At 74.3% G+C, this 56,272-nt stretch carries 50 protein-coding genes (2 of these 50 cut by a window edge); 21 read left to right on the top strand and 29 right to left on the bottom strand.

Annotated elements, in window-relative coordinates; translation table 11 throughout:
* The 4 genes in view from murJ to IF27_RS01020 are tightly spaced (at most 47 nt apart) and all read left to right on the top strand, a layout consistent with a single transcriptional unit that may run on beyond the window.
* Nucleotides 1–1,001 carry the 3' portion of a murein biosynthesis integral membrane protein MurJ gene (murJ, locus tag IF27_RS01035; RefSeq protein WP_052847305.1) on the top strand. 676 nt of this gene lie to the left of the window's left edge, so 1,001 of the gene's 1,677 nt are visible here — the last part of the coding sequence; the start codon falls outside the window, past its left edge; its stop codon occupies nucleotides 999–1,001.
* Nucleotides 1,002–1,048: 47 nt separating this feature from the next.
* Nucleotides 1,049–1,732, top strand: a complete 684-nt coding sequence (locus IF27_RS01030) for a response regulator transcription factor (protein ID WP_052847304.1) — start codon at nucleotides 1,049–1,051, stop codon at nucleotides 1,730–1,732.
* Nucleotides 1,729–3,222 carry a sensor histidine kinase gene (locus IF27_RS01025; RefSeq protein WP_052847303.1) on the top strand — a complete coding sequence of 498 codons (1,494 nt, stop codon included), beginning with the start codon at nucleotides 1,729–1,731 and terminating at the stop codon, nucleotides 3,220–3,222. Before IF27_RS01030 ends, IF27_RS01025 begins: the two co-directional genes overlap by 4 nt.
* Nucleotides 3,219–3,767 carry a hypothetical protein gene (locus IF27_RS01020; RefSeq protein ID WP_190232750.1) on the top strand — a complete coding sequence of 183 codons (549 nt, stop codon included), beginning with the start codon at nucleotides 3,219–3,221 and terminating at the stop codon, nucleotides 3,765–3,767. Before IF27_RS01025 ends, IF27_RS01020 begins: the two co-directional genes overlap by 4 nt.
* Nucleotides 3,768–3,928: 161 nt before the next feature.
* Here IF27_RS01020 and IF27_RS01015 read toward each other — a convergent pair whose 3' ends face one another.
* Together IF27_RS01015 and IF27_RS01010 are read right to left on the bottom strand one after the other, a co-directional pair.
* Nucleotides 3,929–5,431: an MFS transporter gene (locus IF27_RS01015; RefSeq protein ID WP_052847302.1), complete on the bottom strand. Its 1,503-nt coding sequence runs from the start codon at nucleotides 5,429–5,431 to the stop codon at nucleotides 3,929–3,931.
* Between the two features lie 160 nt (nucleotides 5,432–5,591).
* Nucleotides 5,592–6,707, bottom strand: a complete 1,116-nt coding sequence (locus IF27_RS01010; protein ID WP_052847301.1) for an FAD-dependent monooxygenase — start codon at nucleotides 6,705–6,707, stop codon at nucleotides 5,592–5,594.
* A 239-nt stretch (nucleotides 6,708–6,946) separates the two neighbouring features.
* Between IF27_RS01010 and IF27_RS01005 the strand changes: the two genes are divergently transcribed.
* Nucleotides 6,947–7,492, top strand: coding sequence for a TetR/AcrR family transcriptional regulator (locus IF27_RS01005; RefSeq protein ID WP_223290860.1), 546 nt, complete (start codon nucleotides 6,947–6,949; stop codon nucleotides 7,490–7,492).
* A gap of 11 nt (nucleotides 7,493–7,503) precedes the next feature.
* Here the strand turns inward: IF27_RS01005 and IF27_RS01000 are convergent, their stop codons facing one another.
* Entirely contained in the window at nucleotides 7,504–8,148 is a 645-nt protein-coding gene (locus IF27_RS01000; protein WP_052847300.1) for a TetR/AcrR family transcriptional regulator, read from the bottom strand.
* Between the two features lie 65 nt (nucleotides 8,149–8,213).
* On the opposite strand from IF27_RS01000, the gene IF27_RS00995 reads away from it, so the two are divergent.
* Entirely contained in the window at nucleotides 8,214–8,639 is a 426-nt protein-coding gene (locus IF27_RS00995) for a hypothetical protein (protein ID WP_052847299.1), read from the top strand.
* A gap of 18 nt (nucleotides 8,640–8,657) precedes the next feature.
* Here IF27_RS00995 and IF27_RS00990 read toward each other — a convergent pair whose 3' ends face one another.
* On the bottom strand, nucleotides 8,658–9,611 hold the full coding sequence (locus IF27_RS00990; RefSeq protein WP_052847298.1) for a TIGR03621 family F420-dependent LLM class oxidoreductase: 954 nt from the start codon (nucleotides 9,609–9,611) through the stop codon (nucleotides 8,658–8,660).
* Between the two features lie 427 nt (nucleotides 9,612–10,038).
* Between IF27_RS00990 and IF27_RS31985 the strand changes: the two genes are divergently transcribed.
* Entirely contained in the window at nucleotides 10,039–10,407 is a 369-nt protein-coding gene (locus IF27_RS31985; RefSeq protein ID WP_190232748.1) for an SUKH-3 domain-containing protein, read from the top strand.
* Nucleotides 10,408–10,411: 4 nt separating this feature from the next.
* A complete protein-coding gene (locus tag IF27_RS00980) occupies nucleotides 10,412–10,858 on the top strand; it encodes an SUKH-3 domain-containing protein (protein ID WP_052847296.1) in 447 nt (148 codons plus the stop codon).
* 126 nt (nucleotides 10,859–10,984) lie between these two features.
* Here IF27_RS00980 and IF27_RS00975 read toward each other — a convergent pair whose 3' ends face one another.
* On the bottom strand, nucleotides 10,985–11,773 hold the full coding sequence (locus IF27_RS00975; RefSeq protein WP_052847295.1) for an SDR family NAD(P)-dependent oxidoreductase: 789 nt from the start codon (nucleotides 11,771–11,773) through the stop codon (nucleotides 10,985–10,987).
* Between the two features lie 130 nt (nucleotides 11,774–11,903).
* On the opposite strand from IF27_RS00975, the gene IF27_RS00970 reads away from it, so the two are divergent.
* Nucleotides 11,904–12,527, top strand: coding sequence for a TetR/AcrR family transcriptional regulator (locus IF27_RS00970; RefSeq protein ID WP_052847294.1), 624 nt, complete (start codon nucleotides 11,904–11,906; stop codon nucleotides 12,525–12,527).
* A gap of 36 nt (nucleotides 12,528–12,563) precedes the next feature.
* Nucleotides 12,564–14,336, top strand: coding sequence for a TerD family protein (locus IF27_RS00965; RefSeq protein WP_052847293.1), 1,773 nt, complete (start codon nucleotides 12,564–12,566; stop codon nucleotides 14,334–14,336).
* Between the two features lie 47 nt (nucleotides 14,337–14,383).
* On the opposite strand, the gene IF27_RS00960 is transcribed toward IF27_RS00965, so the two are convergent.
* From IF27_RS00960 to IF27_RS00915, 10 genes are all read right to left on the bottom strand, one after another.
* Nucleotides 14,384–16,513, bottom strand: coding sequence for a golvesin C-terminal-like domain-containing protein (locus IF27_RS00960; protein WP_052847292.1), 2,130 nt, complete (start codon nucleotides 16,511–16,513; stop codon nucleotides 14,384–14,386).
* Nucleotides 16,514–16,577: 64 nt separating this feature from the next.
* The gene (locus IF27_RS00955) at nucleotides 16,578–17,540 is read right to left on the bottom strand and encodes a dihydrodipicolinate synthase family protein (RefSeq protein WP_052847291.1); all 963 of its coding nucleotides are present in this window, start codon (nucleotides 17,538–17,540) and stop codon (nucleotides 16,578–16,580) included.
* The gene (locus IF27_RS00950; protein WP_052847290.1) at nucleotides 17,540–19,153 is read right to left on the bottom strand and encodes an FAD-dependent oxidoreductase; all 1,614 of its coding nucleotides are present in this window, start codon (nucleotides 19,151–19,153) and stop codon (nucleotides 17,540–17,542) included. Before IF27_RS00950 ends, IF27_RS00955 begins: the two co-directional genes overlap by 1 nt.
* Nucleotides 19,154–19,207: 54 nt before the next feature.
* Entirely contained in the window at nucleotides 19,208–21,280 is a 2,073-nt protein-coding gene (locus IF27_RS00945; RefSeq protein ID WP_052847289.1) for an MGH1-like glycoside hydrolase domain-containing protein, read from the bottom strand.
* The gene (locus IF27_RS00940) at nucleotides 21,277–22,089 is read right to left on the bottom strand and encodes an ATP-binding cassette domain-containing protein (protein WP_052847288.1); all 813 of its coding nucleotides are present in this window, start codon (nucleotides 22,087–22,089) and stop codon (nucleotides 21,277–21,279) included. Before IF27_RS00940 ends, IF27_RS00945 begins: the two co-directional genes overlap by 4 nt.
* Complete coding sequence (locus IF27_RS00935; protein WP_223290859.1) at nucleotides 22,086–23,111, bottom strand: ABC transporter ATP-binding protein; 1,026 nt, start codon at nucleotides 23,109–23,111, stop codon at nucleotides 22,086–22,088. Before IF27_RS00935 ends, IF27_RS00940 begins: the two co-directional genes overlap by 4 nt.
* Entirely contained in the window at nucleotides 23,108–24,652 is a 1,545-nt protein-coding gene (locus IF27_RS00930) for an ABC transporter substrate-binding protein (protein WP_052847287.1), read from the bottom strand. The genes IF27_RS00935 and IF27_RS00930 overlap by 4 nt, the downstream gene beginning before the upstream one ends.
* A gap of 44 nt (nucleotides 24,653–24,696) precedes the next feature.
* Nucleotides 24,697–25,614 (bottom strand): ABC transporter permease, encoded by a 918-nt coding sequence (locus IF27_RS00925; RefSeq protein ID WP_052847286.1) that lies wholly within the window; start codon nucleotides 25,612–25,614, stop codon nucleotides 24,697–24,699.
* Complete coding sequence (locus tag IF27_RS00920; protein ID WP_052847285.1) at nucleotides 25,611–26,540, bottom strand: ABC transporter permease; 930 nt, start codon at nucleotides 26,538–26,540, stop codon at nucleotides 25,611–25,613. Before IF27_RS00920 ends, IF27_RS00925 begins: the two co-directional genes overlap by 4 nt.
* Nucleotides 26,537–27,625 carry a LacI family DNA-binding transcriptional regulator gene (locus tag IF27_RS00915; protein WP_110945412.1) on the bottom strand — a complete coding sequence of 363 codons (1,089 nt, stop codon included), beginning with the start codon at nucleotides 27,623–27,625 and terminating at the stop codon, nucleotides 26,537–26,539. The genes IF27_RS00920 and IF27_RS00915 overlap by 4 nt, the downstream gene beginning before the upstream one ends.
* 202 nt (nucleotides 27,626–27,827) lie before the next feature.
* On the opposite strand from IF27_RS00915, the gene IF27_RS00910 reads away from it, so the two are divergent.
* Both IF27_RS00910 and IF27_RS00905 read left to right on the top strand, forming a co-directional pair.
* Entirely contained in the window at nucleotides 27,828–28,700 is an 873-nt protein-coding gene (locus tag IF27_RS00910) for a phytanoyl-CoA dioxygenase family protein (protein WP_052847283.1), read from the top strand.
* Nucleotides 28,701–28,704: 4 nt separating this feature from the next.
* Nucleotides 28,705–29,607, top strand: coding sequence for a helix-turn-helix transcriptional regulator (locus IF27_RS00905; RefSeq protein ID WP_052847282.1), 903 nt, complete (start codon nucleotides 28,705–28,707; stop codon nucleotides 29,605–29,607).
* Nucleotides 29,608–29,643: 36 nt separating this feature from the next.
* Here IF27_RS00905 and IF27_RS00900 read toward each other — a convergent pair whose 3' ends face one another.
* The 7 genes from IF27_RS00900 to IF27_RS00870 all read right to left on the bottom strand — a co-directional run bounded on the left by IF27_RS00900 (nucleotide 29,644) and on the right by IF27_RS00870 (nucleotide 38,235).
* Nucleotides 29,644–30,213, bottom strand: a complete 570-nt coding sequence (locus IF27_RS00900; protein ID WP_052847281.1) for a GTP-binding protein — start codon at nucleotides 30,211–30,213, stop codon at nucleotides 29,644–29,646.
* Between the two features lie 7 nt (nucleotides 30,214–30,220).
* A complete protein-coding gene (locus IF27_RS00895) occupies nucleotides 30,221–30,571 on the bottom strand; it encodes a DUF742 domain-containing protein (RefSeq protein ID WP_052847280.1) in 351 nt (116 codons plus the stop codon).
* 6 nt (nucleotides 30,572–30,577) lie between these two features.
* A complete protein-coding gene (locus IF27_RS00890) occupies nucleotides 30,578–31,009 on the bottom strand; it encodes a roadblock/LC7 domain-containing protein (protein WP_052847279.1) in 432 nt (143 codons plus the stop codon).
* Nucleotides 31,010–31,026: 17 nt separating this feature from the next.
* Nucleotides 31,027–33,249 carry an ATP-binding protein gene (locus IF27_RS00885; RefSeq protein WP_052847278.1) on the bottom strand — a complete coding sequence of 741 codons (2,223 nt, stop codon included), beginning with the start codon at nucleotides 33,247–33,249 and terminating at the stop codon, nucleotides 31,027–31,029.
* Nucleotides 33,250–33,488: 239 nt separating this feature from the next.
* On the bottom strand, nucleotides 33,489–34,673 hold the full coding sequence (locus tag IF27_RS00880; protein ID WP_052847277.1) for an NAD(P)/FAD-dependent oxidoreductase: 1,185 nt from the start codon (nucleotides 34,671–34,673) through the stop codon (nucleotides 33,489–33,491).
* Nucleotides 34,674–34,747: 74 nt separating this feature from the next.
* On the bottom strand, nucleotides 34,748–36,295 hold the full coding sequence (locus IF27_RS00875; protein ID WP_052847276.1) for an amino acid adenylation domain-containing protein: 1,548 nt from the start codon (nucleotides 36,293–36,295) through the stop codon (nucleotides 34,748–34,750).
* Complete coding sequence (locus IF27_RS00870) at nucleotides 36,292–38,235, bottom strand: type I polyketide synthase (RefSeq protein WP_110945410.1); 1,944 nt, start codon at nucleotides 38,233–38,235, stop codon at nucleotides 36,292–36,294. Before IF27_RS00870 ends, IF27_RS00875 begins: the two co-directional genes overlap by 4 nt.
* A 765-nt stretch (nucleotides 38,236–39,000) precedes the next feature.
* Here IF27_RS00870 and IF27_RS00865 point away from each other — a divergent pair.
* Complete coding sequence (locus tag IF27_RS00865) at nucleotides 39,001–40,035, top strand: GAF domain-containing protein (protein ID WP_052847275.1); 1,035 nt, start codon at nucleotides 39,001–39,003, stop codon at nucleotides 40,033–40,035.
* A 292-nt stretch (nucleotides 40,036–40,327) separates the two neighbouring features.
* Here IF27_RS00865 and IF27_RS00860 read toward each other — a convergent pair whose 3' ends face one another.
* Nucleotides 40,328–40,798 (bottom strand): DIP1984 family protein, encoded by a 471-nt coding sequence (locus IF27_RS00860; protein WP_052847274.1) that lies wholly within the window; start codon nucleotides 40,796–40,798, stop codon nucleotides 40,328–40,330.
* 105 nt (nucleotides 40,799–40,903) lie between these two features.
* Between IF27_RS00860 and IF27_RS00855 the strand changes: the two genes are divergently transcribed.
* Nucleotides 40,904–41,269: a PH domain-containing protein gene (locus IF27_RS00855; protein ID WP_052847273.1), complete on the top strand. Its 366-nt coding sequence runs from the start codon at nucleotides 40,904–40,906 to the stop codon at nucleotides 41,267–41,269.
* 1,524 nt (nucleotides 41,270–42,793) lie between these two features.
* Here the strand turns inward: IF27_RS00855 and IF27_RS29815 are convergent.
* Nucleotides 42,794–43,396 (bottom strand): YdeI/OmpD-associated family protein, encoded by a 603-nt coding sequence (locus tag IF27_RS29815; protein WP_110945409.1) that lies wholly within the window; start codon nucleotides 43,394–43,396, stop codon nucleotides 42,794–42,796.
* 70 nt (nucleotides 43,397–43,466) lie between these two features.
* Nucleotides 43,467–46,559: an ATP-binding protein gene (locus IF27_RS31760; RefSeq protein ID WP_052847271.1), complete on the bottom strand. Its 3,093-nt coding sequence runs from the start codon at nucleotides 46,557–46,559 to the stop codon at nucleotides 43,467–43,469.
* Nucleotides 46,560–46,692: 133 nt separating this feature from the next.
* On the opposite strand from IF27_RS31760, the gene IF27_RS00840 reads away from it, so the two are divergent.
* Together IF27_RS00840 and IF27_RS00835 are read left to right on the top strand one after the other, a co-directional pair.
* Nucleotides 46,693–47,586 carry an NAD(P)-dependent oxidoreductase gene (locus IF27_RS00840; RefSeq protein ID WP_052847270.1) on the top strand — a complete coding sequence of 298 codons (894 nt, stop codon included), beginning with the start codon at nucleotides 46,693–46,695 and terminating at the stop codon, nucleotides 47,584–47,586.
* Nucleotides 47,579–48,469: an NAD(P)-dependent oxidoreductase gene (locus tag IF27_RS00835; RefSeq protein WP_052847269.1), complete on the top strand. Its 891-nt coding sequence runs from the start codon at nucleotides 47,579–47,581 to the stop codon at nucleotides 48,467–48,469. Before IF27_RS00840 ends, IF27_RS00835 begins: the two co-directional genes overlap by 8 nt.
* An 8-nt stretch (nucleotides 48,470–48,477) precedes the next feature.
* On the opposite strand, the gene IF27_RS00830 is transcribed toward IF27_RS00835, so the two are convergent.
* Nucleotides 48,478–49,494, bottom strand: a complete 1,017-nt coding sequence (locus IF27_RS00830) for a glutathione S-transferase family protein (protein WP_052847268.1) — start codon at nucleotides 49,492–49,494, stop codon at nucleotides 48,478–48,480.
* Between the two features lie 178 nt (nucleotides 49,495–49,672).
* Here IF27_RS00830 and IF27_RS00825 point away from each other — a divergent pair, with 178 nt between their 5' ends.
* From IF27_RS00825 to IF27_RS00815, 3 genes are all read left to right on the top strand, one after another.
* On the top strand, nucleotides 49,673–50,644 hold the full coding sequence (locus IF27_RS00825; protein WP_052847869.1) for a glycosyltransferase family 2 protein: 972 nt from the start codon (nucleotides 49,673–49,675) through the stop codon (nucleotides 50,642–50,644).
* A gap of 2 nt (nucleotides 50,645–50,646) precedes the next feature.
* On the top strand, nucleotides 50,647–51,999 hold the full coding sequence (locus IF27_RS00820; RefSeq protein WP_052847868.1) for a polysialyltransferase family glycosyltransferase: 1,353 nt from the start codon (nucleotides 50,647–50,649) through the stop codon (nucleotides 51,997–51,999).
* Nucleotides 52,000–52,097: 98 nt separating this feature from the next.
* Nucleotides 52,098–52,739 (top strand): chorismate mutase, encoded by a 642-nt coding sequence (locus tag IF27_RS00815; protein ID WP_052847267.1) that lies wholly within the window; start codon nucleotides 52,098–52,100, stop codon nucleotides 52,737–52,739.
* Here the strand turns inward: IF27_RS00815 and IF27_RS00810 are convergent.
* Both IF27_RS00810 and IF27_RS00805 read right to left on the bottom strand, forming a co-directional pair.
* Entirely contained in the window at nucleotides 52,685–53,764 is a 1,080-nt protein-coding gene (locus tag IF27_RS00810) for an acyltransferase (RefSeq protein WP_052847266.1), read from the bottom strand. The two genes, IF27_RS00815 and IF27_RS00810, sit on opposite strands and share 55 nt — an antisense overlap.
* Nucleotides 53,765–53,884: 120 nt before the next feature.
* Entirely contained in the window at nucleotides 53,885–54,433 is a 549-nt protein-coding gene (locus IF27_RS00805) for a dihydrofolate reductase family protein (protein WP_052847867.1), read from the bottom strand.
* Between IF27_RS00805 and IF27_RS00800 the strand changes: the two genes are divergently transcribed.
* Nucleotides 54,396–54,971, top strand: coding sequence for a TetR/AcrR family transcriptional regulator (locus IF27_RS00800; protein ID WP_052847265.1), 576 nt, complete (start codon nucleotides 54,396–54,398; stop codon nucleotides 54,969–54,971). The genes IF27_RS00805 and IF27_RS00800 overlap by 38 nt on opposite strands.
* Before the next feature lie 6 nt (nucleotides 54,972–54,977).
* Here the strand turns inward: IF27_RS00800 and IF27_RS00795 are convergent, their stop codons facing one another.
* Complete coding sequence (locus tag IF27_RS00795; protein WP_338058183.1) at nucleotides 54,978–55,781, bottom strand: SanA/YdcF family protein; 804 nt, start codon at nucleotides 55,779–55,781, stop codon at nucleotides 54,978–54,980.
* 125 nt (nucleotides 55,782–55,906) lie between these two features.
* On the opposite strand from IF27_RS00795, the gene IF27_RS00790 reads away from it, so the two are divergent.
* Nucleotides 55,907–56,272 carry the beginning of a sulfite exporter TauE/SafE family protein gene (locus tag IF27_RS00790; RefSeq protein ID WP_052847264.1) on the top strand. The gene runs 366 nt beyond the window's last position, so the window shows 366 of its 732 coding nt (coding positions 1–366); its start codon is at nucleotides 55,907–55,909; its stop codon lies beyond the right edge, outside the window.

Here is a 56,272-nt window from a genome sequence, read left to right as displayed (position 1 = left end):
TCGCCCTGCTGCCCGCGCTGCGCGCCGCGCGCTTCCGCTTCCGGCCCCGCTTCGACTGGCGCGGCAGCGGGCTCACCAGGCCGCTGCGGAACGCCGGTTGGCTGGTGCTGCTGGTGCTCACCAACCAGGCCGCGTACTGGCTGACGACGCGGCTGGCGACGACGGCGGGCCTGCGGGCCGAGGCGGCGGGGATCGAAGGCGGCGCCGGATTCAGCGCGTACAACAACGCGTACCTCCTGTGGGCCGTGCCGCACGGGATCATCACCGTGTCGCTGATGACCGCGCTGCTGCCCCGGATGAGCGCGGCGGCGGCCGACGCGGACACCGCGGCCGTGCGGCGCGACGTGTCGTACGCGCTGCGCGGGAGCGCGGCGGCCGTCGTCCCGGCGGCGTGCGGGCTGTTCGCGCTCGCGCAGCCGGTGATGGCGCTCGTCTTCGGGTACGGCGGGACGGACGAGGCGGCCGTCGCCGTCATGGCGGGCACGCTGATGGCGTTCGCGCCAGGACTGGTCGCCTACAGCGGGCAGTACGTGCTCTCCCGCACGTTCTACGCGCTGTCCGACACCAGGACGCCGTTCCTCCTCAACCTGGTGACCGTCGCCCTCAACGCGGGCCTGTCGGTGGCGGCCTACGCGACGCTGCCCGCGCGCTGGGCGGTGACCGGCATCGCGGCCGGGTACTCGGTGGCGATGTGGGCGGGCTGGGCCGTCACGGCCCTGGTCCTGCACCGCCGCCTGGCGGCGACGCGTGACGCCCGTACGGGCCCGGCGCGCGCCTTCGCGGCGCAGGCGCGGCTGCTCGTCGCCGCCGTCCCGGCCACGGCGCTCGGGTACGGCGCGGCCCGCTGGGCGGAGGCGGGCGGGGCCGCCGCGTCCGCCGGGGCCGGGGCGGCGGCGATCGGCGCCACGTTCGTCCTGCTCGCCAGGCCGCTGCGGCTCACCGAGATCGACGCCCTCGTCACCGGCGCCGTCACGCGGCTGCGCCGCCGCCACCCCTCATGACCCCGGCTGCCCTCTCGGCCGCCCCCGACCCTCTGGATACTGTGCCCATGCCTCGGTTGCTCCTCATCGAAGACGACCCCTCCGTACGCGAGGGCGTGGAACTCGGCCTGCGCCGCCGCGGCCACGAGGTGCGGACCGCCGCCACCGGCGAGGCCGGGCTCGCCCTGCTGCGCGAGTTCAGGCCCGACCTGCTGCTGCTCGACCTGATGCTGCCCGGCATGAACGGCGTGCAGGTCTGCCGCAAGGTGCGCGAGGACAGCCAGCTGCCCGTCATCATGCTCACCGCGCGCGGCGACGACTTCGACGTCGTCATCGGCCTGGAGGCCGGCGCCGACGACTACATCGTCAAACCCGCCCGCACCGAGGTCATCGAGGCCCGCATCCGGGCCGTGCTGCGCCGGTTCGAGGAGCCGGGCGGCGGGCGGCCCGCCGTCGAGTTCCACGGCGAGCTGGCCATCGACCGGTCAGGGCTCGGCGTGGCCAAGAACGGCGAACGGCTCGCCCTCGCGCCGTCCGAGATGAAGCTGCTGCTGCACCTGTCCGCCGCGCCGGAACAGGTCTTCAGCCGCCAGCAGTTGCTGGAACACGTGTGGGAGTACGGCTTCCACGGCGACACACGGCTCGTGGACGCGTGCGTGCGGCGGCTGCGCAACAAGATCGAGGACGTCCCCGGCAACCCGCGCTACATACAGACCCTGCGGGGCTTCGGCTACCGCTTCGGGCCGCTGTGAGGTTCGGGGCCTCGCGGCGGCGCACCAGGGCCACCGGCGAACGGCGCCGCTCCTTCGGCCTGCGGACCCGCCTCGTCCTCGCGTTCCTGCTGGTGGCGGCCGTCAGCGCGGGGACGACCGCCGCGCTCACCTTCCGCGAGGTGCGCAACGCCGTCCTGGCGACGGCGCAGGACACCGCGGTCTCCTCCTTCCGCGACCAGGTGCGCGAGCTGGACTTCTTCCTGCCCGTCAACACCACCGAGCTGGTCGGCACGCTGCGCACCCTCGCCCGCAACGGCAGGCCGCACCCGTGGTACGTCTACGCCGAGTACGGCTCGGTCCGCGCCTCGTCGGGCACCAACCCCACGTCCACGGTCATCACGCCCGAGCTGCGCCGCACGGCGCACGCGGACCCGCAGGGCAGCTTCCAGCGGGTCGTCAAGGACGGGGTGCCGTACCTCACCATCGGCATGCCGGTCGTGTTCGAGCTCGGCGCGAGCACCGTCGCGCCGACCGGGATCGTGCTGTACGCGGTGATGCCGATGCCCGAGGAGCAGGCGAACGTGGAGGCGCTGGCCGCCGCCGCGCGGGACGGGGCGCTGCCCGGCCTCGCCGTCGCCCTGGTGGCCGCGCTGGTCGCCGCGCGCGGAGTGCTGCGTCCGGTGCGGGAGTTGCGGCAGGCCGCCCGTTCCATGGGCAGCGGCCGTCTCGACACCCGGATCGCGGTGCGCGGGAGCGACGAACTCGCCGATCTGGCAAGGACGTTCAACGAGTCGGCGGGCGAACTGGAGCGCTCGGTCAACGAGTTGCGGGAGGCGGAGGAGCGCGCCCGCCGCTTCGCGTCCGACGTCTCGCACGAACTGCGCAACCCGCTCGCGGGCATGCTCGCCGTCACCGAGGTCCTGGACGAGGGCGCGAACCGGCTCGACTCCGACACGGCGCGCGCGGTCCGGCTGATCAGCACGGAGACCGGGAAGCTCGCCGTGCTGGTGGAGGACCTGATGGAGATCTCCCGGTTCGACGCCCGCGCCGCCGAGCTGAACACCGACGAGATCGACGTCGCCGAGACCATACGCAGGACGCTGGGGCAGCGGCGCTGGACCGACCTGGTGCGCACCGAACTGCCGGACGGGATACGCGCCGTGCTCGATCCGCGGCGCTTCGACGTCGTCGTCGCCAACCTGGTCGGCAACGCGCTGCGGCACGGCGGCGCGCCCGTCACCGTGACGCTGCGCACCACCACGGGGGCGGACGGCACGGCCTGGCTGGTCACCGAGGTCGCCGACCGGGGGCCCGGCATCCGGCCTGACGTCCTGCCCCACATCTTCCACCGCTTCTACAAGGCCGACGCCGCCCGCACCCGCTCGGTCGGCAGCGGCCTGGGGCTCGCCATCACCCTGGAGAACGTGCGGCTGCACGGCGGCACCGTCCGGGCCGCGAACGGGCCGGGGGGTACGGGCGCGGTCTTCACCGTCGAGATGCCGCTGCGTACGGGGGAGGCGCCCGCGTGAGGCCACGTCGTCCCGCTCTCGTGACCCTCGCCGCCGTCGCGGCGCCGCTGCTCGGCGGCTGCGGTGTGCCGGGTACCGGCGTGATCGGCGCCGGTGCCCCGGCCACCGCGGCGGTCTACCCGTATCCGCCGACCGGGATGGTCCTCTTCCTCCGGTCGGCGGACGGGCAGGCGATGCCGGTGGTCCGCTTCGCGGAGGACGCGCCGGACGTGCCGGGCCCTGGCGACTCGCCCGGTGTGTCCACACAGCAGACGGTCGCGGAACTGTTCGCCGGGCCGCTGGAGGAGGAGCGGGCGGCCGGCCTCACCGACGGGCTGCCCGACTTCCCGTTCGAGGGCATCCCCCTGGTGGAGCGGCACCCGTCGGGCGGCGTGGAGGTGCGGCTGCCGATCGACCTCGGCGACCTCGACGCCCTCGGACGGCGGCAGGTCGTGTGCACGATCGCGTTCACCGAGGACGCCGAGGGCAGGACCCGGGTGTGGCTGCGGGGGATCGAGACGGCGTTCGGGCCGGTCGTGTGCGACCTGGCGGCCGGGGGCGGCTAGGGCGCGTCTTCACCGGGGTCGTCCTGCTCGCGGCGTCTGGCACGCACGCTCGCTGCGTTGCCGCATCGCCCTGGTACGCCCGGTACGAGGACGATCCGGCGCCTTGCGCTCGCACGCACCGGACGCCGCGAGCGGCCGGACGCCCCCCGTGAAGACGAGCCCTAGACGGCGGCCCGGTCCGTGGCGGGGTGCTCGGGGTGTTCGGGGCGCCGCGGCGTCCCTGCCCTGTCCGACGCGGCGGGCCGCCTGTGCGCCAGGACGATCGCGGGCACCGCGGCGAGTGCGAAGAGCACGCCCGCCATGACGACGTAGGAGTGGACGCCGGTGGCGCTGCTCACCGGCGCGCCGTCGGCCGAGATCCCGGGGACGACGGTGGCCTTGAGCACCTCGTTCCCCGCGAAGCTGAAGACGACCGAGCCGAGGGCGAGCACGACCGACACCAGACCGGCCGTCGTGCCCTGCCGCTCGGGCGGTTCGAGGCCGGTCGCCAGGTTGTAGCCCGAGGCGCCGATCGCGCCCGCCGCCATGCCGACCACGGCGCCGCAGGCGACGGCCAGCGGGAGCGCCGACACGCCCGCCAGCATGGCGAACGTCCCGGCCGTGCCGAGGACGATGCCGCCGAGCAGCGGCAGCGCGGGGCCCGTCCGCCCCGCGATCCATCCGGCGCACGTGCCGCCGACGACGATGCCTAAGTTGGGCGCGGCGAGCAGCACCGCGACCGTCCCCCCGTCGCCCAGCCCGTAGCCGAGGCCGAGGCCGGGCGGCACCTGGGCGACGATGCTGGTCAGTTGCAGCATGCTCCGGAAGGAGCCCGCCGCCAGCACCAGGGCGAGCAGGGTCAGGAGGAGGGGGGCGCCGAGGGCGCGGAGGTCGATGACGGGGTCATCGACGCGCAGGGCGAGGGAGGCCCAGGCGGTCAACGCGGCGGCACCGGCCGCCAGGAGCGCGACCATGCCCGCCGACAGCCATCCGAGGTCGCTCCCGAGGCTGGTGTAGGCGAGCACCGCGCCGAGGCCGCCGCCGAGCAGGAGCGCCCCGCCGACGTCGATGCGGCCGGTGCCGCGGGGCGGCGCCTGCGGGATGGTGGCCCGTACGGCGAGGGCCGCCGCGGCGGCGAGCAGCGCGGCCACGGCGAACACGCTGCGGTGGCCGAACACGTCGATGACCGGCTGCATCACGAAGGGCTCGATGATGCCGACGACGGACGAGCCCGACGTCACGAGCCCGATCAGGGCCATCGCGACCCGGGGGGTGCAGATCCGGCGCGCGAGGGCGACGGTGATGAAGATCGCGGCGAAGGCGGCGCCTTGGAGGAAGCGTCCGGCGAGGAAGATCGGGAGGGTGGGGGCGACCAGGCAGACCAGCGCGCCCGCGCAGGCGAGGAGGAGGGTGCCGACGAGTATCCGGCGCGTGCCGAAGAGGTCGGAGCTCTTCGCGAGCAGGGGCGACCAGATGGCGCCCGCCAGCATGGCGCTCGCGCCGAGCCAGGCGGCCTGGTCGGTGTCGAAGTCGGCCAGCAGTTGGGGCAGGACCATCATGGGCGAGCCGATGGCCAGGTCGGCCAGGACGTTGGCGAGGGTGAGGACGGTCGCCCAGAGGACGAGCCGCTTGCTCCAGCGGTCCTCCTGGGCGCGGGGGGCGGGCTGTTCGAGGGTGTCCTGCACGGTGGGTTCCCTTCGGGGCGTACTGACGGCACGGCTCGTGCGGTCGGTGGTCGTGTCGCCTCGGGAGGAGGCGGACGTGGGGGCGCCCGCCCCCGGGCGCCCGTTTTCGGGCGGTGGTGTCCGGGCGATGGCGTCCGGGCGGTGGCGTCCGGGCGTCCGTTCAGGGCGCGCCGGTGGCGGTCGCCCGCAGTGCCGCGTTGCGGGCGGCGATGGCGGCCCAGGTGGTCGGCAGCATGCGTTCGCGACCGCCGTGGACACGGCTCTGGGCGCGCGTGACGTACGGCCGTTGCCTGGTCTCGTACCGCGCGAACGCGGCGGAGTGGTCCGTGCCGCACCGGTCGAGTTCCTCGGCGAGGATGCGGGCGCCGGTGAGCGCGAGCGAGGTGCCGCGGCCGGACAGGAAGGCCGGGCAGTACCCGGCGTCCCCGACGAGGACGACGCGGCCCCGGTGCCAGGTGGGCAGGTGGATCTGGCTCGCGGAGGTGAGGTAGAAGCCGGGATCGGCGCGGGCCGCGTCCAGCAGTTCGGGGATGCGCCACGAACGGTGGCCCGCGAAGGCGTCGATGAGGATCTTCTTCTGGGCGTCCGGGTCGCGGTGGTCGAGGTCGATCGGCGCGGAGCGGAACTGGAAGACCGCGACGGCCCTCCCGCCGTACCGGAAGAGGCCCGCCATCCGGCCGGGGACGTTGTGGATCGCGTTGACGCCGTCGGACCGCGCCTCGGCGGGGTGGTCGGCGAGGGCGAAGTAGACGCCGAGGAAGCGCAGATGGTCCTTCTCGGGGCCGAACACCAGTCGGCGCGTGGCGGAGTGCTGCCCGTCGGCGCCGATCACCAGGTCGTACCGCCCCGTTCCGCCGGACGCGAGACGTACGTCCACGCCGTCGCCGTCGTCGGTGAGGGCCTCGATCGCGTCGCCGAAGCGGATCGCCACGGTGGCGGGGACGGCGGCGGCGAGGATGCGGACGAGGTCTTCGCGGAGCACCTCGACGTCGTCCTCGGAGTCGTTGATCCCGGCCAGCGGCATCGGGGCCACCGGCGTGCCGTCGCCGTCAACGAACCATGTGCGCGCCGACATCAGGACCCGCCGCTCCTTGATGCGCGCGAGCAGTCCCATCCGGTCCACGGCCTCGATCGCGTCGCCGCGGATGTCGATGGGGGTGCCGGTGAGCCGGAGGTGGCGGGCGTGCTCGACCACCGTGACGTCATGGCCGCGGGTGCCCAACTCGCGGGCGGCGGCGAGCCCGGCGATCCCGGCTCCTGAGACGAGGATCTTCACGTGTGCGCTCCAGGTTCTGCCGCGGTCGGGCGCGCGGGCGGATCGGCCGCCGACGCGGCGGCCCGACGCTAAAAGAAACAGATCGTTGCTTTAAGACGGTACCCGCCACCGGCTTGCACCGCAACGGCGCACGTGACGACAATCGGCACCCGAGGAGAGAACAGGAGGTGGGCGCGGCGATGGCCGACGGGACCGCTGACCGGCCGCCCGCACGGCGGCCCGGTGGCCGCAACGCGCGAGTGAGGGAGCAGATCCTCGCCGCGACCGTCGAACTCGTGGCGCGCGACGGCATCGCGGGCTTCCGCTACGAGGAGGTCGCCGAGTCCGCCGGCGTGCACAAGACCAGCGTCTACCGCAACTGGCCCGACCGTGAGGACCTCGTGGCCGAGGCCCTGCTGCACTACGCCGAGAACCTCGCCTCGGTCGCCGACACCGGCGACCTCCACCGCGACCTGGTGGACTTCCTGGTGGCCCTCGCCGGTGGCCTGGGGACGCCGTTCGGCCAGTCGCTCGAACAGGCCATCCATCCGGCCCGCCAGAGCGCCACCGTGCAGGCGCTGTCCAAGGTCCTCGACCAGCGGGTGGCCGCCATGCGGCGGCGGGTGGACACGGCGGTCACCCGGGGTGAACTGCCGCCGATCGACAGCTCGTTCCTCGGCGAGATGATCTCAGGGCCGGTGCACCTCATCGTCAACCGTGGCATGCGGCCGTTCACGCGGGCCGACGCGGAGCGCATCGTCGGCGTGGTGCTCGCCGGGATCAGGAGCACGGCGCCGCGCGTCTGAGCGGGCGCCCGTCACACGGTGTCGTCCGGGTCGGGGTCGGGGCCGGGGCCGGGATCGACGAGGGTCGCCCGGGAGGCCAGGGCGCGGGCTGCGTCGGCGAAGAACTGCTCGTCGGCGTCGGGGGCGAGGCCGAGGACCACGCCCTGCGTGAGGCCGACGAACAGCGCCCTGAGCGCGGTGACCAGGCGTGCGGCCTGACGCGGCGTCACGGCGCCCCCGTCGTGCGATCTGCCGGTGAACAGCGCGACCAGGCGGGTCTCCTGCTCCCGGACGGTCGCGGCGAACCGCGCGCCGCGCCCGGTGTCGTGCAGGGCCATGTCCAGCAGGGTGATCTGGAGGGACAGGGCGGCTGCCGCCGTGGGGGCGTCCGCGCTCCGGCGGTAGTGGCGGGCGAAGGACTCGACCGCCGTCAGGAGGTCCGCACCCGCGGGGATCGCCCGCGCGATCTCGTCGTGGTGCGGGCGCAGACGGTCGTCGATGAGGGCGGCCAGGAGGCCGTCCTTGCTGCCGAACAGCGAGTACACGGCGCCGGTCGTCAGACCCGCCTGCGCGGCGATCACGTCGAGCTTGGCGCGGTGGCCCTCGCGGGAGACCACGTGGAAGGCGGCGTCCAGCAGGGCGCGGCGGTTGCGTTCCTTGGCCTCCGCCCGCGTCATTCTCATAATTCCATTATCGCAGTAAGCGAGTTACGGTGGCGGGACAGACCTCGGGGAGGACGCTCATGACGCGGGCCCAGGCTCCGGCGGCATCGGCGACGCACCGGTCGGCGGGGATCGTCGCCGACGGCGTCTTCAAGACGGTGCTCGGCGCCGCCTGTCTCGTCGGCGCCGTCCCGCTCGGCGAACTGCTCGGCGTACCGGGCTGGATGACGGCCCTCTCCGGCGTCGTCCTGCTGATCGCCGGCGGGATCGGGATCGCGTACATGCGCAGCCGCTCGATCGGCACCTACCTGCGGCTGATGATCGCGTACGACAGCGGCTGGGCGCTGGCGGCGCTGGTCGGCCTCGTGGTGGCCTGGCGGGGAGGCGAGGCCGGGGGCGAGGTGTGGGTCGGCTACCAGACGGTCGCCCCCCTGGTCTTCGCCGCGCTGCTGATCACCGCGGACCCGGCGCTCCCGCGTACGCGTTCCGAGTACTCGGCGCGCTGACGCCCCGGCTGGCGGCGGTCAGCGGCCCGCCAGTTCCTCGACGATCGGGGCGCACGCCTCCGCGTCGTTCAGGAGGAACGAGCTGATGCCGAGGTGTTCGCGGAGGTCGAGGAACTTGCGCGTCAGCTGGGCGACCGAGCCGATGAAGACGTGGGGTGAGTCGAGGACCTCGTCGGGGGTGAGCCGGGTGCCGGTGCGGCGGCGGAGGTCGTCGGCGCGCCTGGTGGCCTCGCCCTTGGCGTCGTTCGTGACGACGACGGGGCCGCCGGTCGGGTAGCAGTTCAGCTCAAGTCCGGGGAAGCGGTCGCCCGCCGCGTCGCGGATCCAGCCGACCTTCTCCTCGGTGGCGGGGAGGGTGATGCTCCGCGCGTCGATGACCGGCAGGCCGTCGGCGTCCTTCCCGATCCGGGGCGCGAGGCCGACGATCTGCGCCTCCTCGGCGGCCAGTGTCAGCAGGCGTTTCCCTCCGCCGCCGATGAACAGCGGCGGGTGCGGGCGCTGGACGGGCTTCGGCTGCGCGTCGTAGCCGGTGATCGTCCAGTGCGCTCCGTCGAAGGAGAACTCCTCGTCGGCGAAACAGCCCTTGAGGACCTGGATCGCCTCGGTGAGCTTGGCGACCCGTGTGCCGACGGGCTCGAACGGGAGGCCGATCGCGTCGTGTTCCGGCTTGTTCCAGCCCGCGCCGAGGCCGATCTCCAGGCGTCCGCCGGAGAGCCGGTCCAGCGTGGCGAGGTCTTGGGCGAGGACGGCGGGGTGGCGCAGGTTGACGTTGAACACGAAGGTGCCGACGCGGAGTTTGTCGGTGGCCGCGGCGGCTGCGGTGAGGAGAGGGACGGGCGCGTACTGGGCGAGGAGGTGGTCGGGACACATCAGGGCGCTGTAGCCGATCGACTCCACGCGACGCGCGAACGCGGCGAGGCGCGGGCCGTCGTGCAGTTCGCCGACCGAGGTGAGGAAGCGGAAGGGACGCATCGCGTCATCGTGCCCAAGTCACGGCGGGACCGCCAGGGGCTGACCCCGGCGACGAGCAGATCGACCGGCGCTTGCCCCCGGCCCCGACCCCGTGGAGAGGCGGAAGCTCTCTCGGACGCTGTCGGAGCGGGTGTCGATCCCCGGGGCGGCGCCATGGCTGCGGTGAATGTGCGGGCCTGCGAGAATCCGCGCCACGGGGAGATCAAGGCGGTCTGCGACTCATGTCAGCATGTGCTCGACCGGTTCGGCGTCAGCGGAGAACCCACGCAGGTGGTCGGACGGCACGGAACGGGCGCTCCGGGCCGCCGGTCGGGTCGAGGGACGGCAGGTGGACACGGCGCCTCGGGAGGAAGCGCTCGAACAGCACGGCGGTTTCCGGATCCACGAGGCGGCGCGGAGTTTTCTGCGCGAGTTCTGAGGTCTCGAAGTGGAACGCGCCCCGGCCATGAAGGCTCTCGGGCGCACCCCGTTCCGGCTCGATCCGATGGCGGCCGAGTGGGACGGCGAGATCTTCGAGGACCTCGGCGACCAGGCGGGCTTCCCTCTCTACCCCGTCGGAGCCACCGACCACGGGAACTTCCATCCGGGAATGGCGCCGCACGGCGCCGTGTACTCCGGCCTGGACCATGTCCAGCTCGTGGCGGAGACGCCGGACGCCGCGCTCGAAAGCCTGGTGGAGGTCACGCCGCACGGCGCGACGTCGTCGGCCGCGAACGTGGGTGTTCGCGTTCGCCGCGATCTCGTCCCAGGTGTCGCCCCAGCCGTTCCGCCGACCAGTACTGCCTCACGGGAGTGACCTGATGATGGATGAGGCCGGGCCCGAGCGCTGGGCGCCCAAGACCGAGCGCGTACTCAGGGAAGCGGGGTGGACCCCGGAACGGCGTGTTTCCACGGAGGAGTGGGAGAAGACGCTCAGGGAGAGCGACGCGTTCGAGATCCATGACGCGGCGCGGGACTTCCTCCGCGAGTTCGGCGGCCTGTCCTTCGACGCGTCGGGAGAGGGCGTCACGATGGCGATCGCGCCGTTCGCGATCGATCCGCTCGAAGGGCAGTGGGAGGCGGACATCTACGAGTCCATGAGCGAGGAAACGGGGACGAATCTGTACCCCATCGGCGTGATGGCCCGGCGGGACCTCTTCCTGGGCATGGCCGAGGACGGCGCGGTCTACTGCGGACGCGACAGTGTGGGACGGTTCGCGGAGAGTGGCGACCAGGCCTTGGACAAACTCATCGTCGGGTACCGGTGAGTTCGCGGCCTGACCGGCGGTCGTGACGGCCGCGTGGTGCCGGGGCCACCGGAGGACCGGGCCACGGAGGGGTGTGACCCGGCCCTGTCGTCCGTCCGTCCGTCCGGACGGACGGACGGACGCGCGTCACCAGCCGCCGTCGATGCGGAGGGCGGAGCCGGTGATGTAGTTCGCGAGGGGGCTGGCGAGGAACGTGATGAGGTCGGCGTACTCGCGCGGTTCGCCGGTGCGGCCGACGTCGTTGGCCGCGAACGGGGTGTTCTCGTTCGCCGCGATCTCGTCCCAGGTGTCGCCCCAGCCGTTCCGCCGCCCGAGGTCGGTCAGCATCTTCTTGACCGAGGGGACGAGGATGCCGCCCGCCACGATGGCGTTCGACGTGACGCCCGTGTGCCGCAGCTCGCGCGCCAGGGACTTGGCCAGGTTGGTGCGCGCGGCGTTGGCGGCGGCGTAGTGCGGCTGGGAGGTCTGCGGCAGCTCGCCGGTGACGCTGCTGACCTGGATGACGCGCCCCCAGCCGCGTTCCCGCATGCCGGGGACGAGGCGCTGGATCATGCGGACACCGGAGAGGACGTTGGTGTTGTAGAGGGCGGCCCAGTGCTCCGGGGTGGCGGTGGACCAGTCCAGGGACATGTCGTAGGTGCCGACGTTGTTGACCAGGATGTCGATCGGGCCGTCGGCGAGGGCGGCGGCGGCCACCGCGTCGGCGCCCGCGTCGGTGCCGAGGTCGCCCACGGCGGTCGCGGCCGTGCCGCCCGCCGCGCGGATCGCCTCGGCGACGGCCGCGGTCCTGGCCTCGTCGCGGCCGTGGACGACGACGGACGCGCCCTCGGCCGCCAGCACCCTGGCGGTCTCCTCGCCGAGCCCGCTGCTCGATCCCGTGACGAGCGCCCGCTTGCCGTCGAGCTGGAGTTGCATCGCACGCTTCCTTCCGTAGGCCCGGCGCTCCGCCGGGACGAGCCCCACGATGCGGCGAAAAAAGTGGACCGGCAAGTCCAGAAACCCGGCGGTACAGTGGACCGACCGGTCCAGTCCGAGGGGAGCACCGATGGAACGCGTTCTGACCCGCAAGGGCGAGGCCACGCGGGCGCGCATCGTCGCCGGGGCCGCCGAGGTCCTGCGGGAGCGCGGCCCGAGCGTCACCACGCTGGACGACGTCCGTCTGCGCACCGGCACGAGCAAGAGCCAGCTCTTCCACTACTTCCCCGGCGGCAAGGACGACCTCCTCCTCGCCGTCGCGCGCTACGAGGGCAGCCGCGTCCTGGAGGACCAGCAGCCGCACCTCGGCTGCCTCGACACCTGGGACGCCTGGTACCGCTGGCGCGACGCCGTCGTCGAGCGCTACCGCGCCCAGGGCGACACCTGCCCCCTCGGCTCGCTGTACGCCCAGATCGGCCGCTCCACGCCGGGCGCGCGGGCCGTCGTCGTCCAGCTCCTCGCCGAGTGGCAGGAGCACCTGGCCACCGGCATCCGCGCGCTGCGCGACGGCGGGCGGCTGCCCGCGTCGATCGACGTGGACCAGGCCGCCGCCGCGCTGCTGGCGGCCATCCAGGGCGGCGTGTCGATCATGCTGTCCACCGGCCGCATCACCCACCTTGAGGCGGCGCTCGACTGGCACATCGCGCAGCTCAGGTCCGCGGGAGAGGATCTACCGGGACGAATGGTCGAGTAGGTTGAGGACTCGGTGGGGGCGCACCATTCTGCTGACATGTCCCTCGCATCTCCTCTGCTCCAGACCTCACTTGAACGCGCGCACGCCCACGAGTGGGCGTTGGTGGACGTCGAGACCTCCGGCCTGATCGCGCGCCGGGACCGGGTCCTTTCCGTGGCCGTGGTCACGCTCGGGCCCGACGGCACCGTGGCCGAGGAGTTCTCGACACTGCTGGACCCGGGTTGTGACCCCGGGCCCGTGCACATCCACGGGCTGACACGGGAGAGGCTGCGGGGCTCGCCCACGTTCGACCAGGTCGCGGGGCGGATGGCGGCGATGCTGGAGGGGCGCGTGCTGGTCGCGCACAACGCCCAGTTCGACTACGACTTCCTGGCGCATGAGTTCGCGCGCGCCCGCTCCTGGTTGCCGGTGACCCGGCGGCTGTGCACCCTGGCGCTCAACCGGCGTGTCGATCCCCCGACGGACGACCTGCGGCTGGGCACGCTTGCCGCGTACTACGGCGTTCCGCAGGTCAAGGCACACGACGCGCTGGACGACACACGCGTACTGGCGGGGATCCTCCGGGCGACGTTGGACGAGGCCGCGCGTCTCGGCGTCCCGCTCCCCCTTGTCGATTGCCCGCCCCGGCAGGACGCGCGGTTCATGCCGCAACCGCCCAAGTCCCCGTGCGCGTACCGCAATCCGGGCCGCCTGCTGCCCGGCGCGCCACTGGTGCAGGGCATGAAGGTCGCGATCACCGGCTGGACCGAGACGGCCCGCGCCGAACTGGTCGGACGGTCCGTCGCCGCCGGGCTGAACGTGGTGACCTCGGTCAGCGGGCTGACCAGCGCCTTGGTCAGCAACGAGCCTGCCTCGGCGTCCGGGAAGGCACGGCGTGCGGCGGAGTGCGGAGTGCCCGTCCTCGACGAGGCGACGTTCGTACGGCTGCTGGGTGACGTGCGCCCAGGGGTGCCGCACGAGCGGTCGGGCGACTCGCCGGTCAGCGGGACGCGGGACGTACGGGACACGGTCGTCCCGGCGGAGAGGCCGCTGGCCGGGCGGCGGGTGCTGGTCCTGGGCGGCGGCCATACCGAGGCCGTGGCCGTCCGCGGGCGGGTCGTCGAGCTGGGCGGAGCCGCTGCGGTCAACGTGTCCGCGAGCGTCACCGACGTCGTCTCGCTCCCCGGCGGCGACGCCGACCGGCGTATGGGCCGGATCGCCTCTCGGGGCATCCCCGTCCACGACGCCGCCTGGCTCGACGCGCCGGGCCCGCGCGCGCACGCGCGCCGGGAGGCTCCCGGGGTGGTACCGCGCGGTGGTGTGGTGGACCTTCCGGGCGACCAGGTGCGAGAGGCGCCCTGGACGGTGACGGCCACCTGGGCGCAGGGGACGGCATGCGCGATCGATGTCGTCGCCTTCGTGGTCGATGAGGAGGAACACGTCGCGTTCGACGAGGACTTCGTCTTCTACGGCGCGCCGGAGAATCCGGGCGGGACCGTGCGGCTTTTCGGCGACGGCCCGACGGAACAGACCGTGAGCGTGAGCCTGGCGACGCTGCCTCCCTCGGCGCACAAGGTGGTGATCGCCGCCGCCATCGACGGCACGGCCACGTTCGGCGACGTCGGAGCCGTCGAGATCTCCGCCGGTCCCGGCACGAGCGCCACGCCGCTGGTGCGCTCGACGCTCGACGCGGCGACCACGGAACGCACCCTGGTCCTGGCCGAGTTGTACCGGCGTGGGCCGGTGTGGCGCCTGCGCGCCGTCGGCCAGGGTTACGACCACGGGCTGGCCGATCTCGCGCGTGGCTACGGCGTGGACATCGAGGACTGATCACGGCGGGCCTGACCCGGGATGGGCCGGGCCCGCCGTGGCGGGGGTCAGGGGAGGCGGATGAGGCGGATCGCGTCGGCGATGACGAACCCGCCCGCGTCATTGCTGAGTTGGACGGTGGTCACGAGCCCGGCGGTGAGCGTGAACGTGCCGAGCGACGCCCAGGTGCCGCCCCGGGCGTCGGGCGTCCCGGCGGCCCGCTGGTCCACGCGGACGGTCGTGCTGCCGTTCGCGTGCGTCACGGTGTACGGCGCGTCCGGGGCGCGGTTGGCGTGCGGGGCGTAGGAGTACTCGATCCGGTAGCTGCCCGTGCCGGGGACGACGGGCCGCCAGCGGACGACGCTGCCGCCCGTACCGGCGGGCGCCGTGCGGTAGTTGCCGCCCCAGAAGCCCGGGGTGCCGGTGGCGGGCGACCAGGTGCCGCTCACCACCTGGTAGCCGAGCGCGTCGTTGTCCACGACGACCTCCTCGCGCACGTCCGGCGCGTGCGGCGCGCGGACGAGGCCGAGGGCGTCGGCCGCCAGGACGAGGCCGCCGCCGCGTCCTGTGGCGGAGACCGTGAGGTCGAGGGTGTGCGCGCCGCCGGTGAGGGCGACGGTGCCGAGGTAGGCGATGTCGTACCCGTCGGCGTTCTCGCGGGTGGTGTCGATGACGGCCGTACGGGGCCGCGCGCCGTCCACGGTGACCGTGACCGACGCCCCCTGCGCGCCCCGGTGGTAGCGCAGCCACAGCTGGTGGTTCCCCGGCTCGTCGGGGGTGAAGGTGTGGCGCAGCCGGGCCCCGGTGGCCGACGCGGTGAGGACGGCGCGCGCCCCGCCGCGCGCCAGGGGGTCGGCGACGGTGGTGAACGTCCCGCCGGTCGCCTGGCCGCCGGTGGCGAGCGGTATCAACTGCTCGGTGCGGCCGGGGCCTTCTGCGAGGGAGTCCCGGCCCTGGGTGAGCCAGTCGAGGGAGAAGCGGGCGACGTTGACCTTGCGCGGGGCGCTGGCGATGTCGCCCTCGCAGCCGTAGAGCATGACGATCGTGCCGTCGGACAGGCGCGCCAGGTCGGAGTAGTAGGAGCGGTTGGCGTTGACGACGCGGCTGTACGGGTACGAGTGGCCCTCGTCGTAGCTGACGGAGACGGTCATGTTGGCGCGGACGGGCGAGTCGGGGCGGCTGAAGAGGATGCGGCTCGGCTCCGTGCTGCCGGGGCCGCCGGTGTAGCGGGCGAGGGAGGCGTCCACCGCGTTGAACGTGCCGGTCGCGCCGTCGAGCGCGGGCGGGGCCCAGGTCAGGCCGCGGTCGGCGCTGACGGCGACGATGCGCTGCCGGTTGCCGCCCGCCGCCGAGCGGCCGTTGACGACGACGGTGCCGTCCGTGCGCTGGAAGAGCCGGGCCTCGTTGATCGGGTAGTCCACGGAGACGGGGATCTCGCCCGCCGCCTGCCAGGTGGCGCCGTGGTCGTCGCTGTAGATCGTGGAGACGCCGTAGAAGCGTTCGGCGACGGTGTTGCCCACGATGACGCGGCGGTGGGCGCAGTTGAGGAGGAGGCGTCCGGTGTCGAGCTGGATGCCGTGGCCGGGCCCGGGGCCGTGGAGCGCCCAGTCGTAGGGGAAGTGCTCGAACATGCCGGACAGCGCGGTGGGTGTGCTCCAGGTGACTCCGGCGTCGTCGCTGGAGATCATCCACAGGTCGCCGATGTCGCCCGAGCAGGAGGTGTTCTCCGGCAGGCGGAGCGAGAGCATGTAGAAGCAGAAGACGGTGCCGGTGTCGCGGTCGGCGAGGAGGGCGGGGTTGCCCCAGGAGGCGCCGTCCTCGGAGGCGACGAGGGTCTGGGTGGGGCCCCAGGTGTCGCCGCCGTCCGTGCTGCGGCGCAGGAGGAGGTCGCGGGGGCCCGCGTCGCAGACCTCGTGGCGGCCTTCGGTGACGGCGAGGACGGTGTCGTCGGGGAGGACGGTCAGGGCGTGGACGTGGTAGTTCTCCAGCGGGTCCGTCGCGGAGTCCCACAGGGTCGTCTCGTGGAAGAAGGCCGCGGCCCCGGCACCGGCCGCGCGCCGGGTCGGGGTCACGGGCGCGGGTGCGGCGAATGCCTGCGGGTGCGGGCCGAGCGCGGCGGCGGCGGAGGCTCCGGCGACGCCGAGGGCGAACGTTCTGCGGCTGAGGCGGGCATGCGGGATCGGCTCTGATGTCGGCATGGTTCTCCCCTGCTGTGCGGCAAGACGGTGCGGGCGGTCGGGGGCTGGGGCGGGGTCGGGGCGGTCAGGGTCGGATCAGGTGCTCCTCGTGCGGCGCGAGGAGCGCGAGGAGGCGGTCGCGTTCGTCGGGGGTGCAGGGCGTGAACGGCGCGGCGACGTGCGGGGTGCACAGGCCGCGCGCCGTGAGGACCGTCTTCACGGCGGGTACGCCCGGCCGGACGGTGTGCAGTGCGAGGAGCGCGTCGAGGGAGTGCTGGGCCCGTTCGGCGTCTTCGGGGCGCCCGTTTTCGTGCGCTCGGAAGAGGGCGACCGCGAGGCGTGGCGCGAGGTTGGCGATGCCGGGCACGATGCCGTCCGCGCCGAGGCGCAGGGCGGCGAGCGCCTGGTGCTCGGCGCCCTGGCTGACGCCGAAGCCGGGGCGCCGCCGCGCGGCGGCGATCAGGTGGGTGAGCAGGTCGGTGTCGCCCGAGCTGTCCTTGGCGCCGACGACGTGCGGCAGCCGCGTGAGGTCGTCGAGGAGCGCCGGGGTCAGCGGGTTGCTGTAGCGCGGGGCGTTGTAGGCGACGACGGGGGCGCCGACGCCTTCGAGCGCCGCGTAGTGGGCGAGGATCTCGTCGGGCCTGTGGTGGAAGTAGATCGGCGGGCTGAGGACGAGGGCGTCGGGCCCGGCGGGCAGCACCGCGTCGGCGCGCGCGAGGACGTCGGCGGTGCCGGCGGCCGTCACGTTGACGAGGACGGGGCCGTCGCCCGTGAGGTCGCGCCAGCGGTCACGGACGCCCCGGACGAAGTCGGTCAGCTCCCGGCCGGGCGGCAGCAGCGGGCCCTCGCCGTTGCTGCCGAGCAGCATCAGCGCCCGCGCCCCGGCCGCGGCCAGCGCGCCGAGCAGCGGGTACGCGCCCTCGGCGGACGGGACGCCCGGCCGGGACATGGGCGTGACGAGGGGGACCATGACGCCCGCGAGCAGGCGGCGGCCGTCCACGGCGGGCGGCGGCGGGGTGGCGGACGGCGGGGTGGCGTGCGGGGGCATCAGTAACCTTCGATCCGGGGCCAGTCCAGCTCGACGCCGTCCTTGACCAGCTCGCCCTGGAAGTCGGCGAGCAGCGCGGGGCTCTCCTGCACCTGGCCGGGTTCGAGGCCCAGCTCCAGGCAGTGCGCGGCCAGCGCCCCCGCGGCCTCGCCGACGTTCCACTCGACGGGGTGGAGGCGGTAGCAGCCGTTGGTGATGTGGGTGGTGCCGATGTTCTTGCCAGCGGGAAGCAGGTTGCGCAGCCGTACGGGCAGCAGCGCGCCGAGCGGTATGCGGAACGGGGAGCTGGCGACGTCGATGTACGTGTCGCCGCCCGTCGAGGGGTGCAGGTCGATGCGGTACATGCCGACGCCGACGCTGTCGGGGTAGGCGACCGCGCCCGCCGCGCCGCGCACCGTCAGCGACAGGTCCTGCTCCACCACGCGCGTCCGCGCGACGATGCGGCGCGACTCGCGGATGTACGGGGCCTTGGCCAGGCCGTCCGTGGTGCCGAGCACGTCGCCGCGCAGCCGCAGCCCCGGCCAGCCGGTGCCGCCGTCGGGCCTGGGCGCCTCGGTCTGGAGCCAGTAGAGCATGCTCATGCTCAGCTCCCTCGACCCGGCGAGGTGCCGGTCGCGCTCCGCGTCGTCCACGCCGATCAGCGGCCCCGGCAGGTAGTCGATCATCGGCCAGTTGACGATCGTCACGTCGCTGCGCGCGAACCCGGGCCGCAGCACGGAGCGGGCCAACACCCGCCGGAACGCCCACAGTTCCTTGTCCCCCGGGTCCTTGCTCTGGTCGGCGACGACCGGCCCCGAGTCGGCGTTGGGGACGAAGTCGCGCTGCACGGTCTCCAGCGTGCGCGGGTCGGGGGCGGTGAGGCTGAGGAGCGGCCCCGGCCAGCCGGGCGGCTGGTAGCGGGCCCAGTCGGCGTACCCGGCGGGGCGGTCGATGGTGTGGTCCTCGCCCTCGACGTGATCGACGGCGAACACCCAGGAGAACGCCTGCATGTTGGCGGGCTGCGCCTCGTCGGGGGCGCTGGGCTCGCCGGTGTCGTGCCGGGACTCGAAGCCGGTGACGTGCTCGGTGCCGGTCAGCGGCAGGAGGTCGCCGAGCTCGGTGGCGTCCAGGACGTAGGGGGCGGTGAGGGTGAGCCGGTCGCCGCCCGGGCCCTCGACCACGACGGCCCGCACCCGGTCGCCGTCCACCTCGGCGCCGACCGGCCGGTGCCCGTACAGGACGCGCAGCCGCCCGGCGGACGTCCAGGGCGCGACCAGCGCGTGCACGACGGCGGCGGCGACGCGGGGCTCGTGGCACAGGCGGGAGACGCGGCCCTCGCCCGGGTTGAGGTCGCGGCGTGCCCTGGCCTCCTCGGTCAGCGGGTACCAGGTGCGGTAGTGGTCGCGGATGGCGTCGCGCAGCGCGCGGTAGCTGCGGGTGGCGCCGAACTGCTCGATCCAGGCGTGCTCGTCGGGCGGCACGCCCTGGCTGGTGAGCTGGCCGCCGAGCCAGTCGGTCTCCTCGGTGAGCAGCACGGTCCTGCCTCTGCGCAGCGCGGCGAGCGCGGCGGCGACACCGCCGAGACCTCCTCCGACGATCAGGATGTCGGCGGTCGGCGCCGTGTTCGTGCTCACGTACGGGTCCTCATCTCTCGTGTCCTTGCGGCGTGGGGGTTCGTGGGCGCGCGGTCAGGCGCGCGGCAGGCGGAAGGGCAGGGGCGCGCCGCGCACGGTCAGCCGCAGCGGCGGGCCGCCGTCCGGGGGCGTGACGGCGAGGTCGCCGTGGCCGTGGGCGGTGCCGGTGACGTGGTCCGCGTCGCGGACGTACCCGGTGACGACGACGCCGGGCGCGGCGCGCAGCAGCTCGCCGCCGTCGAGGGTGACGGTGAGGGCGTCGTCGTCGGCGTGGACGGACAGGCGGCCCTCGCCCAGGGGCAGGCCGGTGAGCGCGGCGGCCTCACCGGGGTGGGCGAAGCGCCAGCCGTCCTCGCGGGCGTCGGCCAGTTCGCCGAAGGCGAGGAGCGCGAGGAGGCCGCCCCAGGCCATCAGCCCGTCGGAGCGGGCGGGCAGGCCGGTCAGGTTCTCGCCGCTGTGCGCCGGGTAGTTCTCGCGGACGTGGCTGTGCTCGTGCCACTCCGTCAGGAACAGGCGCAGCAGGGCGCGGACGACGGCGCGGCTGTGGTCCGTCAGCCCGCTGCGGCGCAGGCCCTCGACGGCGAGGTAGGCCATCGGGGCCCAGATCCGGCCGCGCCAGTACGTCGCGGCGAACGCGGGGTCGTCGCGCGCGGTGCTGGGGAGGGGGCGGTCGCCGCCGAGGACGCCGGGCTCCAGCAGGGCGTCGGCCAGGGCGGCGGCGCGCCCGGGGTCGGGGAGCCCGGCGAGCAGCGGGTAGAGGAGGGTGGGCGAGACGTGCGGGTCGTGGGTGCCGTCGGCCGTGAGGTTGCGGTAGCCGCCCTGTTCGGCGGACCACAGCAGGGCGTCGGCGCGGGTGCGGGCGTCGGCGGCCTCGGCGCGCAGGCGGGCGGCGGTGTCGTGGGCGGCGAGGACGTCGGCGAGCGCGGCGAGGGCGTCGGCGTCGGCGATGTGCAGGGCGTTGAGCCCGGCGTCGGCGAGGTCCATGCAGTGGGTCGCCGGGTCGTAGGCGGCGTGGTCGTACATCGGCGAGTCGTCCAGGCCGGATTCGCGCTTGGCGCGGTCGAGGGTGGCGGACTCGGGGTCGCCCGCGATCGGGTCGGAGCCCCAGGCGAGGAGGCCGTGCGGGCCGCGCCTGGCGGTGTGCCACCAGTCGTGCCAGGCGAGGAGGGCGGGGAAGGTCTCGCGGACGAGGCGCCGGTCGCGCGTGGCGTCGGACAGGCCGCCGGCCAGGTAGGCCTTCAGCACGGTGAGGGCGCCCACCGGCGGTTGCGAGCGGTCGTCGGTGCGGCCACGGTCGTCGGAGACGCGGTTGGGGATCATCCCGCTGTCGGTGGCGTGCGGCAGGATCTGGGTGAAGACGCCCCGGGCGTAGTCGCGGTCCACGGTGGAGGCGGCGAGGCCGGTGAAGAACGTGTCCCAGGCGTGCAGGGCCCAGCTGCCGTAGAAGCCGCGCCGCTCGGTGGAGACGAAGTCGCGGGACGTCGGGGTGAGGACGCGGCCGAGGGCGGGGACGTGGATGACGTTCCAGGTCAGCGCGCGGGTGAGGGCGTCGGCCGAGTCGTCCAGCCAGCCGCCGGAGTGCGGGAGTTCGGCGTCGGCGCGGGCGCGGCGGTCGGCGAGGACGCCGGGGGTGTCGGCGGCGCCGCCAGGGGTGCCGTCGGGGGCGATGCGCAGGTCGGTGTCGCCGGGGGCGCAGCGCCAGGCCAGCGCGCCGGGGACGGCGAGGGGCCGCGCGGTGGGCGGCACGTCGATCCGCCAGCGGACGCCCCCGGCCTCGACCACCTCCGTGGGGGCGCCGTCGAAGCCGTCGAGGACGACCACGGCCTCGCCCGCGCATTCGAGCCGCGCGTGCAGCCTGTCGCCCGGCCCTCCGGCCAGCAGCAGGCCGAGCGTGTGGCCCTCGGCGCGGACGCGGGCCTCGGCGTACGCGCCGTCGAGGCTGTGCGGGCCGAGGCGCACCAGGCCGTCGCGCCAGGTGAAACCGTCCGTCACCGGCCCGTCCGGGGCCAGCACGCCGAAGCGGACGCGCAGCCCCGACGGCAGGTGGCTCATGCCGGTGTGGACGCGGACGTCCCAGGTGTTCCAGCCCACGGGGGCGGGGGCGTGGGGGAGGTCTTCGTGGCTCATGCGGGGAAGTCCCTTGTCGTGCCGGTCTGTTCGGGTGTGCCGTCGTCGAGGTCGAGTGCGGCGTCGAGGAGCGCCCGGGTGTACTCGTGCCGCGGCGCGCTCATCACGTCACCCGCCGGGCCCTCCTCCACGACCTCGCCGCGCCGCATCACGGCGACGCGGTCGGCGATCTGGTGGACGACGCCGAGGTCGTGCGAGATGAAGAGGAGGGCGAGCTTCCGCTCGCGCCGCAGGTCGTCCAGCAGCCGCAGGATCTGCGCCTGCACCGAGACGTCCAGCGCGGACACCGCCTCGTCGCAGACGAGCAGCCGCGGCGAGACCGCCAGGGCCCGCGCGATGCTGACGCGCTGGCACTGGCCGCCCGACAGGTCGCCCGCGCGCCGGGACGCGGTGGACGCGTCGAGGCCCACGTCGGCGAGCAGCCGGTGCAGCGCCTCCGCGCGGTCGCCGCCCGGGGCGGCCGAGGGATGGGTGCGCCACGCCTCGCCGATGACGGCGGCGACCGTCATGCGCGGGTTCAGCGACGACCTCGGGTCCTGGAACACCATCTGGACGGCGCGCTGGAGCGCGGCGGGCCGCCGTCCGACCGGGCCGAGCGGCTGCCCGTCGAAGTGGACGCCGCCCCCGTCCGGCCTGATCAGCCCGGCCACGCAGCGCGCCACCGTCGTCTTGCCCGAGCCCGACTCGCCGACCAGGCCGAGCGTCTCCTCGGGCGCGACGGTGAGGCTGACGCCGTCCACGGCGCGGAAGGCGCCACGGCGGCGCCCGTACGTGACGCGCAGGTCGCGCACGTCGAGCAGGGCGGTCACGATCCGAGCACCTCCTCGGCGAAGTGGCAGGCGCTGCGCCGCCCGTCCGCGACGGCGCGCGGGGCGGGCACCTCCGTGCGGCACCGTTCGCGGGCCAGCGGGCAGCGCGGGTGGAACGGGCAGCCCGACGGGCGCGCGGCCGGGGTGGCGGGCGCGCCGGGCAGCGGGTCGGCGAGCGCCGTACGGGTACGGACGGCGGGCACGCTGGCGACGAGCGCGCGGGTGTAGGGGTGCGCCGGGCGGCGCAGGACCTCGCGGGCCGGGCCCTGTTCCGCGACGCGCCCCGCGTACATGACGACGACGCGCTCGGCGACGTGCGACACCACCCGCAGGTCGTGGCTGACGAGCAGCATCGACAGGCCCTCGGCCCGCTGCACCGAGCGCAGCAGCGCGAGGATGCGCGCCTGCACGGTGACGTCGAGGGCGGTCGTCGGCTCGTCGGCCAGCAGCAGCGAGGGGTTGCCCGACAGGGCCATGGCGATGACGGCGCGCTGCCGCAGGCCGCCGGAGAACTCGTGCGGGTACGCGCGCATGCGGCGTTCCGGCTCGGGTATCCCGGCGCGGTCGAGGAGGTCGATGACGCGGCGGCGCACCTCGGCGCGCGACAGCCCGTCGCGGCGCGGGATCTCGCCGACCTGGCGGCCGATGCGCTGGGTCGGGTTGAGGGCGGCCAGCGGGTCCTGGAAGACCATGGCGATCTGCCGTCCGCGTACCCGCCGCAGGTGGGCGGCGTCGGCGGTGAGCAGGTCGGTGCCGCGCCACACGACCCCTCCCGTGGTGGTGGCGCCCTCGGGGAGCAGGCCCATGAGGGCGCCCGCCGTCATGCTCTTGCCGCTGCCGGACTCGCCGATCAGGCCGACGGTGGTGGCGGGCGGCACGTCGAACGAGACGCCGTCGAGGACGCGGACCCGGCCGCCGGGGTGCGGCAGGGTGACGGTCAGGTCGGTGACGGTCAGCGCGGACGCCTCGCGCGCCGCCGCGTCACCGGCCGTGGCCGCGCGGGCGGTCGCGGCGCGGGTCACGAGCCGCCGTCCGTGACGGTCGAGAAGTCGGGGAGGCCGCTGGGGTCGGGGGTGAAGCCCTCCAGGTCGGCGTTCCAGGCGTAGGCGATGCTGACGGTCATCGGGTACATGCCGACCGCGTCGTTCCAGATGATCTCGCTGGCCTGGCCGTACAGGTCGGTGCGCTCCGCCTCGTCGGCGCTGCCGCCCGCGCGGGCGAGGAGGTCGTCCAGCTCCGGGTTGCAGTAGCCGGTGCGGGCGGCGTCGCAGGTGTAGAGGCGGCCGAGGTTGCTCGCGGCGTCGAACGTCGGGGTGGCGAGCTGCTGGAAGTTGATGTCCCAGTTGAGGGCGAGGAGGTCCTCGGTGAAGACGGCCTGCTCCTTCTCCAGCGGCTCGACCCGGACGCCGATCTCCTCCAGGTCGGAGGCGACCGCCTGGAGGAACGGGCGGAACTCGGCGTTGGCGAACTGGAGGCGCAGCGTCTGCGAGAAGTCGAACCCGGCGTCCTCCAGGGCCGCGCGCGCCGCCTCGGGGTCGAAGGCGACGGGCTCCTGCGGGGCGTGCCCGAGGACGACGGGGGTGACGGGCGCGGTGGCCGGCTCGCCCGTCTCCGGGTACAGCTGCTCGATGATCGTCGCGAAGTCCACGGCCTGCCACAGCGCGCGGCGCACGGCGGCGTCCTCCAGGGCGGGCACCGAGGAGTTGAACCACATGGTGAACTCGGCGGTGCTCGGGACCGTCTCGACGGTGAGGCCGTCGTCGCCCTCCAGGACGCCGAGCTGGTCGTCGGGGATGCCCCAGACGACGTCCACCTCGCCGGTGCGCAGCGCGGTGAGGCGGGCGGAGAGTTCGGGGATGTTGCGGACGACGACGCGGTCGGTCGCCGGGGTGTCGCCGAAGTAGTCGGGGTTGGGGGCGAGTTCGAGGGTCTCGCCCGGGGTGAAGCCGTCCACGGTGAACGGGCCTGAGCCGACCGGGTCGTTGAAGAACGCGGTGTCGTCGGCGGCGATGCCGGAAGGGAGCACGTAGAAGAGGACGAGCTTGCCGGGGATCGACGCGTCGGGCGCGGGCGTCGTGAGGACGACCTCGGTGTCGGACGCGGCGGTCATCGTGGCCTCGGGGAAGTTGCCCGCGTTCGGCCCGTTCAGCTCCATCATGCGGTCGAAGGAGGCGACGACGTCCTCGGCGGTCAGCGGCGAGCCGTCGCTGAACGTCACGCCGTCGCGCAGGGTGAACGTCCAGGCGGTGACGTCGGCGTTCGGCTCCCAGGACTCGGCGAGGTCGCCGGTCAGCGTGCCGTCGGGGGCGGGCTTCACGAGGCGGCTGAAGAGGGCCTGGCCCGCGAACTGGGTGCCGGTGGAGGCGCCCTGGGCGCCGTGCGGGTCGAGGCTCTCGATGGGGTACGTGCCCGCGGCGGTCAGCTCGCCCGTGCCGCCGCCGCCCGCGCCCTCGGTGTCGCCGCCGCTGGTCGTGGTCGAGCAGGCGGCGAGCACGGCGACGCCCGCCAGGGCGGCGGCCAGGCCGGTGAACCGCCCGGTTCTCCGTTCGCTGCTGTCGTTCATGGGTGTTTCTCCTGTCGCGCTGGTGCGGTGGTGCGGAGGGGTGGTCAGGCGGACCGGCGTCCGTGCCGGTGCCGGGCGGTGAGTTGGTCGCCGAGGATGCCGACGCTGATGATGAGGAGGGAGAGCGCGACGCCGGGGAGCGTGGAGATCCACCAGGCGGTCTCCAGGTACTCCTTGCCGCTCGCGATCGTCTGGCCCCAGGAGGGGGTGTCGGCGGGGAGGCCGATGCCGAGGAAGCTGAGGCCCGCCTCGGCCAGGACGACGAGGGCGAATTCCAGCGTGGCCATGGCGACGACGGGCCCCACCGTGAACGGGAGGACGTGGCGGCGCAGGATCTCCCGTCCTGGCACGCCCATCACCCGCGCGGCGTCCACCCACGGGCGTTCGCGCAGGGACAGGGCCACGCCGCGCGTGACGCGGGCGAAGGCGATCCAGCCCGTCGCCGACAGCGCGACGACCACCAGCAGCAGGCTGCGGTCGAAGGCCCCGGCGATGACGATCGCCAGCAGGATGGCGGGGAAGGCGAGCAGGACGTCGAAGACGCGGGCCAGCACGGCGTCCACCCAGCCCCGCGCGTACCCGGCGATCGCGCCGAGGGTGACGCCGACCAGGCAGGACAGGCCGACGGTGGCGGCGCCGATGAGGACGGACGTGCGGGCGCCGTGGACGATCTGGCCGAGCACGTCGCGGCCGAGGCCGTCCGTGCCGAGCCAGGCGGTCGAGCCGTCGGCCGTCGTGGAACCGGGCGACAACAGCCGGTCCTCCAGCGGCGTGTGGACCGGGTCGTACGGCACGAGCAGCGGGCCGATCAGGGCCACCAGGACGTACAGGGCGACGACGGCGCAGGGGATGAGCGTCGCGGCGCGGCGCCCGGGGCGGCGGGCGGTGCTCGTGCCCGGCCCGGTCACGGCCGGGGAGACGGCCGCCGCGGCGGCCTCGTGTCCTGTCGGGGGAGCGGTCATGCCGCGGCCTCCATCCGTATGCGCGGGTCGAGCTGCGCGCACAGCAGGTCGGCCACGAGGTTGAGCACGGTGACGGCGCCCGCGATCAGCAGCGTGACGCCCTGGACGACGGCGTAGTCGCGGTTGGCCACGGCGTCCACGACGAGGGAGCCGAGCCCCGGCCAGGCGAAGACGTTCTCGACGATCACCGCGCCGCCGAGCAGCGCGCCCATCTGGAGGCCGACGATCGTGACGACCGGCACCAGGGAGTTGCGCAGGGCGTGGCCGAGGAGGATCTGGGGTTCGGTCAGGCCCTTCGAGCGGGCGGTGACGACGTACGGCTCGCGCATCGTCTCGGTGACGCTGCTGCGGGCGAGGCGGGCGACGATCGCGATGAACGGAAGCGCCATCGTCAGGGCGGGCAGCACCATGTGCTGCGGTGTGCCGACGCCCGAGCTGGGGAGGAGGCGCAGCGTGAGGGCGAAGAGGAGGACGCCCATGATGCCGACCCAGAAGGTGGGGAACGACTGGAGCGCGATGGTCACGGCCGACACGACGCGGTCGGTCCTGCCGCCGGGGCGCGCGCCCGCGAGGAGGCCGAGGAGCAGACCGGCGACGACGGCGACCGTGGTGGCGGTGAGGGTGAGTTCGAGGGTGGCGGGGAAACGTTCCAGCACCGCGTCCATCGCCGGGCGGCCGAGCCGGTGCGACTCGCCGAAGTCGAGCCGCAGGACGTCGCCGAGGTAGGTGACGTACTGCTCGTGGAGCGGGCGGTCGAGGCCCAGCGTCGCGTGGAGCTGCCGTATCTGCTCGCGGTCGGCGTCGGGGCCGAGCAGGACGGACGCCGGGTCGCCGGGCGCCGCGCGGACGATGAGGAAGATCAGGGACGCGGCGCCCCACATGACGAACACGCCGATGAGCAGCCGCTTCACGACCATGCGGATCATGACCGCTCCCCTGGCACGGGCGGGGTGACGGGCGGGCCGATCGTGTCGCCTGCGACGAACGCGCAGGGCACCGAGAGCTGCCGGGGCGCGGACGCCGGGTCGTCCAGCAGCTCGATCAGGAGGCCGACCGCCTCGCGCGCCATGCGGGCGCGGGGCAGGGAGTAGCGGGTCCAGTCGCGCAGTTCCGGCGTCCAGGACGGCGGGTCGCCGAGGAGGGCGAGCGAGAGGTCGTCGGGGAAGCGCAGGCCGCCGGACCTGGCGGCGTCCTCAAGGGCCTCGACGAGGCGCGTGTCCTCGGTGGGTTCGACGAGGAGGGCCGTCGCGCCGTGGCGGTCGGCCCAGGCCCGCAGGTGGTCGGCCGACAGGTCGGCGGGGTCGGTCAGGGTCTCGATCAGGACGTGGTCGGCGGGGAGTCCGGCCTCGGCGATCCCGCGCCGGTAGCCGCTCTCGCGGTCACGGGTGGGCTCGGAGTCGCCGGGGGCGCGCAGGTGGAGGATGCGGCGGTGGCCGAGCCGGACGAGTGCGGCGACGAGGTCGGCGGTCGCCGTCACGTAGTCGGCGGCGACGTAGGACAGTTCGCCGTCGTCCACCTCGCGGCGGCCGATGAAGACGAAGGGGAAGTCCTCGCGGATCAGCGCCGCCAGCTCGGCCCGCCGGACGCTGCGGCCGAGGAGGACGCAACCGTCCGCGATCTTCAGCCGGTTGGCGCCGCCCGCGTAGATCGACCGGTCACCTGCGGACGTCACCGAGCTGAACAGCAGCAGGTCGTAGCCCTGCGCGGCCGTCTCCTCCTCGACGCCGAGGAGGAACGGGTAGTAGAAATCGCGCTGGTCGGTCGGGAAGACCGGCTCGAACGTATACAACCCGAGCAGCCGGTTGCGTCCGCCCTTCAGGCTGCGGGCCGCGACGTTGGCCGAGTAGCCGAGCTGCCGCGCCGCCGCAAGGACGGCCAGGCGCGTCGGCTCGGGTATCTGGTCGCTCGCCGCTCCACCGCTGATGACCAGGGACACCGTCGCCTGGGACACCCCGGCGTGCCGGGCGATGTCCACCTGGGTCGGCCGCCGTCGGCGTGGGGAGTGGGCCACGTCGCCCCCTCTCTAATACGTATTAGCTGAACGCCGTTGACGCTACTCGGATGTTTCGGACAACGTCAAGGGTCCTGAACCCGTGACCTGATTCGCCATCCCCGTGCCCGGCCGAGCCATGGACCGGGGCGCGCGCGGCGCACGACGATCGGGGGTACCGGCCGGTCCTCCGCACCCGGCCACGACCCGCAGGGAGCACCCCGTGCAGCTCGCGTCCGCGACAACCGAATCCCTCACGTCCCGCTACGCCAGGGACGGCTTCGTCGTCCTCGAAGGCGTACTGGACCGCCCCGAGATCGACGGCCTGCTCGCCGAGGCCGTCGCCATCTGCCGCGGCGAACGCGGCCCGATCGAGGGCGCGCAGGCCGCCGGCGTGCGCCCGGACGACACCGACGACGAGGTGCTGCGCCGCTTCCTGTGCGTGCACTACCCGCACAAGCTGTCCCAGCTGATGCGTGACACCATCAGCCATCCGGCGATCGTCGATCCGCTGACGCAGGTCATCGGGCCCAACGTGAAGGCGATGCAGTCGATGCTGTTCATCAAGTCCGAGGGCCGCCCAGGACAGGCGTGGCACCAGGACGAGGGGTTCATCCCCACGCGCGACCGCTCGCTGACCGCCGCCTGGATCGCGCTCGACGACGCGACGACGGAGAACGGCTGCCTGTGGGTCGTCCCCGGCTCGCACCGGCCCGGCGTCCTCTACCCCGACCGCGAGCACGACGACCCGCGCTACGACTGCACCGTGGAGTCGTACGGCTTCCCCTGGAGCGAGGAGGACGCGGTGCCGGTCGAGATCGCGGCGGGCTCCGTCCTCCTCTTCAACGGCTACCTGCTGCACAAGTCGCTGCCCAACTCCGGCCGCCACGGCTGCCGTCGGGCCCTCGTCGGCCACTACATGAGCGCCGAGTCGCTGCTGCCCTGGGCTGCGCCCGAGCCGGGTGTGGGGATGGCGCGCGCGGACTTCCGCGATATCGTCCTGGTCTCCGGGCGCGACCCGTACGGCTGGAAGGGCACGGACGAGGTGCGCCGCCCGCGTGTCCGGCCCGACAGGGCCGGTGGCTGCGACAGGTGAGGCGATGAGCGGACTCCCGGGCGCGGCGGCCGATCCGTACGCCGTCGAACTGCTCCCCAGGCTGGGCCCGACGGTGGCGGACTACCCGCCCGGCTCGTCCTTCGGGCCGCGGCACGCGCGCAGCTACGAGTTCGTCTGGGTGCTGCACGGCCGCGCCACCTGGACGGCGGGCGGCGGGACCGTGCCGCTCGTGCCCGGGACGCTGCTGCTCGTACGGCCCGGCATGCGGGACGTCTTCCACTGGGACCCCGCGCGCACGACCCGGCACGCGTACGTCCACTTCCGGCCCGTCGCCGGGCCGGTGGACGACGCCGGGTGGCCGACCACGCGGCCGATGGGCGGGCGGCCCGATCCGCTGGGCGCGCTGTGCGAGTACCTGGTGTGGCTGGGCGGCGCCTGCCCGCCGGGGTGGCGGGAGCACGCACGGGAGACGCTGCGGCTGCTGCTCGCGACGTTCGTCGCGGGCCCCGGCCCGGCGGCCGGCCCCCCGGCGGCGCTGCCGGAACCGGTCGTGGCGATGGCGCGCGCCGTACGCGAGGGGTGGTCGGACGGGATCACGCGGCCCATCCCGCTGTCCGACCTGGCCGACGCGGCGGGCGTCTCGGTCAGCACGCTGTGCCGCGTGTTCAGGGAGCACATAGGGCTCGGGCCCGCCGCCGCGCTCGAACGCATCAGGCTGGCGCGCGCCGAACCGCTCCTGTGGCGCAGCAACCTGCCGCTGCGCGCGATCGCCGTACGCAGCGGCTTCGGCGACGCCTACCACTTCTCGCGGCGGTTCAGGGCGACGTACGGCATGGCGCCGCGCGACTTCCGGGCGCTGCCGCCCGAGGCGGCGCCGCGCGGGCCGACCGCGCCTGAGGGCCTGGCACTGCTCGACGCGCTGATCCCCGGCGCGTCCGGCGCCTGACCCCTCCGGGGCGACGTGGCGTGACCCGAGGCGGGGTCAGCGGCTGCTCGGCGCGGCCATCCGGTGGGCGGCCTGGACGCGGGCCACCTCAAGCGCCGCGAGCAGCACCTCCTTGCTCGACGCGCGCTGGCGCACGTCGCACAGGACGACCGGCGTCGTCGGGTCGAGGTCGAGCGCCGTGCGGACCTGTTCGCTCGTGCAGTCGCGGTGCCCGTCGAAGCAGTTGACCGCCACCGCGAACGGCACGTCCCGCGACTCGAAGAAGTCGATCGAGGCGAAGGACGTCTCCAGGCGGCGGGTGTCGGCCAGGACGACCGCCGCGAGCGCGCCGGTCGCCAGGTCGTCCCACATGAACCAGAACCGGTCCTGGCCCGGCGTGCCGAACAGGTAGAGGACCAGCTCGGGCGCGATGGTGATGCGCCCGAAGTCCATCGCGACGGTGGTGGAGGTCTTGCCCTCGATGCCCGTGAGGTCGTCCACCCCGAGGCTGCGGGCGGTCATGCTCTCCTCCGTCTGCAACGGCGGGATCTCGCTGACGCAGTTCACGAGGGTCGTCTTGCCCACACCGAAGCCCCCCGCGATGACGATCTTCAGGGCGACCGGCATGACCGGCTCAGAGCCGACTACGGAGGCCACGTATCACTCTTTCGATGAGTTCAAGGTCGGGCTGGTCCTCTGGCCCCGGCGGCGCCTGGACCAGGATGAGGGAATCGTTGAGCAGATCACCGCACAGGACCTTCACCACGCTCACCGGCAGGTCGAGCTGCGCGGCGATCTCGGCGATCGCCACGGCACGGGCGCGGCACAGTTCGAGGATCTGCTGTGCCTCGGGTTCGAGATGGCCGTCCTCCGTCCTGTGCTCGGAGCGCGCGACGATCAGCGAGATCAGGGCGAAGGTGTGACGGCTGTGACGGGTGCGCCCGCCCGTGATGGCGTACGGTCTTAAGTGACGCCCGGTCTCCATCGCGGATCAGGAACCCTGGGCCCGGCTGCCGGACGGTGCCTGCGTCCTGGGTGCGGCGCTCATGTACTGGCCCACCTGCTTGACGATCGTGGCCATCTCGAACGCCATCATCCCCACATCGACCTCCTCCGTCGCGATGGCGGCCAGCCGCGCGCCGCGCCCGGCGGCCGTGACGAACAGGTAGGCCTTCTCCATCTGGATGACCGTCTGCTGGACCTCGCCGCCCTGGAAGTGCCGGGCGGCGCCGCGGGCGAGGCTGTGCATGCCGGAGCCGACGGCCGACAGGTGCTCGGCGTCGTCCCGGCGCAGGTCACGGGACTTGCCGATGAGGAGGCCGTCCCCCGACAGCACGATGGCACAGCGGATGTCGGGGATGCGGCTCACCAGGTCGTCGAGGAGCCAGTCCAGTTGAGGACCGGAATGTACCTGCTCAGTCATTGCGTGTTCCCTCACGGTTAATTGCCACCAGGGCCCCTGGAATCCGGCGGCCGTCGGTCCGTGTCCGGCTCGTCGGCCTGGTGCGTCCTGGCACGTTGCAGACCTTGCTGGATGGCGCTGAACGCGCGGGCCGACACGGCCGGGGAGGCGAGGGCGCCGTCTCCGGCCGCCTCGCCCTCCGCCTGTCCTGCTTCCATGCGCAGTTGTCTGGCGAGGCTCGCTCCCCTGGCCCGCTGGGGCAGTTTCGAAGGGGTGGTCAGCGGGCGGTTGGCATCATCGGCGGGCACGTTCCCCCCGGCCGTCGCTCGGGCGTGCGCGGGGTGGGCGGGTTCCGCTGGCTGCGCCTGGCGTACCGGGGCGGGGGCGCCGGCGACCGGGTACTCCGCCGCCACCGGGTACTCCGCGACCGCCCGCGCCACGGGGCCGCCGTGCTCCCGGGCCGCGGCGTGCTCGGGGGACGGCGCCCACCCGGCCGGTGCCGACGGCGCGGCGGAGGCGTGGTCGGCCGCCGGGGGCAGCAGTCCCGCGCCCCCGTAGTCGGGGAAGCCGCTGTCGTCCGCGACATGCGTGTGGGTGATGGGGTGGGCCTCGGCCAGGACGGGCACCGGGGCCTCGCGGTCGCCGGTGCCGACCGCGCCGTCCGTGCCGACCGGCGGCGTGACGTCGGACGTGACGTCCGCGGTGACCGCGCCGGGCGCGGCGGCGAGGGCCGCGTCGGGGGCGACCGCGCCGCCCATGGCGGCCGACGCCCGCAGCGCGTTGAGGACGGGGGAGCCGACCTCTTCCAGCAGCTCGGTGGGCAGCAGCACGATCGCCAGCGTCCCGTAGACGGAACGCCGCAGCTCGACGGACACCTTGTGCCGCTGGGCGAGCCGCGCGACGACGAAGTGGCCGAGGCGCGGGTCCTTGCTCAGCGCCGCGACGTTCAGCTCGGGCGGGTGCGCGAACAGCTCGTTGGCGCGGTCGAGCGCCTCCTCCGGCATGCCGAGGCCGTGGTCCTCGACGTGCACGAGCAGGCCGTGGAGCGTCTTCGTCGCGCTGACGGACACGTAGGTGTCCGGCGGGGCGAAGCTCGTGGCGTTCTCGATCAGTTCGGCGAGGAGGTGGGTGATGTCGGCGACGGCGCGTCCGGCGAGGCCGAGATGCCACTCCGCCGGGACGTTCTTCACCTTGACGCGGGTGTACTTCTCCGTCTCGGCGACCGCGCTGCGCATGACGTCCACGATCGAGACGGGCGCCGTGATGCGGGGGTTGGACGGGGGACCGCTCAGGATGACCAGGTTCTCCGCGTGCCGCCGCAGGCGGGTCGCGAGGTGGTCGATCTGGAAGAGGTCCTTCAGGAGGTCCGAGTCCTCGTGCTTGCGCTCCAGTTCGTCGAGCAGCGAGATCAGCCGGCCGATCAGGGTCTGCGTGCGGCGGGTGAGCTGCGCGAAGACCTTCTCGGTGCCCTCACGCCCCTGGGACTGCTTGACCAGGGAACCGGCGGCGACGCGGCCCAGGTTGTCGATGGCCGCCGAGAGCCGCTCGACCTCGTCGGCCGGGCGGCGCCCGTTGGGCGGCGGCGGCACCGGGCCGAGCCGCTCGCCGCGCTGGATGCGGGCGAGGAGCTGCGGCAGATGGATGTCGGACATCTCGTCGGCCTGCGAGCGCAGTTCGGCGACGCGCCCGAGGGTGGCGGCCTGCCGCTCCAGTGCCGAGCGCTGCGCCTCGATCTCGGCGCGCTGCTCCTCCAGCTTCGCCTGGAGCTTCTCCAGCGCCACGCGGCGGCGGCGCACGGCGCGCAGCGTGCCGAAGGCGGCGGCGGCGAGCGCACCGGCGACGCCGAGCAGGAGGGCCTCGTCGCCGTAACCGGCGGCGTCGTCGGTCAGGGAGGCGAGGGGGTCGGCGCCGGGTGCGGCCGTGGCGGGGAAGGCGGTCGTGGTGAGGGCGGCGACGCCGAAGGACGCGCCGCCCGTGGTGGTCCCGGCGTACGCGGCGGCCGTACCGGCCGGGTCGGCGTACGGCGTCTGACCGTCGGTCCGGGGTGCGGGCAGGACATCGCGCGCCGCTGTGGCGACGGATGCCGTGCCGGGTGCCTCGGCGTGCTGCGGGGTCCGACCGGTGGCGGATTCCGTCGCCGTGTACCCCCACAGTCCGCACAGACAGAGCGCGGGGACCGCCAGGGGCAGGAGATAAGGGAATCGCTGCGATCTACGCGGTCGAGACCGATGAGGTGTCCGCCGGTCGCGGTTGCCTGGCATCTGATTCCTCGTACGGCAGGGGAGCGCTGGGTTCAGTGGGGGCAACATCTGCCCCTCTCCTCCGGTACGGCGACGTGACGCAACGCCATCGGAGTCTGGGCTAAGTGTGACTGTAGCAGGATCATAGAGGGGCGTCAGCGAACGCTTGTGCCAACTGAGCTTTGCAGCAAACGGGTTGTGCGCATGGCTCCGCCACGGGCCCGCGCACGCGCCCGACCCGCCGCCCACCTGCCGGAACGTCACAGCAGCGAGAGCAGCTTGGGCGTGTAGAGCGCGCTCGCCGTCCCGATCCCGGCGACCATGTCGAAGTAGATCGAGGTGAGTTCCGCGTCGGTCTGCACGGCCCTCAGCAGGGACAGGCGCTGCTCGTGCGGCGCCAGGCGCGCGACGGCCAGCGTGGACTCGTACCCCGGCATGAGCGCCCTGTCCCGCTCGTCAGCGAAGTCCGCGAGCGCCGCGTCCAGCCGCTCGGGTCCCGCGCCGAGACGGCCGTCGAGCAGCCGGACCAGGGCCTCCGCCTGGAGGAAGGCGTCGCTGATGCCGCGCGCCGTGATCGAGTCCTTGTGGTGCCCGGCGTCGCCGACCAGGGCCCAGCCGGGTCCCGCCGCCTTCCGGAAGTAGTTCTGCTGGTCGCCGGTGCCCCGCAGGCGTTCGGCGGGCTCCTTGCCGCGCAGGCGCTCGTACAGCGCGGGGGCGGTGGCCTCGACCTGCCGCAGGTACGCCTCGGACGCCCCCGCGCGCACCTCCTCGAAGCGGGACTGCGGGAAGTAGGTCAGGACGAGCGTCAGCCCGTCGTTGGTCGGCACCGCGGCCGTCCAGCTCCCCGGGCCCTCGTACAGTTCGAGACCGGCCGGGACGTCCGCCCAGTACGTGTAGTAGGCGCACGTCAGGCGCGGGTCGGCGACGCTGTACGCCGCCTGCGCCAGCCGGGCCACCGTGGACCGCATGCCGTCCGCGCCGATCACCAGGTGTGCCCGTTCGGTGAAGGCGCGGCGCCGGTGCGTGCCCTCCACGCCGACGACGCGCCCGTCGTCGTCCCGCAGCAGGCCGGTCACGGTGCACCGGTCGCGCAGCTCGACGCCTGACGCCACGGCCGCGTCCGCGAGGATCGCGTCCAGCACCTGACGCCGCGGCGCGATCCCGGAGCGCTGGCCCTCCACGCCGCGCCCGCAGCCTTCGAGCCTGATGTCGGCGATCTCGTACGAGACGCGCTCCAGCGGCGGGCACCCGGAGGCGCGCACCTGCTCCAGCACCCCCCAGCGGGCGAGGGCCGCGACGCCCGGCTGATGGACGAGATGGGTCGAGAGCGTGTCGGTGCCCGGCTGGGCCTTGTCGAGGAGGAGCACCCGGTATCCCGCGCGGGCGAGAAGCATGGCGGTGGGAGCTCCCGCGCACCGTGCGCCGATCACTATGGCGTCGAACATGGGCAATGGCCTCACAACGGGCGTCGGGGAAGGTGTCGGAGGGGTTGGTGCCGTGAGGAGTCGGCCCGCCTGGATCAGCGGGCCTGTCCGAGGTGCGCGAGGACTGCCGAGCGGTCGATCTTGCCGTTGCCGTTGAGCGGCAGCTGGTCGAGGACGGTGATGCGGCGCGGTCGCATGTACGGCGGCAGCCGCGCGGCCAGGGCCGCGTAGAGCACGTCGGGGTCGCAGCCCGGGCCGGTGACGGCCGCCTCGACCTCCACCTCGCCGTCCGCGGTCGCCACCGGCACGACGATCGCCTCGCGCACGCCGGGCTGTTGCCGCAACACGACCTCGATCTCGCCGAGTTCGACGCGGTGGCCGCGCAGCTTCACCTGGTGGTCGGTCCGCCCGAGGTGCACCAGGACGCCGTCGAGCACCGCGACCCGGTCGCCCGTCCTGTACCAGTGCCGGTCGGTCACCCGGCCGTCCGCCACGCGGCGTCCGTCCGGGGTGAGGAAGCGGCCCGCGTCGTTGGCGGGGTCGAGGTAGCCGGGGAAGCGCTGGGGGCCGCGGACGCAGAGCTCGCCGACGTCGCCCGGCGCGCCGTCGTCCCCCCGCAGGAGGAGGTCGAGCCCCGGATGCCCCTCGCCGATCGGCGCCGTGCCGTTGGGGGTCGTGGGCCAGGCGTCCGGGTCGTCGGGGAGCAGGTGCCCCGTGCAGGAGATGGTGAGTTCCGTCGGGCCGTAGAGGACCTCGATCCGGCTCCCCGGGGCGGCCGACCGCCACTCCCGCGCGGCGGCGAGCGTCAGCGGCTCGCCGCCGAAGACGCTCCAGCGCAGCGTCGGCATGCTGCCGGGGCGGAGCGTGCCGAGCCGGGAGGCGAACGAGATCAGCGACGGCACGGAGAACCAGTGCGTCAGCCCCAGCTTGTTCACCGTGCGTACGGGGGAGAGCAGTTGGCCGCGCGTCGGCACCACGAGGGTGCCGCCACCTGCCCAGGCGACGAACAGGTCGTGCACCGAACCGTCGAACGTCAGCTCGAAGTTCTGCGACATGCGGCTGCCGGGCCCGACGCCGTACCGGGTGGTCATCAGGCCGAGGTAGGCGGACAGGTTGCGGTGGCTGATCGGCACGCCCTTGGGGGCGCCGGTCGAGCCGGAGGTGAACAGGAGGTACGCGAGGTCGTCGGGGCCGGTCGGCGTCGGCGGCAGGTCGGGGGCCGGGTCACGGGCCAGCGCCGCGCGCTCCTCGGCGCCGACCACGAGCACCGGCGCGCCGAGATCCGCCTCGGCGTCCGCGGCTGCGTGCGCGTCGGCCAGGACGAGGTCGAGCCCGGCGGACGCGACGACGGCGGCCGAACGCGCGGGCGGGCTCTCGGGGTTCAGCGGCACGACGGCGGCGCCGGCGCGCAGCGCGGCGAGGTACCCGGCGTACGCGGTCACGGAGCGGCCCGCCAGCAGCCCCACGCGGCGCGGCGGTCTCCCGCCGTTCGCGGCGACCAGGCGGGCGGCGAGCCGCTCCGCCAGCTCGCGCAGCGCGCCGTAGGACAGCTCCTCGCCGCCGACTTCGAGCGCCGTGACCTCGTGGCCGTGCGCGGCGGCCGAGCGGGCGAACCAGTCGTACGCGGTCTGCGGCGCGTTCACAGGACCGGAGCCTCCAGCGCCTCGGTCCAGCGGCGCAGCTCGCCGACCGTGCGCACCTGCCCGAACTCCTCGGGGTCGGCGTCCACGCCGGTGGTCCTGGCGAGTTCGACGAGGATCCGCAGTCTGGCCAGCGAGTCGATCCCGATCTCGACGAGGGTCGAGGTGTCGTCGTAGCCGGTGCGCGCGTGCTCCCTCAGCATGCGGTCGGCCAACTCGCCGTCCGGGTGGTGCTGTTCGCCCGGCCAGTGGCGCTTGGTCTGCCAGGGGTAGCGGGGCAGCGGCACGAAGCGGCCCGGCGCGCCGTACTCCGTCGGCCAGTCGAGGCCCCTGCCCTCGTAGAAGCCGCGCGCGGCGGGCGGCAGCGGCAGCGCCCCGCTCTCGGCGAAGGCGGTGAGCGCGGCGGCCATCTCGGCGTGGTCGGCGCCCTCGACGGCCAGCCGGTGGGTGTGGTGCTGGCGGCGCGTCGCGGCCGAGAAGCAGATGTCGCGCAGCGGGTGGGCCGTGCCCTGTCCCTCCGGGCCGAGGTAGTCGGCGTAGGAGTGGGCGAGGGCCTTGAGCGCCGCGGGTCCACGCGCGGAGAACACCAGCACGTAACGGGTGTCGGCGGGGGCTGGTTCGAGGGCCGGGGGCGCCGGGGCGGGTGCCTCGCGCAGGACGACGTGGGCGTTGAGGGCGGAGGAGCCCTGCGCGGAGACCCCGGCGACGGCGGGTCGGCCGAGGTCGGGCAGGTCGTGGAGCTTGTCCGGTATCTCCACGGGCAGTTCGTTCCAGGGCACGCCGGGGTGGGGCGTGCCGACGTGGAGGCTGGCGGGGATCTGGCGGTGTTCCAGGCAGAGCACCGTCTTGATCAGTCCTGACAGGCCGCCCGCGGCCTCGGCGTGGCCGATGTTGGTCTTCACCGAGCCGACGAGGAGCGGCCGGTCGCTCGGGCGACCGGCGCCCAGGACCGTGCCGAGCGCCGTCAGTTCGAGGGGGTCGAGGGTGGGCGATCCCGAGCCGTGGGCCTCGACGTAGTCCACGTCGGCGGGGCTCGTGCCCGCGTCCTCGTAGGCCCACCGCAGGACGGAGAGCTGGCCCTCCAGGGAGGGGTTGAGGACGGTGTCGCTGGTGCGGCCGTCGTTGCCTATCGCGCTGCCCTGTATGACGGCGCGTATGCGGTCGCCGTCGGCGAGGGCGTCGGTGAGGCGCTTGAGCACGACGACGCCGACCGCGTCGCTCGGCGCGTGGCCGTCGGCGTCCGCGTCGCCGAACTTGCTGCGGCCGTCCGCCGCCATGCTCCCCGCCTGGCTCATGATGACGCCCTCGTCGGGGCGGAACGTGAGGTTGACGCCCGCGGCCAGCGCCAGGGGGCATTCCCCGGAGCGCAGGCTCTGCACCGCCTGGTGCACGGCCACGAGCGACGCGGAGCATGCGGTGTCCAGCAGGACGCTCGGCCCGCGGAAGTCGAAGACGTGGGAGAGCCTGGCGGGCATCAGCGAGCGGAAGTTGTTGAGTTGCGCGGCGGTGGCGTGCTCCAGGCCCTGGCGCAGGACGAGTTCGAGGTGGTCCGCGCGGGCGTTGCCGACGAAGACGCCGGTACGGGTCCCGGCGAGGCGGTCGGGGAGCTGGCCGCCGTCCTCCAGCGCCTCCCAGGTGGTCATGAGCAACAGCCGCTGCTGCGGGTCGAGTTCGGCGGCCTCGATGGACGACATCCCGAAGAACCCGGCGTCGAAGTCGGCGACGCCCCCCAGGTATCCCGCGCGGCGTCCCGCCATCTTCCCCGGCGCGCGTGCCGTGGAGTGGAGGGCCCCCGCGTCGTAGCGTTCAGGTGGTGTCTCGGTGGTGGCGTCCACGCCGTCGCGCAGCAGGCTCCACAGCTCCTCGGCGCCGGAGGCACCGGGCAGGCGGCAGGCCATACCCACCACTGCCACAGCGCGTTCGTCCACGTCCGACCTGATCACGGGATCTCCTTAGATACTTCACCACTTTGCGTGCGCAACGGCTTAGTCGGCCTTGTCGCAGGCATCGGGGGGCGAGAGGGGGGGTGGCTGTCGTCCGGGTCGGTCGCGGGCGAGGCCGGCGGCGCGACGGCCGGGTGAACGGCCTTTCGCGACACGTGGGTCGGACGCCGCGCCCGTCCGTGCCGGGCGGCGTCCGCCTCATGCGCTCGGGGGGCACGGGGCCGGGGTGCGGCGAGTGGATCTCGGCGTGAAGTCGAGCGTGCCCGCGCGGCCGGGGACGTACCGCCGGGACTCCGGCATGACCCCCGCGCCTCGGGTCTGGCTCTTGCCACCCACCCCTGCACTCCTTCTCAGCAACATCGGCACCAACACAGCGGGCGGCGGCATCCTCCCCACCGTGCGACCGCTCATGCCTGCCGCGGCGGAGGAAGTGAGGACACAGGCGCGTCGAGACCACTGACGTTCGAATCGGACGCGGTAGCGTCGAAATCCGGACCACCGCACGATTGTCTACGCACGATCGTTACCGTTCGATTCCCGATCCAGGAATGGCCGGAAGTGATCGGCAGGCGGTGAAACCCGTAGATATTCGGATGGAATCTGCTGTATGGTCCTGCGCCGTTTCACAGCCGGGCAGCAGACGGTCATGAACCCCCGGGAATCCGGCACTCTCCGTATCGGAAGTGCGTTCCGTGAGGCAAGTGATACAGACAAAAATCGAAGGGGTGTGCCACCCGCCGCGCGATTCTGATTTGATCTGATCTCATGACTGACTCGACCTCCGAGCAAGCCCGGATCGCCGGCCAGCAGCGGAAGCTCCGGCTGCAGGTTCTCGGCCTCGACTCCGCCGATGCGGAAGCCACGTTCGACCGCATCGCGCAGTTGGCTGCGCGGTTCACCCAGTCTCCCCTCGCCATGGTCAACTTCCACAACGACCAGCGGCAGATGTTCCGCGGCATGTACGTCCCGCCCGCCCCGGCGGACGAGAGCCCGGGAGGTTCCGGCGGCGCCGGCGCCGGAATCGTCTTCGACCTGAGCAACGTCGCCCGCGAGGCCTCGCTCGACTACGGCTTCTGCCCGCACGTGGTGGCCCAGGGCTCCCAGCTCGCCCTGGACGACGTCTTCGACTACCCGCGCTTCCGCGGGAATCCCCTCGTCAGCGACATGGGCGTCCGCTCCTACCTGGGCACGCCCCTGGTGGACAACCGCGGCATGATCCTCGGCACCGTCTGCGTCGCCGACACCCAGCCCCGCGTCTGGGACCGGGAGGTGAAGGAGGGCATGAAGGAACTCGCGGAAACCCTCCTCGCCGAGTTCAAGCTCCGCGACAGCCTGCTCGCCCAACAGCAGGAGCTCTTCGCGGTCTTCGACGGGGCGCCCTTCCCCATCATGCTCACCCAGGGGCCCGAGCACCTGCTGCGCTATGCCAATCGCGCGCAGGGCGACACGTTCGGCAGGGTCAGCCAGTTCAGCCCCGGCCGCCACGTGCTGCCCGCCCTGGACGCCATCGGCCTCTTCCGGGCCATGGACCAGTCGTTCCACTCGGGGCAGGCATCCCCCCTGCGCGGATCGGTCTCGACGTACGGCAACGCCTACGCCCAGGACTTCGACTTCCTGTGCACCCCCGTGCGGACGGCGCCCGGCGCGGCGATCAGCGGCGTGCTGACCGTGGCCATGACGCCCTCGGCGCAGGGCTACCAGAGCTCCGAGCAGCAGGCGTTCGCCCACAACGTCCAGCAGCGTTTCGAGCAGTTGGGCACGGGCGGCCTGCCCGACGCGGGCGCGCACTACCCGCGCTGAGCCCCGCCCGCGCGCGGCACGCGAAGGGCCCCGGCCGACGAACGGCCGGGGCCCTCACGGTGGGACGGGTGACGCGGAAACCCCTTGCCCGCCCTCGGCGTCCGGGATCTGCACGTGGTGATGTGCTGTGCTCTGTGCACCGTTACCCGTGGCGTGTGAGGGGCTGCGCTGTGATGCGGGGAGTCGAACCCCGGACGTTGCCCTCCACGTCGCCAGAGTGACCGGAGTCCGCCGGTCGCGGTCGTGCACCGCCTCCTGGACGCCTACCTGCTCCGCGTCACGTCCCGCCGGGTCAGTCCAGCAGCTCCGCCTCCCAGTTGGCCTGCTGGATACGCAGGTCCAGGTGACGGATCTCCTTGGCCAGCGCGTCGGCGTCGGCGCGCAGTCCGGCGACGGGCAGCGCGGCCAGCATGAGGAGTTCGGAACGGAGCTGGCGCCTGGGGCCGTTCCCGTCGCGGCCCGCCGCGGCGTCGGCGGCGCTGGTGAGCAGCGAGTGCCGCAGCCGCAGGACGTCACGGCGGGCGAGCGCGTCGGTGAGCGTCCCGATTCCCTCCACGCGCACCGTGGTGTTGGTGCGGTTGATACGGCGGATCAGCGATTCGAGCGCGACAAGGACGGTGTCGGCCTCCGCGAGGAGCCGCGACGCGTCCTCGGGCGGCGTGTCGCCCTCCTGGTGGCGGGCGCTGCCGACGACGCGGGCGCGCAGCTGCTCCACCTGGCGTGTGGCCGCGGACCGTTCCGCGAGTGCTTCGGCGAGCTTCATCTGGGCCTCCCCTCCTGTCCGATGATCGGCATCATGCCAGGCCCGGCTGTCACAGGCCCGGTATAAAGTGCCCGCAAGGGACAGCTTCGTGAAGTGGGGGCAGAAATGGCACTCTTCGGCAACGCGCACACGGTGGACCCGGTCGCGGCACAGGAGGAGTACGCCCGGCTGCTGGGCCAGGGCGAGCAGGTGCACGGCGCGTACGTGCTGATCAGGGACACGCTGCTGTTCACCGACCGGCGCCTCATCCTCGTGGACAAGCAGGGCGTCACGGGCCGGAAGGTCGAGTACCACTCGTACCCGTACCGCAGCATCTCCCACTTCGCCGTGGAGACGGCGGGCACGTTCGACCTGGACGCGGAGCTGAAGCTCTGGATCTCCAGCAACCCGACGCCCGTCACCAAGAAGTTCACCAAGGGCGTGGACATCTACGAGGTGCAGGCGATCCTCACCCAGTACGTCGCGCGCTGACGGCCGCCGGTGCCCGGGCGGGCGCCCGACTGCCGTGTCGGCGTGCTGGCGGACGTACGGGGTGGGCCCGTCGCCTGGCGGCGGGCCCGTGACCGGTACGCGCTGCTGGGCTGGGAGTTCGGCGAACTCGACGCCAGACGGCTGCGGGTGACCCGCCGGGCACTCGGTCGCCCGGCCAGGGCCGACTCGTGGTTCCACGAGGTGACGGTCCCGGTGTCCGGCTCGCCGTGGCGCGCCGACGTCGAGGCGTCCTGGCTGCTCGCCGACGCCGCACGCCACGGCGGCTTCGAGCTGTACGACCACTGGAGCGGTCGGGAGGACACCGATCGCGTGCTGCTGCCCACCTGGCAGGTGCACACGACGCCTTCCTGGGGCGCGTCGGGACGGCTGAGACGCCTCCTGTACCGGTGCGCCGTGCGGCTCGGCCTCTTTGACGTCGGCAGACGCGTCCGCGGCGGCCGTGCCGAGGCACTGGCGATGGCGCGGGACCTGATGCCGGGCGCCCCGCGGACGGACGTGGACGTGCGGCCCCTCGACGGCAGGGGCGGGGCAGGTGCGCCGCTGCACGGGGAGGACGCCCTCAACCGCGCCGCGGTCCTGTTCGCCGGGCCGCTGATCGCGGTGATGGCGCTGCTCGTCGTGGCACGGGAGGCGGATCCCGTGGCCCGTCCCGTCCTGTGGACGGCCGCCGCCGGGTGCGCGGGCGTGGCGTGGTGGACGGCGCTCTCCCTGCCGCTGGCGCGGACACGGGCCCGTTCGGTGCTGCCCGCCGCCGTCGCCACCGGCTCGGTCATGGTCTGGGCGCTCGGGATCCCGGGGGTGTCCGAGGGCCTGCCGCGCGGGCAGGCGCTGGCGCTCGTCGTGCTCCTGTACTACGGCGCCGGACTCGTCGCGCTGGTGCGCCGATGGCGGTGGCAAGGGCTCGTGGTCGGCGCACTACCGCTGCTCGCGACGGTGGCGGTTGCCGCGTTGCCGCTCACCGGACGGCTGCTGCACGACGCCTACGCCGACACGCTGTCGCTCGGCCAGGCGGAGACATCGGTCAGTGGTGCCTGGCAACTTGCCTCGGCGATGAGGCTGTTGTGGCCGACACTGGGTACCGCGCTGTTCTTCGCCGCCGGTTGGGGGCTGCTGCGGTACTTCCACTACGTCCGGCCGGGCAGCTACCTCAACGCTGCCCTGTTCGGGACGACCCTGGTCGTCGCCCTCGTCTTCGCCGTGGTGGACTGGACGATCAACTCGCCCGCGGACGCGGCCAGGCGCCTGGAGCAGGCTGCGGCGGCCGGGACGCCGCCGCCCCCGTACTTCGGCGTCCGTCCCGAGTGGACCTGCGTCGTGCCGACCGTGCCCGCCGGGCAGCTGAACGAGGCGGGCGGGACGCTCGCGCCTGAGCGCCCCTACGTCGCGTTCGGCGTCGCCGAGGGGCAGGCCGTGCTGTGGAACGTGGACACCGGCGGGCCGCTCCGCCTTCCCGCGGCGCAGGTGCGGCTGCTCCCGGTGGCGGGCGCGGGCGCTGCCCCTGACTCAGGGGTAGAGCTTCTCGCCCTCGGCCAGCATCGCGACGAGGGTGGCGATCCGCCGGGCGCGGGTCTCCGGCCGCTTCGCCGCCTCGACGCGGTGCAGGACGGAGTACCGGTTCTTCTTGTCGAGCGTCGCGAAGAACGCGTCGGCCGCGGGCTCGGCGGCGAGGGCGCGGGCCAGGTCCTCCGGCACGGTGACGCCCTTCATGCCCTGGTAGGCGGCGTCCCAGCGGCCGTCGGCCTTGGCCCGCTCGACCTCGGCGAGCCCCCAGGGCCGGACGCGGCCCTCGGCGAGCAGGGCGGTGACCTTGTCCCGGTTCACGCGGGACCACCTGCTCCGCGCCGCGCGGGGCGTGAACCGCTGGAGCCAGTGCGTGGCGTCGAGGGAACGTTTCCGCCCGTCGATCCAGCCGTGGCACAGCGCGACGTCGAGGGCCTGCGCGTAGTCCAGGGCCGAGATCCCCTGGGCCTTCTTCCTGAGCTTCAGCCAGACGCCGGGCGAGGAGGCGTGGTGCTCCTCAAGCCAGCGGTCGAACTCCGCGGCGGAGGGGAACTCGGCGGGGTCGTCGTCGGGGTCGGGGGCGGGTACGTCGGCGGTGGGGGCCACGGTGATCGGTCTCCTTCCGGTGCGGTCCGCGGTCCACGCTATGCCCGGTCCAGGACGGGAACGGTCCTGGTCACGGGCGACGCGCGGGCGGCGCGGACGCGGCGGCGAGACCGTCCGCGCCGAGCGCGGCGCGCAGCGCCGCCGTGACGCGGTCCACGTCCCCCCGTTCGCCCGGCGGGAGGGGTACGCCGACGGACGCCCGGATCCGTGCGCCCTCACCCAGCAGTCGCGCGGCCCGCACCGGCCGACCGGCGACGGCGTACGCGCCCGCCAGCCCTTCCTTCGCCAGGGCGACGGCCCGGGGGTCGCCGCCCCGGCGGGCCTCGGCGAGGCCCTGGCGGTGCAGCGCGAGGGCCGAGGGCGCGTCGCCGCGCTGTTCGGCGAGGAAGCCGAGTTCGGCCAGCAGGAGCGCGGGTCCTGGCCCGAACGCGACCGCGCGGTGCCAGTCGAGGGTCCTGCGCAGATGCCGCTCGGCGCCGTCCAGGTCGCCCGCGCGCCGCGCGACGAGGCCGAGGCCGATCTCGGCGTGGACCTCGCCCGCCGCGTAGCCGTGCTCGGCGGCCAGCGTCATCGCCGCGCGGTGCAGCTCGGCGGCCCGGGGGAGGTCGCCGGTCAGGAGGGCGACGCGGCCGAGGCCGGTGATCCGGTCGGCGGCCTCGGTGGGGAAGCCCAACTCCTCCGCGTGACGCAGCCCTTCCCGGTGCAGCCGCTCGGCGCGCGCGTGGTCGCCCGTGATCGCCGCCAGGGCCGCCAGCGGGTAGGCGGTCTGCAACAGGCCCCAGCCGTCACCCAGTTCGCCGAAGAGCGCGTGCCCCTCCTCCGCGCCGCGGCGGGCGGCGGCGAGATCGCCGCGCAGCAGCGCCTGCGTGGCCGCGCTGCCGAGGGCGGCGGCGACGCCCCAGCTGTCCCCGGCCGTACGGGCGGCGGCGAGCGCGCGGCCCACCAGCGTCTCGCTGCGTGCCAGGTCCTCGCCCGCGCGCAGGGCGGCGTGGCCGAGGAACCAGGTGGCGCGCGCGTCGCCGTCCGCCGCCGAGGGCGCCGGGGCCCTGACGCCGCCTTCCGCCCCGGCCAGCAGCGCGAACCCGGCGTGCCACACGGCGGCACGGGCGGCGAGCGCGGCCACGTCGCCGTCATCGCCGCCGTCACCGCTGCCGTCCGCGGTGGCGGCGACGCGCAGCGCCTCGTCCAGCGACCGCCTCGCCTCGCTCACCCGGCCGCGCAGGAACCAGTACCAGGCCGACGCGAGCACCGTCCGCAGCGCCCCCGCCGCGTCCCCGCGCCCCACGGCGTGGGCCAGGGCGGCCCGCAGATCCGCGCTCTCCCGGTCGAGCCGCGCGAGCCAGCCCCGCTGCCCCGGGCCGTGGAGCGCGGGCGCGGCCTCCTCGACCAGCGCCGCGTAATGGGCGTGGTGCGCCTGCCCGACGGCGTCGGACTCCCCTGCCTCGGCGAGACGTTCCCTCGCGTACGCCGCCACCGACTCCGGCAGCCGGTAGCGTGGCCCGTCTCCCACGGCGACCAGCGAGCGGTCCACCAGCCTGACCAGCGCGCCGACGACGTCCTCGCCCGCGCCGCCGCACACCGCCTCGGCCGCGTCCAGGGTGCAGCCGTCGGCGAAGACGGCGAGGCGGCGCAGGAGCGTCCGCTCGTCGTCGGCGAGCAGGTCCCAGCTCCAGTCGAGCACCGCCCGCAGGGTCCGCTGGCGCGGGGGGACGTCGCGCCGTCCGCCGGTCAGCAGCGCGAACCGGTCGTCGAGCCGGGCGGCGAGCGCGTGCACGCCCAGGGCGCGGACCCGGGTGGCGGCCAGTTCGATGGCCAGCGGTATGCGGTCGAGGCGGCGGCAGATCGTCGCGACGGCCGCCGCGTTCTCGCCGGTGACGGCGAACCCGGGCGCGGAGTCGGCGGCGCGCAGGGCGAACAGGCGTTCCGCGTCGTCCTGGCCCAGGGGCGGGACGGTCCAGACCGCCTCGCCGCCGAGGCCCAGGGGCTCCTGGCTGGTGGCCAGGACCGTCAGGCCGGGGGCGGCGGCCAGGAGGCGGCGCACGGTCTCGGCGGCCGGGTCGATGACGTGCTCGCAGTTGTCGAGCAGGAGGAGCAGGCGCCGGTGGCGCAGGGCGTCCTCCAGGGTCACGTGCTCCTCCTCGCGGACGCCGAGAGCGGCGCCGAGGTGCTCGGCCACGGCGGTCGTCCCGGCGAGGCCGACCGTCAGGACGCCGTCGGGGCGGTCACCGGCCGCGCCCGCGGCTGCCTCCTCCGCCAGCCGGGACTTGCCCACGCCGCCCGGCCCGGTCAGCGTGACGAGGCGGTGGGTGCTGAGCAGGCGGCGCACGGCGGCGACGGCGTCGGCGCGGCCGACGAGCGCGGTGAGGGGGGCGGCCGGGCCGCGGAAGGCGGGCGCGGGCCGGGGCCGGGGCGTGTCGCGGGCCGCGTCGTGGATGAGGATCGCCCGGTGCAGGGCGGTGAGTTGTGGCCCGGGATCGACGCCCAGCTCGTCGGCGAGCCGCCGCCGCAGTGCGTCGTAGACGGCCAGGGCCTCGGACTGGCGCCCGGCGCGGTAGAGGGCCAGGAGCTGCGCGGCGCGCAGCCGTTCGCGCAGCGGGTGGCGCTCGGACAGCTCGGCCAGTTCCGCCGTGAGGGTGCGGTGTTCGCCGAGGTCGAGGCGGGTCTCGGCCAGTGTCTCCAGGGCGGTGAGCCGCTGCTCGTCCAGGCGTTCGGCGGGGATGCGCAGGAACTCCGCGTCGCGCAGGTCGGCGTACGCGTCGCCCCTCCACAGCGCCAGGGCGCCGGTCAGCAGGTCGGCCCTGGCGCGCGGGTCGGCGGTGGCGTGGGCGGCGGCCGTCATGGCGGCGAACCGGGCGGCGTCCACGTCGTCGGGGCCGACGCGCAGCGCGTACCCGGGGGGACGCGTCCCCAGCAGCTCCCCGGCGCCGGGCTCGGCGTCCGCGAGGGCGCGGCGTAGCCGCGAGACCTTCGTCTGGAGCGCACCGGCCGGGTTGCCTGGCAGCCGCTCGCCCCACAGGTCGTCGATGAGGCGGTCGGCCGGGGCCGTGCGCCCCTCGTGGGCCAGGAGGGCGGCGAGCAGCGCGCGCACCTTGGCCTCCGGGATCGCGACGGCGTGCACGGCGGCCGTCGTGACGGTCAGCGGGCCGAGCACGGAGAAGTACATGGCTGCACGGTAACGGGCGGGGTCGATGGGACCGGCCGACAGCGTTCCGACAGGGGCCCGACAGCGCCGGTCGCCACAGTGGGGGCACGTCGGACGGGGTGTCCGGCGGCAAGTCCTTTGAAGGAGAAGTGACATGACGCACGAGAAGCACGACGGGTCCGCGGTGTCGGTCCTCGGGCTCGGGCAGATGGGCACCAGGCTGGCGCAGGCGTTCCTGGCGGCGGGGCACGCCACGACCGTCTGGAACCGTGGCGCCGTGAAGGCCGACGCGCTCGTGACCCAGGGAGCGGTGCGGGCCCGGTCCGCCGGGGACGCGGTCGTGGCGAGCCCGCTCGTCGTGGTCTGCCTGCCGGACTACGCGACCGTGGCGGAGGTATTGGGTCCTGTGGCGGCCGGTCTGCGCGGCAGGACGCTGGTGAACCTGACGTCGGGCACTCCGGAGGACGCCGTGCGGACGGCCGGGTGGGCGGCCGGGCACGGCGCGGACTACCTCGACGGCGCGGCGATGAGCGGCACGCGGCTGGTCGGGCGCGCCGAGGCGCTGTTCGTCCTCAGCGGCTCCGCCGACGCCTTCGCCAGGCACCGGGCGGTGCTGGCGGGCCTGGGCAACGCGACGTACCTCGGCGCCGATCCGGCGCTCGCCCCGGTGTACGACACGGCCCTGTTCGGCCTGGCCTGGGGCGCGCTGGCCGGTTTCCACCACGCCGCCGCCCTCGCGGGCGCCGCGGGGGTCGCCCCGGCCGACTTCGCGGCGGTGGCGACGGGTCACATGCCGTTCGTCGCCTCGCTGATGACCGACCACGCCCGGCAGATCGCGGACGGGCGGTTCCCCGACGACGACGGCACCGTGGCGGTGCACACGGCGGCGATGGAACATCTCGTTGAAACCAGTTCGGCACACGGCATCGGGACGCAGGTGCCGCGGCTGATCACGGACCTGCTGGAGCAGGCCGTCGCGCTGGGGCACGGCGCCGACGGCATCGCGGCCGTCTCCCGGGTGATCGGCGGGGGTGAGGGGGATGTCTGAGCGGGAGAGGACACCGGTCACGGTCCTCGGGCTCGGCAGGATGGGCACCGCGATCGCCGCCGCGTTCGTCGCGGCCGGGCACCCCACGACCGTCTGGAACCGCACCGCCGCGCGAGCCGACGCGCTCGTCGCCCAAGGGGCCGTACGGGCGCGGACCGTCGCGGAGGCCATGGCGGCCGGCCCGCTCGTCGTCGCCCCGCTCCTCGACGCGCGGTCCGTGCAGGAGGCCGTCGGGCCCGCCGCGTCCGCGCTGCGCGGCAGGACCCTCGTCAACCTCGCCAACTGCACGCCCGCGCAGGCCAGGGAGCTGGCTGCCTGGGCCGCCGGGCACGGCGCGGCCTACCTGGACGGCGCCATGATGGCCCTGCCCTCGACGGTCGCCACGGAGGAAGGTTTCTTCCTCTACAGCGGCTCCCGGCGCGCCTTCGACACGTACCTGCCTGAGCTGGAGGTGATGGCACCGGCGCACTACTTCGGCACGGACCCCGGCGCGGCCGAGGTCCACGACCTGGCGGTGCTCGGCACCGGGTACGCGGCCCTCACCGGCTTCCTCCACTCGGCGGCGCTGCTGGCCCGCGCCGGGACGCCGCCCGAGACCCTCGCGCCCCTGGCGGCGCGGTGGCTGACCGGCATGGCCGCGTTCCTGCCCGAGCTGGCGCGCGAGGCGGGGGCGGGGGCGTACGCGGGCGGGGTGTCCACGGTGGACCTGAACCGTGCGGCGGTCCACGCGCTCGTCGCCCTGAGCGAGGAGAACGGCGTGCCGCCCGACGTGCACGGGCCGCTGAAGGCGCTGCTCGACCGGCGGGCGGCCGAGGGGTTCGGCGAGGACAGCTTCTCCAGCGTCTTCGAACTGCTGCGGCCACGGGACGCGCGGGAGCCCTGACCGTACGGCTACCGCGGGGGCGGCCCCGGGGGCGTGCCGTCGCCGAAGGGCCTGCCGCCCAGCTCCTCGCGGTGGTGCGGGGTCAGCCAGCCGGACAGGTCGGGCCCGGCGGGCACGATGCGGCTCGGGTTGATCCCTGTGTGGACCTGGTAGTAGTGCCGCTTGATGTGATCGAAATCGACCGTGTCGCCGAAGCCCGGGGTCTGGAAGAGGTCGCGGGCGTAGGCCCACAGCACCGGGTCCTCGGTGAGTTTGTTCCGGTTGCACTTGAAGTGGCCGTGGTAGACGGCGTCGAAGCGGACCAGCGTCGTGAACAGGCGGATGTCGGCCTCGGTGAGCGTGTCGCCGACGAGGTGGCGGCGGTCGGCGAGGCGGGAGGACAGCAGGTCGAGGCGGCGGAACACGTCGGCGTACGCGGCCTCGTACTCGCCCTGGTCCGTCGCGAAGCCCGCCCGGTAGACGCCGTTGTTCAGGTCCTCGTGGACGCCCTCCATCACCTCGTCGATCTCGTCGCGCAGCGGCTCCGGGTAGAGGTCGGGGGCGCCGGGCCGGTGGAGGGCGGTCCACTCGGTGGCGAGGTCGAGGGTGAGGCGCCGGTAGTCGTTGGTGACCAGGCGGCCGGTGGGGATGTCCACGAGCGCGGGGACGCTGACGCCGCCGGGGTGGCCGCTCTCGCGGGCGTCGTACGCCTCGCTCAGGTGGCGGATGCCGAGGACGGGGTCGCGGCCGTCGGGGTCGAGGGTGAAGCGCCAGCTGCGGTCGTCCTGGATCGGGTCGGCGACGGCCACCGACAGCGCGGATTCGAGGCCGAGGAGGCGGCGCGAGACGAGGGCGCGGCTCGCCCAGGGGCAGGCACGGCTGACGACGAGCCGGTAGCGGCCCGGCTCGACGGGCCAGCCGTCGCGGCCGTCGGCGGTGACGCGGTCGGTGAAATGGCTGCGGGAGCGCCTGAACTTCTTCCGGCCGTAGGCCGCGTTGCCCGCCTCACCCGCCTCGCCCGCGTCGTCCCCAGCGGTCCCGCCCATGCCCGTGCTCCCCGCGCCGTCCTGCGTACGTCCGGGCGTCGCGGGTGCCCCGTTCCCGTCCGGTTCACACGCGGGAACGCGACACGCGGGCGAGCCGCCGCCGAGTGTGCACGCGTGGTTCACCTCGCCGTCACCCCGGATTGCCCCCGCGTGGCCCGGCGGCGTTTACCGTCACGTGGTGCCGAAGCTCTCCGTCGTCGTGACCTGCCACAACGTGCAGGAGTACCTGCCCGCCACGCTGCGGAGCCTCGCCCGCAACGCGACGGATGACATCGAGTTCATCTTCGTCGATGACCACTCCACCGACGCCACCGCCGACATCCTCGGCCGGGCGCGTGACGCCCTGCCGCACAGCCGTGTCGTCCGGCACGCGGCGAACGGGGGGATCTCCCGCGCGCGGAACACCGGGATCGACGCCGCCGAGGGCGAGCACCTGGCGTTCCTCGACGGCGACGACTGGTACGCGCCCGGGTACCTGACGCGCCTGCTGGACGCCGCAGAACGGCTGGACGTGGACTTCCTGCGCACCGACCACGTCCAGGCCACCGGCCGCGAGCGGCTCGTCGTCCGCGCCCCCGCCCCGCGCCGTGACGTACCGCTCGACCCGCTGGACGGCATCAACCCGGCGAACGCCAAGACGATGGTGGACTACCCCTTCGTCTGGGCCGGGATCTACCGGCGGCGGATCTTCGACGACGGGCTGCGCTTCGAACCCGCGCTGCGCACCGCCGAGGACCGCGTCTTCGGCTGGCAGCTGCACCTGCGGGCGCGCAGCTTCGCGGCGGTCGGGCTGTTCGGCGTCTTCTACCGGCGTGGCGTGGGGAGTTCGCTGACGCAGATCAAGGACGAGCGGCAGCTCGACTTCCTCCCGGCGCACGACCTGATCCTCGCGGAGGTGGCGGCGCGTCCCGACGCGGAACGCTTCCTGCCCAAGATCGTCCGCACGTACTGCGCGATGATCGCCTTCCACGCGGAGAACGCGTCGGGCTACGAGCCGGAGGCCGCCCGCAGGCTGCGACGGGAGGCGACGGAGGCGCTGCGCGGGATGCCGCCCGAGCTGCTGGACCCGGTGCTCACCGCGATGGGCGACGAGCGGGGCCGCGTCCTGCGGCGGCTCGCCGGACGGACGACGCGGAAGGCGGCGGTGTGACCATGCGGACGCAGGTTTTCGAGGTCTCGACCCTGTACGGCGCGGCGACCCTGGCCGCCGCCCTGGACGCGGGCCTGTTCGAGCCGGGGCGGCGCGTCCTGCTCGTGACGAACAACGCGACCGTCCCCGAGGCCGCCGCCACGCTGGACGAGATGACGGGGTGGCGGCGCATCGCGGACCGCTTCGACACCGTGGTCAGCTGGAACGACACGATCTACCCCAACCACCCGTCCCTGTGGGCGCCCGCCGAGACGGACGCGCCGGTCTGGCAGCGGCTGCTGCGGGAGGCGTGGGGGCTCGGGGACGGGCCGCTCGACCTGGTGGTCGAGTCGGTGCACGCGAAGCCGGCGGCGGCGCTGGCGGAGATCTTCGCGGACGCCGACGTGCACGTGTACGCGGACGGGCTGATGAGCTACGGCCCGACGCGTGAACGGCTCCTGTGGCCGACGGGCTGCCGCGTGCGGCGGCTCCTGCACCTGGACCTGCTGCCCGGGCTGACGCCGCTGCTGCTGTCGGAGCTGGGCGCCCCCGCCGTGATCGTGCCGGACGAGGCGTTCCGCGCGGTGCTGGACGAGATCGGCGGCGCGTACACCGAGCCGGTCGTGCCCCGCGAGGGCGGCGAGCGGACGGCCGTCCTCCTCGGGCAGTACCTGGCGGCGCTGAACATCCTCTCGGCGGCGCAGGAGGAGGCGCTGCACGAGCGGATGCTGCGCGGCGCGGCGCGCGCGGGCTGTGCGCACGTTCTGTTTAAACCGCATCCGACCGCACCGGCGCAGTACTCCAAGGTGTTGGAGAAGGCGGCGGCCGAGGCGGGCGTGCGCCTGACGGTCCTGGACACCCCGATGCTGGCCGAAACTGTGTTCGATCGTTTCCGGCCAGATCTGGTCGTGGGGTGCTTCTCCACGGCGCTGCTGACGGCGTCGGTGTACTACGGCATCCCCATCGCGCGGGTGGGCACGGACCTGGTGCTGGAGCGGCTGCGCCCGTTCCAGAACAGCAACCGCGTGCCGGTCACACTCGTGGACGCCTTCGTGCCGGACGTCGAGGCGCTGTCCGGTGGCCTCCAGGCGCTGCCCGCTCCGCCGCCGGACGCGGGCGCTGCGCTCGGGCCGCTCGTGCGCGTCCTGGGCTACACGATGCAGCCGAGGATGCACGCGGGGCTGCGCGGCGAGGCGGTGGCCTGGCTGACCGAGCATCAGGGCGGCTTGGCGGCGAAGTACGTGCGGCGCAGCAAGCTGACGGCGCTGGCGCTGCCGGGCGGCTTCGCGTCCGGGGTCACCGGCCAGATGCCGGGGCGGCGCGCGGCGCTGCGGCTCGTGCGGAAGGTCAGGAGCCGGGCGGTCCGCAAGGGCTGACGCGCCACCCCCTGTACGGGAGGGGCGCGTGGGAGCGGGGGACGGCGCGGCGCCGCGTGGCGCGGTGACGTCCCGGCCGGGCGGGGCAGGTTCGCGGCGTGAACCGGCGTGCCGTCGTGCTGCTCGTGCCCCTGCTGCTGTTCCTGCCCGCGCGCGCGGCGCTGCCGTCGGGGGACGCGGCGCTGACCAGGCTGGTCGGGGTGGTCGCGGCGCGGCTGGCCACGGCGGACGCGGTCGCGGCGGCCAAGGCGGTGACGGGCGGCCCGGTGGACGACCCGCGGCGTGAGGCCGTGGTCCTCGGCGCGGCACGGCGGGCGGCGGAGTTGGCAGGCGTCGATCCGGCGCTGGCGGCGCGCGTGCTGCGCGATCAGGTCGAGGCGGGCAAGGACGTGCAGCGCGGGCTGCTGCGCGAGCCGGGGCGGCTCACGGCCGGTCCGGTGGATCTGGCGGCCGTGCGGGAGCGGATCGACGTGCTGACCGTGCGGCTGGTCGGCGCGCTCGCCGACGCGGGGCCCGCGCGCGGGGGCGGGGCGTGCCCCGGTCTGCTCGACGCGGCCAGGCGCGCGGCGGAGCGGGCGGCCGGGTGGCACACCGAGGACGACGCGCTGCACGGCGCCGCACTGCGGCGGGCGCTGGGGTCGGTCTGCGCCGGTCGGCGCGGGGCGGGGCGGGTCCCGGCGGGCGGTCAGCCCAGGATCCGGCGGAGCCCGAACCGGCCCCACAGAAGACTGGCCGCGTAGGACAGCGCGATCGTCACGGGCAGCAGGCACAGGAAGGCGCCCAGCGTGACGGGCAGGCTGGCGTCGGTGGGTATGAGGGGCCGCACCAGTTCCTCGACGAACAGGACGTGCACCATGTACGCCCCCATCGCGGCGCCCGCGAGACGGCTGAGGCGCGGGCGCCAGCGTTCCGGCACGCGTATGCGGCAGACGAGCAGCAGCACGGCCAGGGTGAGGACGGCGACGAACAGGTGCGCGTTGGGTATCACGTAGTGGATCTGCGTGTGGTACCAGAGGATGCCCGCGGCGGCGGCCGGGGCGACGGCGAACAGCGGGCGGCGGTAGCGGGCCGGGAGCCGCTGCGGCATCGACAGGACGAGGGCGCCGCCCACCGCGTACACGACGGCGTAGGGCGAGAACCCCCAGCCTGTGGACAGCGCGTCGCGCCCGGTGACCTCGGCGAACGTCGTGAGGGCGGTGGGCAGGCAGGCGACAGCGACGAGCGCCGCGCCGGTGGCCCAGGGGCGGCTGCCCGTCTTGACCAGTGCGACGAACGCGAGCAGCACGACGACGGGGATGTACGCGTACATGAACCACAGGTGGTACGCGGGCTCGATCGACCCGAAGAGGCTGTCCACGGCGAGTTCGGTGACGGGCGCGTCGTTCGTGTCGCGCAGCCATGCCCAGGCCAGGTAGGCGACGGTCCACAGGGCGAGCGGCGTGACGTTGCGCGTGACGCGCCGCCACAGACCGCGGCTGTCGCGGGGCGGCGCGCCGACGAGGACGGCCCAGCCCGCTATGGCGAAGAAGACGGGGACGGCGTACGAACCGGCCGAGTCGCCGGTCATGCCGACCCAGTAGGCGGCGGGGCCGTTCTCCTCCTGGCCGTCCACGGCCTTGATGAAGGCGGCGGCCACATGGCTGAGGATCACCGTGCAGGACGCGACGAGCCGCAGCAGATCGACGTCGTGACGGTGCTCGCGCCCGGGCCGTGACGACGGGGCGGGCGAGGCGTCGGAGGCGGGCCGGGCCGCTGTGGTGGACATAGGCCGCCACTTGTACGCGCCGCACCGTAACTCCCACCCCCCGCACAGACGTACGGCGGGTGAACTCTGCCGGATGCGCCCGCACCCGGCGCCCCGCATCCGGCGCACCCCGCGGCCGGATCAGCGCCGGGCGTACCAGGTGACCGCGAACGGGGTGGGGGTGAACGTCGCGTCGAACAGCGGGACGCCGGACCCGGCGACCACGGGGTAGCTCTTCAGGATCAGCTCGTCGATCTCGGTCAGCAGCGCCCCGGCGAGCCGCCCGCCGCCGCAGAGCCAGACGTTCTGGCCGTCCCGCCGCTTGAGGTCGCGGACCAGGGCGAGCGCGTCGCCCCCGGCCACGGTGACGTCCGCCTCCGGCTCCGGCGGGAGCGTGCGCGACAGGACGTACTGGCGCAGGTGCGCGTGGGGGCTGGCAGGGCTCGCGTCCAGCACGGTGCGGTAGGTGCCCGCGCCCATGAGCACCGTGTCGAAGCGGCGGCTGGCCGCGTCGGCGAGGCCGTGGGCGGCGCGCAGGGCCGTGGGCACGGTCTCCGGGAAGCGCGCGTTGATCCAGGCGGCGTACGCGGCCGCCTGCCCCTCGTCCCCCGGGGGGAAGAAGTCCGCCTCCCCGGCGGGGCCCGCGACACGAATGGCGCGCAGGAACGACGGACGGCGGGCGGCCCTCATCGACGCCCCCATTGAGGTGCTGGCGGCGGTGGGCGCGCGGGGCCTGACCTTCCGCGCGGTGGACGCCAGGGCGGCCGTGCCCACCGGCACCGCCTCCAACTACGTCGCCAACCGCGACGACCTGCTCACCCAGGCGGGCGCCCGCGTCCACGAACGCCTCCAGCCCGACGAGGCGACCCTCGCCGGGCAGCGGGCGCAGGCCCCCGACCGGGAGACCTACGCCGCGCTGATGCGTGAACTCGTCGGCCGGATCAGCGCCTTCAGGACCGGATGTCTCGCGCTGCTCGAACTCCGCCTCGAAGCCACCAGGCGCCCCGGGCTGCGCGCGGTGCTCAGCGGACGCGTCCGCGCCGACGTCAAGGCCGACGTCGCCCACCACGCGGCGTCCGGGCTGCCGGGCGACGCCACCGGGGTCCGGCTGCTGCACCTGGCCCTCAACTGGCTCATCGTCGAACAGCTCACCCCGCCCGACATGTTCACCGAAGCCCAGCGCGAGCGCCTGGTCACGGCGGCGGTCGAACGGCTGGTCCGGCCGTGACGGCCGCTACGGGTTGGCGCGCAGCGCGTCCTGGAGCGCGGTCTCCGGCGGCCCGGCGACGTGCGGGTCAGGCGTGAACGCCGAGTCCCACGCGGCGGTCGTCGCGCCCGCCATCTCCCGCAGCCCGCTGATCACCCACAGGATGCTCGCGTGGTCGGAGACCCCCACGCCCCACGCGTCGATACCCGCCGCGTCGCACAGCGCGAGGGCCCTGCGTATGTGGAAGTCCTGCGAGACGAGGATGGCCTCCTCGACGCCGAAGACCTCCGCGGCGCGTGAGCACGACGCCCAGGTGTTGAGGCCCGCGTAGTCGGCCACGATGTGCTCGGCCGGTATGCCGTGCTGCTCGACCAGATAGGCGCGCATGGCCTCCGGCTCGTTGTACGTGGCGGTCCTGTTGTCACCCGAGACGAGGAGGACGCGGGCGCGGCCCGTGTCGTACAGCTCGGCCGCTGTGTCGAGGCGGTCGGCGAGCCAGCGGGTCGGCGAGCCGTCCGTGCGCAGGCCCGCGCCGAAGACGAGGGCGACCGGCGTGACGGGCGCGGTGGCCGTCGTACGCACCCGGCCGTCCGTGCTGGCGTAGACCCAGGCGCTCGGCAGCATGGCCAGCGACAGGACGGCGACCGTCACCTGGAGCGCGGTTCGTTTCCCCCGGACCGTCCGCGGTATGCGGGGCCGCAGGCGGCGCGCCAGCCCCCGTAACCTGCCGCCGGGGCCGCTCGCGCGCCCGTCGCGGTCCGCCGTCCCGCGCTCTCCCGCCCCGTCGTCTCCCGTCCCGTCCGCCGTCCGCCCGGCCACTGTGTCCGTCACGGTGCTCCGGCCCCTTCCCCTCGTCGCTCCCCGCCCCGATCCCACACGGAGCATCACGCACCTTTCACGTACCGATCGGCGGACAAGTTCCCGGGGGTAACCCGAACGGGCGTAATGTCCTTTCGGTGATCAGCGGCCTGAGCGGTGCGGACTGGACGCTGCTGACCATCGCGGCCCTCCTGGTCGGTGTCGCCAAGACGTCCATCGGCGGTGTCGGCGCCATCTCGGTCGCGCTGTTCGCCGCCGTCCTGCCCGCCCGCGAGTCGAGCGGCGCGCTCCTGCCCCTGCTGATCTTCGGCGACCTCCTGGCCGTCGCGGTCTACCGGCGGCACGTGAACTGGCCCCTGCTGCTACGGCTCTTCCCGTCCGTCGCCGTGGGCATCCTGCTCGGCACCGTCTTCGTCGCGTGGGTGGACGACACCGTGATGCGGCGGACGATCGGCGGCACGCTGCTCGCCGTCGTCCTTGTCCACCTGTGGCAGCGGCGACGC

Source organism: Streptomyces avicenniae, from assembly GCF_000719135.1.
Classification (GTDB): domain Bacteria; phylum Actinomycetota; class Actinomycetes; order Streptomycetales; family Streptomycetaceae; genus Streptomyces; species Streptomyces avicenniae.
The sequence above is the reverse complement of the archived record's forward strand: the minus strand, read 5'-3'. Positions and strand labels throughout refer to the sequence as shown.

What these genes read in the sequence shown, in the direction of transcription:
- IF27_RS00830 (WP_052847268.1), bottom strand. Translation starts at nt 49,494, where the DNA reads ATGGGCGGGACCGCTGGGGACGACGCGGGCGAGGCGGGTGAGGCGGGC.
- IF27_RS00865 (WP_052847275.1), top strand. Translation starts at nt 39,001, where the DNA reads ATGACTGACTCGACCTCCGAGCAAGCCCGGATCGCCGGCCAGCAGCGG.
- IF27_RS00855 (WP_052847273.1), top strand. Translation starts at nt 40,904, where the DNA reads ATGGCACTCTTCGGCAACGCGCACACGGTGGACCCGGTCGCGGCACAG.
- IF27_RS00920 (WP_052847285.1), bottom strand. Translation starts at nt 26,540, where the DNA reads ATGATCCGCATGGTCGTGAAGCGGCTGCTCATCGGCGTGTTCGTCATG.
- IF27_RS00805 (WP_052847867.1), bottom strand. Translation starts at nt 54,433, where the DNA reads ATGAGGGCCGCCCGCCGTCCGTCGTTCCTGCGCGCCATTCGTGTCGCG.
- IF27_RS00995 (WP_052847299.1), top strand. Translation starts at nt 8,214, where the DNA reads ATGACGCGGGCCCAGGCTCCGGCGGCATCGGCGACGCACCGGTCGGCG.
- IF27_RS00835 (WP_052847269.1), top strand. Translation starts at nt 47,579, where the DNA reads ATGTCTGAGCGGGAGAGGACACCGGTCACGGTCCTCGGGCTCGGCAGG.
- IF27_RS00820 (WP_052847868.1), top strand. Translation starts at nt 50,647, where the DNA reads ATGCGGACGCAGGTTTTCGAGGTCTCGACCCTGTACGGCGCGGCGACC.
- IF27_RS00990 (WP_052847298.1), bottom strand. Translation starts at nt 9,611, where the DNA reads ATGCGTCCCTTCCGCTTCCTCACCTCGGTCGGCGAACTGCACGACGGC.
- IF27_RS00945 (WP_052847289.1), bottom strand. Translation starts at nt 21,280, where the DNA reads ATGAGCCACGAAGACCTCCCCCACGCCCCCGCCCCCGTGGGCTGGAAC.
- IF27_RS01000 (WP_052847300.1), bottom strand. Translation starts at nt 8,148, where the DNA reads ATGACGCGGGCGGAGGCCAAGGAACGCAACCGCCGCGCCCTGCTGGAC.
- IF27_RS00890 (WP_052847279.1), bottom strand. Translation starts at nt 31,009, where the DNA reads ATGACTGAGCAGGTACATTCCGGTCCTCAACTGGACTGGCTCCTCGAC.
- IF27_RS00810 (WP_052847266.1), bottom strand. Translation starts at nt 53,764, where the DNA reads ATGTCCACCACAGCGGCCCGGCCCGCCTCCGACGCCTCGCCCGCCCCG.
- IF27_RS00955 (WP_052847291.1), bottom strand. Translation starts at nt 17,540, where the DNA reads ATGCCCCCGCACGCCACCCCGCCGTCCGCCACCCCGCCGCCGCCCGCC.
- IF27_RS00930 (WP_052847287.1), bottom strand. Translation starts at nt 24,652, where the DNA reads ATGAACGACAGCAGCGAACGGAGAACCGGGCGGTTCACCGGCCTGGCC.
- IF27_RS00895 (WP_052847280.1), bottom strand. Translation starts at nt 30,571, where the DNA reads ATGGAGACCGGGCGTCACTTAAGACCGTACGCCATCACGGGCGGGCGC.
- IF27_RS00840 (WP_052847270.1), top strand. Translation starts at nt 46,693, where the DNA reads ATGACGCACGAGAAGCACGACGGGTCCGCGGTGTCGGTCCTCGGGCTC.
- IF27_RS00900 (WP_052847281.1), bottom strand. Translation starts at nt 30,213, where the DNA reads ATGCCGGTCGCCCTGAAGATCGTCATCGCGGGGGGCTTCGGTGTGGGC.
- IF27_RS00860 (WP_052847274.1), bottom strand. Translation starts at nt 40,798, where the DNA reads ATGAAGCTCGCCGAAGCACTCGCGGAACGGTCCGCGGCCACACGCCAG.
- IF27_RS00965 (WP_052847293.1), top strand. Translation starts at nt 12,564, where the DNA reads ATGTCCCTCGCATCTCCTCTGCTCCAGACCTCACTTGAACGCGCGCAC.
- IF27_RS01030 (WP_052847304.1), top strand. Translation starts at nt 1,049, where the DNA reads ATGCCTCGGTTGCTCCTCATCGAAGACGACCCCTCCGTACGCGAGGGC.
- IF27_RS00970 (WP_052847294.1), top strand. Translation starts at nt 11,904, where the DNA reads ATGGAACGCGTTCTGACCCGCAAGGGCGAGGCCACGCGGGCGCGCATC.
- IF27_RS00975 (WP_052847295.1), bottom strand. Translation starts at nt 11,773, where the DNA reads ATGCAACTCCAGCTCGACGGCAAGCGGGCGCTCGTCACGGGATCGAGC.
- IF27_RS00925 (WP_052847286.1), bottom strand. Translation starts at nt 25,614, where the DNA reads ATGACCGCTCCCCCGACAGGACACGAGGCCGCCGCGGCGGCCGTCTCC.
- IF27_RS00905 (WP_052847282.1), top strand. Translation starts at nt 28,705, where the DNA reads ATGAGCGGACTCCCGGGCGCGGCGGCCGATCCGTACGCCGTCGAACTG.
- IF27_RS00960 (WP_052847292.1), bottom strand. Translation starts at nt 16,513, where the DNA reads ATGCCGACATCAGAGCCGATCCCGCATGCCCGCCTCAGCCGCAGAACG.
- IF27_RS00885 (WP_052847278.1), bottom strand. Translation starts at nt 33,249, where the DNA reads ATGCCAGGCAACCGCGACCGGCGGACACCTCATCGGTCTCGACCGCGT.
- IF27_RS31760 (WP_052847271.1), bottom strand. Translation starts at nt 46,559, where the DNA reads ATGTACTTCTCCGTGCTCGGCCCGCTGACCGTCACGACGGCCGCCGTG.
- IF27_RS00800 (WP_052847265.1), top strand. Translation starts at nt 54,396, where the DNA reads ATGGCGCGCAGGAACGACGGACGGCGGGCGGCCCTCATCGACGCCCCC.
- IF27_RS00980 (WP_052847296.1), top strand. Translation starts at nt 10,412, where the DNA reads ATGATGGATGAGGCCGGGCCCGAGCGCTGGGCGCCCAAGACCGAGCGC.
- IF27_RS00880 (WP_052847277.1), bottom strand. Translation starts at nt 34,673, where the DNA reads ATGTTCGACGCCATAGTGATCGGCGCACGGTGCGCGGGAGCTCCCACC.